Here is a 57671-nt window from a genome sequence, read left to right as displayed (position 1 = left end):
TACCAAAACGAACTCGAGATCAGTAAAAAAGAAAATACCAAACCAAATAATGAAGAATATTTAATCCGAGTTTCAGAAGAACCTACACCAATCGCAATTTTATACCTTCATGGATTTGGAGCAAGCCGTGGTGAAGGAGAAGAAGTCACAAACAAACTCAGTGAATACTTTGGTGCCAATACTTATTATGTACGTCTGCCTGGCCATGGCACCAATATCGAAGACCACCTCCATACTCCATTCCAAAAATACTTACAAGACGCAGAAGATAGTTTGATTTATTCAAAAGAATTAGGCCACAAAACAGTCGTTATTGGGACAAGTATGGGCGGAAACATTGCAACCTATTTGGCTGCAAAACACCCAGACTTAGTAGATAGTATGATCCTTGCGTCTCCTTTTTACGATTTTGATGATCCCACTGCTCACATCTTTCGATTTTATTGGGGAAAATCTTTCATCGATGCCATCAAAGGAGAAATTCGAATTTCAAAAACTGATCCAAAAGATGAATCCGCTAAGTATTGGTATTTGGACCAATATTATGGTGCAATTCAAAACATTCTGGATCTAAAACGATTTATGGATAAAGAAAATCCTTATCCTAAAGTGAGCACACCTACTCTTTTAATGTATTATTATAAATCCGAAAGGGAACATGATTTTGTTGCTTCCATAAAAGCAATGTTAGATGTATTCGACAAAATCCAAAAAGGGCCAAATGCCAATCCTAAAAACCGATTATTAAAAATTGAGGATGGGGCTCATGTACTTCTCTCCAAGTATGTAAAATCCGACAAAACACTGATCGAAAAGGAAATGATCCAATTCATCAAAGATACAACTGGGGCCGAAGAATTCAAAAAATCAAAGAAATCCAAACGATAACAAAATCGATTCGTATAATTCATCAACGGATATTGGTTTAGACCGAACCAATATCCCTTCTTTGGAAAGTTCTTCCGCGTCCAATCCATCCATATTTCCAGTATACAAAACTGCAGAAACATCAGGTGATACTTGTTTGATTTTACGAATCATTACTAAGCCACTCATTTCTCGTAAACGGTAATCTGATAAAATAAAATCGGGAATCTCCTCATTCAAATATTGAATCGCAGACGAAGAAGTTGAAAATACTTTGGGATTGATTTGTTTTTGAGATAAAACAAAGGAAATGGCTTCACTGGCAGCTTCGTCATCTTCCACGATCCAAATTTTTTTCTTCGAGATTTCAGACCAAACATCTTTAGGTTTTGGTTCAGAATTCATTTTGTATGGATTGTGGAGTGGAATAGACTCTTCCAATGGTAAGTAAATAAATACTTTTAAAGTCATGGGATCCGGTTTGTCTAAATAAAACTCACCTCCCCAATTCTTCACATAACGATTGATTAAATGGATTCCCGTCCATTGGAAATCCTCATCACGAAAATTTACCAAATCCAAAGTGGTTAATTCCGATAAACTGGGTAAGGACAATCCTGTAAATTCCAAGGAGATCAGTAACCTTACTTCATCCATGGGTTGTGTTTGGATTTGCACGAGTCCACGTTTCCTGTCATCCCAAACAAAAATACCACCAGAAGTTAATTCACATAGAATTTTAGAAAACTGAACAACATCAACTTTGGTAATTAATGGTGCTTTATAAAAATCGAATTGTGCCTCTACGTTTTTAGGTAATCCAGCAACAAGTAATGGAATGGTTGACTCTACAACTGATGATATATCAATTTTGGAAACAGAATGTTCGTTTTTTGTTTTAGAATAATGAATGATTCGATGGATCATAGAACGAGCGTTATCGGCACCCATTCGAATCTTTTCTAAATAATCTAAAATTTGACTTTGATCAAATTTCCCTAATGTAATTTGTTCTTTTCCGAGTTGGGAAAAGACATGGATTGGCTGTAAGTAATTATTGAGGTCATGTGCAATATTGGTAGCAAGACTTCCAATGGTTTCCATTTTTTGGGAGTGTAACTGATACGATTCTAATTGTTTTTTTTCAGTAACATCATCCAAAAACACATAATAAAAATCTGGTTTTCCTTGTGAATTTCGGAAGGCACTAATTCGTCGGTAAACATTGATTCGTCGGCCATCCTTTCGAGTGAGCCTAGATTCTTCTGCACCTTCTTTGAAAAAACTAAAGTATTCCATTTCTTCGTCTGAAATGGATTCCCCTTTGATCCTTCGAATATTAAGATCCGTTAGGTTTTGAAAACTATATCCTGTGATTTCAGTAAATCTTGGATTAATTCGGAAATAACCACCCTCCCAGTCTTGTAATGCCATGCCCACCGATGCGTTTTCAAAGAGGCCTAGGAAAAATTGGATTTGTTCTACGATATTGATTTCATTTGTTTTTTCATTTGTGACGTCTCGCACAAACACAAGATCTAGAACTGAATCCATTCCAGGAATGTTCACTTTTCTTTTTTCAAACTGAAACCAGCGAACAAGCGTTTCATTCGGCATCTGGAACCGGTAATCTCCTACGATTTGTTCGCGATCATTTCGTTTGTTTGGAGATAAGATCTGTTCTAAAAATGCTTCTTTGTCATCCTTAAATACCCAAGCAAGTAAATCAGATTCCAAACAATCTTTGCCGGGTTTTTGGCATCCTAAATTGTCCTTAAAAAAATCATTGGAAAATAAAATTTGGCCGGATTTGGGATCAGTGAGATACACACCCCCAGAAAATAGGTTTGGCAAGACCTTAAAGAATTCTATCATTCCGCTTGCTTCCAGATTCGTTTGCATAACTCTTGCCTTAAGAGGGAAATATGCCATCCAATCCGTTTTCTTTTCAAGCACCTATTGCTTTTTTTAATTTAGGACCATGGGAGATTGCACTCATCGTTTTTTTAGCCTTACTTTTTTTTGGTGGAAAACGATTGCCAAGCCTTGCCAAAGACTTGGGTTCTGGGATCAAAGAATTTAGAAAGTCACTCACTGGCCAAGACGAAGAACCTACCCAAACGAGTTTTCCTGTGGAAGAACCAAAACAGACGTCACAGTCCAACACAAAATCCACTAAAAAGAAAAAAGCTTAATCCCACCATTGGCTGACAAAAAAAGAACCGCACTGCCACTGCCGGAAGATTCGGAAACCAGGGAAAAATATATGTCCCTGGGTGACCATTTAGAAGAACTCCGGCAAAGACTCATTTATTCAATTTTAGTTGTTTCTGTTTTTATGATAGGAACTTTGTATTTTGGAAGTGAGATCCATAGTATTCTCATCCAACCTTACAAATCGGTACTTGGGCCTGATGCTCATTTTTTCCAGATCCAACTGATGGCTCCGTTTCTCATTTATTTGAAAACGTCCTTTATTTTGTCGGTTCTTGTCTCCCTTCCTTTTTTACTCTACATCCTATGGGGGTTCATTGCTCCCGCGGTCAACCCAAGGACAGAAAAATGGGGAAAATTCATCATTCTATTTTCTACCTTACTCTTTTGGTCTGGCCTTGCTCTTTGTTGGTTTACTGTCTTCGAAAATTTTTTGCGAGTGTTCCTTGTTGTCTTAAGGCCAGATGGAGTGGATCCTTACCTTCCCATCGATGAGTACTATGATTTGTTTTTTAACTTACATCTAGTCTTTGGGGCATCCTTTCAATTACCAATCGTTCTCATTTTACTCGGTCGTATCGGAATCCTTTCTTCAAGGTTTCTGATTTCCCGATGGAGGGAAGCAGTGCTTATCATTGCGGTTGTTTCAGCGGTATTATCACCAGGCCCCGATGTTTTTTCCATGCTCATGTTACTCTTACCACTTAGTTTTTTATTCTTTTTATCTGCTATTTTAATGAGAGTATTGGAAGCCACTGATTCAAAATGAGTTACCGTGTTAAACTACCCATTTTACTGGGCATCATCAGTTTTTTGTTTTTTTTCATTCATTTTTTATTTGCTGAATTCACATTCACACATTGGCAAAATCCAAAAGGTGAAAATACTCTTAACTTCAATTTAGTTGGGATTTATAGTTCTTTTCTTTTGGCATTGTGTATTAGTTTTATCGTATATTATTTTCTTGGATTTTTATACCAATACATCCTCCATATAATTTTTCATATCCAAGATAGTGAAAACCAAATCCCTAAAGACATACGTAATTTAAATCGAAACTCTGATGAGTATAAAATTTATAAATCCGTCATGTTCACACTCTTACAAGGGGAAGAGGGACTTGGAGAGGAACAATTTGAAAATAAATTTGATTGGAAAACAATCCAAGCAACTTCCTTAAACAAACAAATTCCTGATATTAAAATTCCAAATTCACCAGGTTTTGACGTAGCCGTCTTCCCGTCAGTGATGCGTTATGCGGGTGCTGATTACATTCGGATTGTTCGAGCAAAAGATGGACTCTTTGGTATCATAGCAGGCCACATGGAACCTGGGATTTTAGAATCCTCAGAAAAAATATTCATCCATGGAATCGTATCATCCTTTGGAGATGGGCTTTTCTCTACAGAAGAATTATTAGAAAAACTAAAATTTGCCCTCCACCAATTTGCATTCCTAAAGTTAAAACTCTCAGCCTTTGTGATCCAAAACAAGGATGATAAAATGTCTTTTTTGCATTACATGGATATGCCCATCTTCCAATTTTCTGATCATGGCATCCAAGTGATTGAAGGAAGTGGAGATGACCATTGGTATCCCAATCACAAACATCCAATCTCAATAGCCGACGGGATCGAAGTGGGAGATTATTTAGTTTGGGCGAGTGACAGAACTCTCACTCAATTTGGTCTCACATCGTTTGAAATCATGGAAGAATTTGTGGACTACTTACTTGACCTGAGGCCCAGTTCTTCGAGACAAATGTTACTCGCCATTGCGAAAAAAATGAGTGCCCTTGGAAGGGAACGAAACCTAACAAACCCGATGGAAAAACTTTCGATTTTAGTGGTTCGGCGAAATAAGTAAACGGATTGTATGACGGAGTAAGTCGAGTTTCCCCCAATTCCCGTGCCCTGGCACAACCACTTCCGCATCTGGATACCGAGAGAGAACTCGTTTCACAGAGGATTCCCATTCCACCACATTGGCATCTTTCAGATTCCCCAAGTCTTCCGCTTCGAGAGCTTTCACAAGGCAACCTCCAAAGAGGATATGAGTGTCTGGAAGCCATACCACTATATTGTCAGGAGAATGCCCTGGCCCTGGGTAAAACACTTCGACCGAACCATTTCCTAAAGAAAATCGAGTTTGGATGTCAAGGATGGGACTTGGGATTCCATATCCATTTTCCTTGGCTAATTTGGCTGTCAATTGGGTGCTATAAACAGGGATTTTTCTTTTTTGAAAGGAAGAAACTCCCGCCATACGGTCGTCATGTGCATGGGTCACGATGACGAAAACAATTTGTTTTTGAAACTTTGTCTGGATGGATTGGATCAGTTCTTCTGTTTGTGGTTCGGTCCAAGGAGTGTCGATCACAACCACACCCTTATTTGTCAAAACCACAAGTCCGTTGGATGGATACGTTTTCCCTTGGAAACTGCCAAAACTTTTGTGGATCCAAACCGATTCTTTGATTTTGATCCATTCAATCGAAGAGTCGATTGGGTTTGTAGTTGGATTCGGTGGGTAGGAGGGAAACTCTTTTGCCGTATGGCATTGGGCAAACCAAATACCAAACGACAAGTATAGAACTAAAAGGGAAACGTTAGTTCGCATGAACAAACAGAATTTATGCGATCTTTTCGATATCACCTTTTAAAATCGTAATGGGTGCTTCTTTTTTGAGAACGGTTTCGTCAGTAACTACCACTTCCAAAACATCCTTACGTGAAGGAATTTGGAACATGAGTTCCATCATGATCTCTTCTACAATGGCACGAAGTCCTCTCGCACCACTTTCCCGTTTGATTGCGGTTTGGGCAATCGCTTCGATCGCGGACTCTGTGAACTTGAGTTTTACATTCTCGATATCAAACATCTTTTGGTATTGTTTGAGAAGGGAATTTTTTGGTTCTGTAAAAATAGATTTCAAACTTTCGATCGTTAACTCATCGAGAGTGGCAATGATAGGAAGTCGTCCTATAAATTCTGGGATCAGACCAAATTTCATCAAATCATCAGGGATTACATGGTGTACTACTGATTCCCCTTCTTCGATTTTCCTTCCTTTGTCGTTTACCACTTCGTTGGAATGGAAACCAATGGATTTGACACCAACTCGTTGTTTGATGATGTCAGTGAGACCGACAAAGGCTCCCCCACAAATGAAGAGGATGTTTTTGGTTTCGACTGGGATGTATTCCTGGTGAGGGTGTTTACGTCCGCCTTGTGGTGGCACATTGGCAACAGTTCCCTCAATGATTTTGAGAAGAGCTTGTTGGACCCCTTCCCCACTCACATCACGTGTGATGGAGGCAGAGTCGGACTTACGAGAAATTTTATCAATTTCGTCAATGTAGATGATTCCCATCTCAGCACGTTTCACATCATTGTCAGCATTTTGGATGAGTTTGAGGATGATGTTTTCCACATCTTCCCCCACATACCCGGCTTCCGTGAGGGCTGTTGCATCCACAATCGCAAACGGAACTTTAAGAATCCTAGCGAGTGTTTGTGCGAGTAAAGTTTTTCCTGAACCTGTAGGTCCAATGAGCATGATATTGGATTTTTCCAATTCCACATCTCCCGCCTTACGTTCGTTATGGAAGATTCGTTTGTAGTGATTGTAAACGGCAACAGACAAAGCTTTTTTGGCTTGTTCTTGTCCAATCACATACTGGTCTAAGATTTTTTTGATTTCAGTAGGTTTAGGGATGTCTCCCACAATTGCAGTTTTTTCACCACTTTGAGGTTCTTCTGCGATGATTTCGTTACACAAGGAAATACATTCATCGCAGATATAAACACCAGGACCTGCGACAAGCCTTCTTACTTCGTCTTGGGCCTTTCCGCAGAAAGAACAATGTAATTTTTCTCTGGAATTACCCGTTTGGCTTGCACGTTTGGTCATGGAGACGCCCCCTTAGGCTTGTGGCATTTGTTTGCGTTCTTGGATCACGTTGTCAATGATGCCGTATTCTTTGGCTTCATCTGCACTCATAAAGAAATTTCTTTCGGTGTCTTTGCGGATTTGGTCAGCAGACTTTCCTGTGTGTTTACCATAAAGATCGATGAGTTTGTCCTTGATCTTGATGATTTCTTTCGCAGAGATCTCAATATCAGAAGCTTGTCCACCTGCTCCACCATACGGTTGGTGTAACATAATACGTGAATTCGGAAGGGCAGAACGTTTTCCCTTTGCTCCACCAGCAAGTAAAAGAGCCGCCATAGAAGATGCCTGTCCAATACAAAGGGTCCGCACCTCTGGTTTGATCAGTTGCATTGTGTCATAAATCGCAAGACCAGAACTCACATAACCACCAGGGCTATTGATGTAGAGATAAATATCTCTGTCTGGGTTTTCCGCTTCTAAAAACAATAGTTGAGCGGAAATCACATTCGCATAGGTTTCGTCGATGGCAGAACCTAAAAATATAATCCGATCTTTTAATAACCGTGAAAAAATGTCGTATTGGCGTTCGCCACGGCTTGTTTGTTCAATGACATAAGGCATCAGTGTGGACATAGTTTACTCTTCTTTCCCGCTAAGAATTTTCTCAGCTTCTTCCGTTGAAATTGCTTTTGGCGATTTTTTCTCTACTTCAGCGTAAACAAACTCGTCAATTTTATCAAACAGGAATTTGTCACGGTAGTAGGTTTCCGCCTTCTGTTTTTGGACTTCTTTTTTGAGAGTTTCGGCAGGAATTCCTTGGGCAGACGCCTCTTTTTCGTAACCTGCCTCAACTTCCTCGTCAGAAATGACAATTTTATAGTCATCAGCGATTTTTTGCTTCAAAATGTAAGTTTGGATGCGTTTTTCCGCTGCTTTGGAGAAAGATTCCCTTACTTCTTTTTCTTCTTTTCCTAGGCGTTTTGCATAGTCGGAAAGAGAAGTGACAGGAAGGCCAAATTCACGCATGAAGTTTTTGAAAACAGTTTCTGTTTCTTCATAAATGAGGGATTCTGGGATGATGAATTTGGATTCTTTGATGATTTCGTTGTAAGCATCATCTGTTGCACGTTTTGTGAGTGCATTTCCAAAAATCTCAACTAGTTGTTTTTTGGTTTTTTCTTTTAACTCTTGTAAGTTGGCAGAACCATCCACTTCAGAAGCAAAATCATCATTGATTTCAGGGTAAGTTACCTTGTAAATCGCAGTCACTGTTACTGTGTAGATGATTGATTTTCCAGCAGACTCAGGAGATGCAGGGTATACATCTGGGTATGTGAATGTGAACTCTTTTGTTTCATTGAGTTTCATTCCAAGGAGATTGTTCTCAAACCCTGGAGGGTTTTGGGGAGCACCCATTTGGAATTTTCCCGTTTGGTTGGCATCTGGGTATTCTTTTCCAGTTTCCTTAAACTTATAATTGATTTCTAGTAAGTCGGATGCCTCAACTGGTTCGCCTTCTTCTTTCAAAGAATTACGAGCCATGTTTTTTTGGATTCCTTCCAATTCTTTTTGGATGTCTGCATCCGAAATTTTAATTTCTTTTGGTTGGATTTTGATTTTCTTTAACTTTGGTAAGGTGACTTCCGGTTTTGTATCGTAAGTGGCTTTTGCCTTTGCACCAGTATTTTTATCAAACGTTTCCATTTGGAATTGTGGCAAACGGATTGGTTTGTGTTCCAATTTGTCAAAGAGGTCTGCCATTGCTTGGTTTAACATGATGTTGGCAGCATCGTCCATCACGGTGTCACCTAGGACTTTTTCCACCATATTCAGGGGAGCTTTTCCTGGTCGAAACCCAGGGATTTTTACTTTTTCAGCTGCATTTTTGTAAGCCTGTGAGTAGGCGGTGCGGACTTCTTCAGCGCTAAATTGAATGCTGAGGTCACAAGTTGCGTTGTTATTTTTTTTAGCCGTAAATTCCATCGTATTATATCCAGTGTAAAAAAAGAGAGTGTAGTGGAAAGAAAAAGAAGAAGACCTTCATTAGCGGGAAACGGGACTTGAACCCGCGACCCTCTCCTTGGCAAGGAGATGCTCTACCGCTGAGCTATTCCCGCAGAAGGTTTGTGAAACCATCATTTGGAACCTAATCAAATCGGCAAGGAAAAAAGTGGAAAAGCATGAATGGAAATCCATCCCAATGGGGTATGGAATTGAATCTATTTTCGGTGGTAGGGGTTCCATCTGAAACCACCACCTAACAACATCGTATCGGGAGGGTCGTTCTGGGAAAGGATAGGATTTGATTCCGTTTTCTGTCAACGATCGTTACTCCATCCAAAAGGGACTTCGGATGGAGAAGGATCTTATTTTTCTAAGAGAGGTTTGAGATAAGGATACACTGTGTCTGCAACGAGTTTGTGGCCGGCTTCAGTAGGATGGATTCCATCCTTTTGGTTGAGTTTGCGATTGGTTGCCACTTTTTCTAAGATAAAAGGAACAAGTGGAATGTTTTCTTCTTTTGCAAGTTCAGGATAAATTGAATTAAAAGCGGAGGCATATTTTTTCCCCATATTCGGTGTTGCCATCATACCAACTAACAGAATTTTGGTGTTAGGGTATTGTGATTTTATTTGTTTTACTATGGTTCGTAGGTTTTCTTTTGTGACTGTTGGACTGATGCCACGTAACATATCATTTGCACCTAATTCCAGAACAAAGATGGATGGTTTTTCCGCGAGTACCCATTCCAATCTCCCAAGGCCTCCACTCGTTGTATCACCTGACACACCTGCATTGGTCATTTGGTAGGAATACCCTTCACCATTGATTCGATTTGTAAGTACATGAGGCCAAGCATCTTCATAATTCAGAAGTCCATACCCAGCCGTTAAGGAATCTCCAAAATAAAGAATCCGTTTTGGTTGGTTTTCAGATGGAAAACCTGTTTTCTTTTCTTTCTCTGGATCAGAAGGATTCCCACATTGGAACAGGAAGAGAAGTGATACGATTGTAATGAAGTAAGGCATCACTCATTAGATTGGTCTCAATCTAAGAAAATGCAAACATTTTTAGCTAACAAATTTGAATACCATAACCAATTCCAAAGAAAAAACATTTCGATAGGAAGGAGTATCTCCTAATAAATTTTATCCTCGTCATAGTAGAAGGAAACACCAGGCATGATATAAAATTCTGTAACAGTGTGTTTGATGGATGTTGACATCTCCGAAAATCCAATATAAACACTTCTGGCAGAATAATCACTTCTTGGCACTGATCCCACTGTGTCTCCCAAATAGCTTTCATAGGTCCGTTTGACATCTTGGCGGATCATTCCTATGTCCAAGGAAAAACGACAATATTGGAAAGATGTTTCTAAATTGAGAATGGTTCCTTTGTCTCTGACCCTTCCCCCATACGCAGGGATCACTGCTGTGAGAGAAGAGGAATTATCATTAAATACTTCTTGGATGATTTGAGAACCTAACACAGAAAAATTTCCCTTCCTGTCCAGAAGTTCCAAACGTGCTCGGATCTCCCACCAATCCCTAAGTTTTAATTTTGAATAAATACCTGGTAAAATTCCTTTCATGGAATATTCGGCATTGGCATCACCACCAATCGACCAAGTGGTTTTATTCGGAACGGTTGCTTCAGGTCGACTTGTCGAATAGGAACCATAGGAAATATTGTTTCGTTCCGTATAACGATGGAAGTTGATCGAGGGACCAACCATCAATATTTTGGTGATCGGATGTATGTAGGAAAAACGTAAATTTTGGCTTACTCCTTCAAAACGGAGTAATCGGTTCCCTTCAAAACTACTGGCCCAATAAGAATCTGTCCTTGGGGAAAGAAAATTATTGGAAGCAGGAAGGTTACGGCTGTAAACACCTAACGTAGTATCTTCGGCATATTGGATTTCGTACTTATTTTTGTAACCATACCGAATGTCAAAAAATTGCGAATTAACACCTAAATCCTTTGCAGGTTTATAAGGAATGGCAAGTGGAGCACCAGGTTCTGTGATTTGGCGAAATAAGGAATTTTGGAACCAAGCAGGTCCTGTTTCATTCAGAATCGCTGGAGATAATTTTCCAAATCCAAACCCACTGCGAATCATCAATCTGTGTTCGTAGACTTTGTTAAAAATCTCCATAGGAGTTTGGTTGTCTTCTCTTCGTTCCCAACTCACAAGTGGATTTGTACTAGGTGGTTCGGAACCCGAAGTTGTTTCCGTTTTTGGAGACACATTTGGATTTGTTTTTTCTTGTGTTGTTATTGAATCCTTTTTTGGTTCAACAATTGGGTTTGCCTTACTTGATTCTTCTGCTGTTAGTTGGTTCGTAATAAATACGAGAAAGATAACCAATATTACGGAAAGAACTAGTTCCCGATATTTTTGATTTAAATATTTAGTAAACAATGCGAACTGTCCCTACGTAAATTTCAGTTCTACGATTTTTCTTTTCAGCTAACATCGTATCTACGATCTTATGTAAATCTGCATAACCATCCACCTCCTTAAATCGTTCTTCTGCGATTTTATGGACGAGTTTGAGTTCTTTTTTAACAGATTGTGATCTTTCTTTACTGAGTTTTAAATTCATGGAAAATGCCCCAACACTATCAGTGTGTCCACCAATCCGACAATTGGTTTCTGGATAGGCTTCCATGGCGTCCCCTACTTTTGCGATGAGTTCTTTTGCTTTGGGTGTTAATGTAGACTTTCCTGAAGGGAAAGCAACGTCTCCGTCAATGATGATGAGAAGTTCACGAAGTCTTTTTTCATCGTCTTCGATTCGTTTGAGTTCAACACCTTTGGCAACTAAACTTCCACCTACTTCTTCGAAGGGAGTACCTGTATGCTCAAAATCACTTCGTAATCCCTTGTATAATTTTTCTAGGTAATCAGGAGTTCCTAATTTATCGAGAGAACCAACAGGTAAACTTCCCAAATGTTCACTGGGTTTGGATTCATCAATATGAACACAGCCACAAAATCTTTGAAAGGCCTCTGATTCCATCCACTCTGGTTTGGTAGTCGTCTGGCAGTAAGTAAAGGATAACGAAAGAACTGTGAACAATAATTTTCTAAACATAGAACGAACTGTCCCTATCTTTTGCACCAAGAATAGAAATCAATTGATAATTCTCTTAAGAGATGATTGGAAATTAATTTCAAACTCTTTCCTTCAATTTAACGTATCTTTGACACGTATGCCTAGTAAAAATACGGAATGAATGAATGACACTTACAGATCTTTGCTTCTATAATAGACAATGTTTAACGTAAGTTATTTGTACATTCTTTCTACACTAGAATGAGATTGTCGTTGCCATGAATGGAAAGGCATCCATTTATTGTTTTATAAAAAAGATTGGTTAACGGGAAATTTAGCATGAACTCCACCAAACATCGTCTGGAAACTTCCTTGTCATTATTATTAGTATCACTCCTAGTGAGTTGTAGTGGAGCTGCTTCCGCTGGAGACAATCTTTTATTTGGAATTAGCGAACGTTTTGAACGAACATTCGGGAATCCAATAACTACTTGTTCGTCGGATGTTACCATTTCAACCAAACTTGTTTCCCTTTCGGAAGATGGAGATGTGAACTCTACCTTTAGCACAGTGAATGAAAATGGTTTGGATGATGTGGATACAGATGGTGGGACTTCTTGGGGTTATAAATCCTTCCAAACCTGTATTTATCCCAATGCTCCGTTTAGCGGGAGTTTGGAGATACCTGTTTCTGTAACTTCGAATTATGGAACAAGGATCACATCACTCAAAACCTTCCCTGCTCCCGATGTTGCCATCCCCACCAAACTCACGTTCACTGGCAATGGAGTCACACAAAGACAGTGTTTTACATTCACAGTGGTTCAAGATGCAGTTAGAAGTGCAAAAGTAGATCCAATGACAATTGCCCTTGGAACGATGACTCAAAAAAACGGAAGTGGTGAGGAAATTTCAGGGACCTATACAGGAAAAGATGCATGTGATATTTCTGTTGCGGTAGATGATGATGAAGGCCCTGGTGTTCGTGTGTCTAATATCTCTCGAGTGATGGAAGAACCAGGCCCATCTGCAACGGCAACCAATGGGACCTTCCAAGTGGTTTTACGAACGGCACCCACTGCCAATGTTACCATTCCCATCAATGAAGTGTATGATTCGATCAATGCCAGTAACCGCGAAGGAACAGCGAATCCAAAAACGTTAACTTTCACGACAGGAAATTATAATACTCCACAATCTGTGACCATCACATCCGTTGATGATTTGGAAATTGACGGCATCAAAGTGTATACGGTAGAAGTATCAAATACAAGTAGTTCTGACGCCGATTATAATGGAATCAAACCAAGAAATGTTGTGGTTTACAACCGAGACCAAAGTGTTCCTGGTTACGCCTACCAAAGGTTTGATGCCACAACGGGAACTACTGGTGCATCAGGTGGAGCGATCAATCGTTTTGCCACAGATGAAAGTAATCGTTTTGGAACCAAATACTCACAATTCCAAATCAAACTCCGCACCAAACCGACAAATACGGTCACACTTAATTTTTCTTCCAATTGTGGGAATAAATGTAATATCCTCACACCCACTCTCAGTTTTACAACATCTGATTGGAATGTATACCAAACCTTCCAAGTCGAAGGGAAATCAGACTCAGCAAACACAGGTAATGCGGATTACACGGTATCATTTGTCGCATCTTCAGCTGATGCTACCTACAATACAACCGTGGCTGAACCAACCTTTTCTGTGCGTTCTTGTGATAATGATGGAACCCATCTCCTCCAACCATGTAATTTTTCAGGATCTCCATTGGGAACTTCTGTCAACCGATTGTCTGCTGTGGAAGGTGGGTCTACAAATATTTGGATGATCTCCCAAGCAGCACCAAGTTCAGATATCAGCATTGGCCTCACAAGCTCTGATACAACAGAAGGAACTGTTCCTGGAACTGTCACTGTATCCTCATCTAACTATAATTTTATGGAATCTGGCGGGACAAACCAAATTGTCCTCACACATTTGGATGATGTCCTTGTGGATCTCACCCAAAACTGGACTGTCACAACGGCTTTGTCTACGGGAGGTCTTTCCTATGATCCCATTGATGTTTATGCAGCCACAACTGATGATGAAAAATCTTTTTATATCTCTCATGTGGGAAACACTCGGGAAGGAACTAGCAATACAGCAACGGTATCGGTTTGTTTAGGAGGGAATAACCCAACACAACCGGTTATTCTCAATATCACTTGTAAATCTTATGCAGCGGGAACGGCTGCCTCTGGTGAATGTGGGACTATCACTTCCTCCCCTATCACCTTCCCTGTGAATAGTGAAGTGGAACCTGGCAATGCTTCCGATAGTGGATGTGCCAGTTCTGCTAAAAAACAAACGTTCACTGTTACGGGTATTGATGATACCTATTCAGATGGGAATCAAAATTTTGACATCCAACTCGCCATGGCTGCCAATACAGACACAAACTACCAAAATGCAACTAGTCCAAGTGACCATACGATCACAAACGAAGACGATGAACCAACTGGGAAGGCGATCTTTGTGACCTCATCGAGTTATAATGGGGAAATGACCGCACAAGGTGTGTTTGGTGCTGATGATACCTGCAATAATAACAAACCAGGCGGAGTTCCAGCTGGTACGTATAAAGCACTGATTGTCAGTGATAGCGCAGGAGGAGTTACAAATGACAGAGTTCCCAATGGAACCAACTGGGTGTTAACTGCTGGTTATCATTATTACCGTTGTAATAGTTCAGGGTATACCAATTGTAGTGATGAACACTCTCGTTTGTTCATCGCCAATGGCTCAGCAGGATTTGATCCAACAAGCATCTCTCGGTCTTTTTCAACAGTAGGTGATCAGTACTGGACGGGGATGACAACGAGCCTAACAGCGGCAACACAGGTTGGATTTACACCCGCGTGTACGGGTGATGGATTGACATACCGTCACAACTGTAATGGTTTTACGTATCAAAACTGTCCTTCTACACCAAGTTCTTACTTGTATGGACAAACTTGGACAATGGCATCAAATACAAGTGTCACAAGCCAAGAAGCCATTTGTTCTGCTACGAAGAAATTAATCTGTGTGCAACAGTAATCTTTGTGTTTGCTTCGGGATCAGACAAACAAAAGTTCAGTGAAACAAACAGATTTGAATCAATAACTTGAGGGCTCAAAGCCCTTTTATTTTTTCCTTCAGGGATTTGGCGGCCATCGCAAAACCGCCATCCGCTCCATCCACAAAATGAACTTCATCCGAGGATGCTACTTTTAAGACACAAGTCATAAGTGACCTGTTGGATACAAAAAGTCCATAATGTAATAAACCTTCCGCTTCTAATTTTTGCAAAAAGGATTCTAAAGCTAACCGATGTTTTTTGGTCCCATCAATCACCATTTTGAGAGTGCCATCATATTTGCGAAAATCAGCACTCATCACCTGGTATTCCTTTAATCGATCCAAGGAATAATGCCCCGACTTAAGTGGCAATTTCCATTTGATGGAGATCGCCATTACTGTCCTTTCGATCCAAATTTTGGTTAAGGTAAGAGCGTATTTGAATCCAGAATGTTTACCAGTCCTTGCAACCGCCTCTTTCTTGAGTTCATTACCTGAGCCCAAGTTGATTTGATCAAGGTTTAGTGGATGGTATTCTTTTTCTTCACCATATTCAGACTTGATAAAGTTTAACACTCGTATTACGATCTTCTTACAAACTTCTAAATCAGTATGATTAGGTTTGACAATAAGAGATACAATTTCTCCTCTTTCACTTGGGACATCCTTCCAACGGCATGTAAATCCAGTAAAGTCAGCAGGTAGAATTTTTTCATTTTCACGGACCAAATAAGATTCATCTTTTCCTTCTTTGATCCATTGTTCCGCAAGAGGAAGAGCCGTTCCAAAGAGGGAACATTGAACATAATGATCAGAAGCTTTGAATTTACTTAAAAATAATTCTGTCCCTGCTCGGTACAATTCTTGGACAGGGACAATACCTGCTCTCATGGTCAGTCCAAAGGCAGACTTCACTTGCAAAATGGTATCTGCAATCGCAGAACGAATGGGGAATAATAAATTGATAGGTAATAAAAATGTGACACCATCGCCACCAAATACAAATGGAAAGTCCATATGCCCATAAACATTGGCAACCGCAATGGCAGTAAGTCCACCAGCAGTGTTTACATCTTTGTATCGTCCTTCCTCAATTGCTTTAGTGGAACCAACAATATCTGTGATGAGGACAAACCAATCATCGGGGACCTTTGCGACGGTTGTCTCTTCAAAGATACTTTGGAACTGAGAACTAGGTTTTATGTTTTTATAAAAATCATCCACTACATACTCAGACGACCCAAACCAAAGAGATATGAGAGATTTTTCGTAGTTGTCTTAGAAAAGCGGATCATAAAACGTACAATCATACTCTATGAACCAAGTTCTTCTACGTACCACCTTTTCCCTCTTCCTTTTGTTCGGATTTTTTGGCTCTTCTTATTGTTTTGGTTTTTACCTCACAGAACTTGCAGCAAATGAAAGGAAACGATGGTTGGATGAAAAAGCATGGTCGATCACAAACAACATGACGGAAGAAGAATTGGTAGGCCAAACTATCCACATTGCTATCCCTTCCAAAACTGTAGACCAAATTGCGCTAGATGAAATCAAACAAACGAAACCAGGTGGTATCATCCTCTTTGGTAAAAACTTAGGCAAAAAAGAAGAGATCCTTTCCCTCACTCAAAATCTTCAAATCGCTGCCAAAGAAAACGGCTTACAACCTTTTCTCATCTCAACAGACCAAGAAGGAGGTCGTGTGTTCCGTGTCCAAGATGGAATCACACATTACCCTGGTGCAATGGCTGTGGGACAAACTGGGAAAAAGGAATGGGGAGAAACTGTAGGTTTTGTCACATCCTATGAACTGAGAAGTTTAGGTTTGAATTTTTTATTTGCACCTGTTTTGGACATCAATAACAACCCACTGAATCCAGTCATTAACACTCGTTCGTTTGGATCAGATGTTAATCGAGTTTCGGAAGTTGCCGTTGCGTATGAAAAAGGTGCAAGAGCCGGTGGATGTTTACCAGTGATCAAACATTTTCCAGGTCATGGAGATACTACTGTTGATAGCCATCTCGGACTTCCAATCATCAATAAAAGCCTTGAGGATTTAGAAAAACTGGAACTAGTTCCATTCAAACAATCCATCCTAGGTGGGGCAGAAGCGGTGATGTCTGCTCATATTGTGTATCCAAAAATTGATCCAAATTTTCCAGCTACACTCTCTAAGACGATTCTAACAGATGTTTTACGAAAATCACTCCAGTTTGATGGGATCATCATCACAGACGCAATGGAGATGCATGCCATTTCCAAAAACTATGAAAAAGACAGACCTGGTGTTTTAACAATCCTTGCTGGTGCCAATATCGTTTTACTCACAAGTTGGGGAGAAACTGCCAAAAAATTCAAAGCCCAATTGATGGATGCTTACAAAAAGGGAGAATTCCGCTTTGTAGACAAAGAAGGAAAAGAACATGACATCTTAAAAGAAGCTGTCCAAAAACAAATTCGCAAAAAATTGGAATTAGGTATCTATGATGCAAATTCCATCTTACCAAAAGTATACGAAGAAAACCAAAAACAAAAAGAATTCCTGACGGCTTGGGAAAAAGAAAGAAACGATCGTTACACAACACTCAGTAAGTCACTTTTTTTTGCGAAAGAAATCAATGAAGATTCGATCCGTGCTTACCCAAAAGCGGTGAAAACATCTCAAATTTTACCAGAACAAACTCTTTCCTTCGTTAAAAACCAAAAACTGAAAGAGGTTTTGAAATCAAAAAAAATCCAATCAGTTCCCACCAAATCATTTGGAAGTTATGTGAAACAAAAAACATATACTACATATCTGTTTGATTCCACTTCGGAACCAGAAATTCTATCAGTTGTCAGTCTTGCTAAAAAATTTCCAAACAAACGTTTCCTTGTACTACACGGAGGAACACCCTTCATCCAATTGCCGGAAATGCAAAACGTAGAGTATCTATTATCTTTTTCGTTAACGGTTGGTTCTTGGGAAGCACTTGGAGTGAAACTCACTTCTGGAAAAGAGATTCCAAAAGTGGATTTGATTTTATTAACAAAGGAATTAAAGACACCTTCCAAAGGTGCCTTTCCTGAAAGTTTATAAGCTTAGATTAAGTTAAAACCTCTCTCACACCACCTCGTTTGCGGATTTCTTCATACAAAGACTTCCGCATTGTTTCATCTGCATCTACATAACGTAACAAGTATAAATCAGATTTTTGTTTGGTGGGCATCATCTTAGCGCGAATATGAAAGGTTGGCCCTTTATCAAAACTAAAACTAACTTCCCATAAATCTTGGTGTTTCCAAATTTCCGAAGAAATCCCCGAAGGAAAGGTAAACAAAATACCTCGGTCAGACAATCGTTCCGAAATTGTGATGAATGGTTTTGCTGTTTCTTTGATTTCGAATTTTTTTTCGTTATTCTCTTTTTGGTCTTTGGCAATTCGTTTTAAGACTTCTAATTGTTTATCAATGTTTTCTTCACTGAGTAATAATTTATGTTTATCTAATTCTAAATCCTTTTTTTCTTCAGGAGGTGGCCAAGGTGAAATGGTTATCGACATTTTGTCCATTAACATCAAATGCGATTCCCCTTTTCTTTCAATTTTACCATTAAAGTGAAAAATCACTCCACTATCATTGGTTCTGATCACTTTGCCATCTAACAAATAACCACCACTACTAGGACGGAATACATATAATTTTGCTTCTTTTCCTGGGACCAGTAAGTCTTTCGACAAACCCTTTGTGGATAAAAGTAATTCGTCTGAAGTTTTTTGCATCACATAGGTTAGTTCTTCTCGTCCGTCAGCTTCCAAGGCTGCTACTTCGCCAACGGTTAAATCGTTTAAGGATAAAATTTCTTTTTTGAATTCAACACCAGAACGAAAGAGTTTATCAAAAAGATTCACTTCCTTCTCGGTTGTATTTGCATTGGATTTTAGAAAATAACGATACAATGCATTTTTGAGTTTGTTCCTATTTTCAGGGAGAAGGTAAATTTCGCGTTCATCATCATTCAAATGGTCATAAAAACTATGTAGGATATTGAGTTCCACTTGGTTGCATTTTCTTGCAATGGCGTATCGTTGGAACTCGACCCAGTGGTTTACCATACTTGTTTGTTTGTTTTGTAAGTAGTTCATGACCTTTACGTAAATAAAGGCTGCAACTCCCATGAGAAAAATGTAAAAGATGTAGATTGTATCAAATTTTGGAAAAATCCAAACGACTTGTGCCATAAAATTCATAAATTACTTTTCCTCATATCTCCGTTGTGTCGAATGGAAGCAAGGTGAGCTCTTCCTACTTTAAAATTATCGGCAAAAATCCACTCCATGGGACAATTGTTCCCCAAGGAAATAAAAACGAAGCACTTCCACTCCTAGGAGCTTTACTCTTATGGGAAGGAGACGTGATTTTAGAAAATCTACCCGAAATTGCCGATGTCCAGAAGCTCATGGATGTCCTCCGCCATATTGGTGTGGAAATAACTTCCCTCGATACCAAAGGATCTTACCTCTTTCAGAAAAAAAATCCAGTGAAATCGGATTTACCATATGAACTTTGTTCCCAACTGAGAGGAGCTGTGACACTTGCGGGCCCCATCCTCGCAAGAACTGGGCGTGTCTTTTTGCCAAAACCTGGTGGTGACAAAATTGGTCGCCGTCGTATGGACACCCACCTGCTTGCTTTAGAAGCCCTTGGTGCAAAAATTGAAGTGTTTCCAGATGGTTATATGATCACAGCGGATCGGTTGTTTGGGAAAGACATCCTACTCGATGAGGCGTCGGTGACTGCGACAGAAAATGCAGTGATGGCAGCTGTTTTTGCAGAAGGAACCACGATCATTCGCAATGCGGCTTCCGAACCACATGTACAGGGACTTTGCCGATTTTTACAAGCGGCAGGTGCCAAAATCGAAGGAATCGGTACAAACCACCTAACAATTACAGGTGTGACTTCTCTAACCTCTCCGAATGGTGTTTTAAAACACCGCATTGGGTCGGATTATTTGGAAGTTGGATCCTTCATCAGTTTAGCGGCCGTAACAGGTGGGGAAATCCATATTACCGATGTTAATTTAGAAGACATTCGAATGATCCGAATGGTCTATTCCCGACTTGGGATTGAAGTGCGACCAACAGAAACTGGTATCCTTGTCCCTTCCGACCAAAAAATGGAAATCATACCTGACTACCACGGTGCCACTCCCAAAATTGATGATGCACCTTGGCCAGGGTTCCCGGCTGATATGACATCAGTGGCTTTAGTGACTGCCACACAGTGCAAAGGAACCGTTCTCATCCATGAAAAACTCTTTGAGTCTAGGCTCTTTTTTGTGGACAATATCATTGCAATGGGTGCCCAAATCATCCTTTGTGACCCACATAGAGCCATTGTAATTGGTGCCAACAGATTGTATGGACAACGAGTGGCAAGCCCAGACATTCGAGCGGGTATGGCCATGATCATTGCTGCCCTTTGTGCAGAAGGCCAAAGTGAGATCCATAACATTGTACAAATTGACAGAGGATTTGAGTCAATTGATACAAGGTTACGGTCACTTGGGGCACAAATCGAAAGAATTCCAAGTTAAATGAAACGAAAGGATCTTTTCCGAGAAGGATTTAAATCCGTTTTCCAGTTTACCTTTACGAAAGCGGATGAAATTTCCGAAGCCATCAAAGAAGTTTGGCAGGAAGAAACAGACCAAATCCCTAAAAAAACTTCTAAATCCAATCCAAAACCAATCACTAAGAAAACAAAACAAAAGAGTAAGCCGACTCTTGTTCGGAAACGTAAGACAAAGATGTTCCAAACTCTGTCTTTACCTCCTGGAGCAACAAAAGATTTTTTTTCTCTCTGTACAGGTTGTAACGAATGTATTTTTGCCTGTCCTTATGCCGTCTTATTCCCTGTTACAGCAACAGATTCAGAAAAAACATATCCACATTTTGATCCAAATGCAAAAGCCTGCCACCTTTGTTCTGATTGGCCATGTATCACGGCTTGTCCCGAAAAAGCATTATTACCGTACGAAGTGTCCGAAACGACACCAAAGTTTGGTAAGGCGAAACTTTTAAAAGAATTTTGTATCAATGAAAAAACTGGGGAATCAACCTGTAATGCTTGTTTTGTTACATGCCCTATCGAAAAAACCGTTAAATTTAAAGGGAATTTACCAGTTTTTGCACAATCGAGTTGCACAGGATGTGGGTTATGTGTAGAAACTTGTCCAAGTTTTCCAAAAGCAATTCAGATTAGATTATTCAAAAGCGAATGATCACCTATCAAACGTTTTAGAAAAAAAACTTCGCAAAACATCAAAAAATTGTTATTCGGTAAAAAAAATATCTTGAATTTTTATGAAAGAAGAGAGATACTCTTGTTAGGGCAAGGGATTTCCCTTCGTCAAAAAAAATATAAATTAAATTTAAAGGAAAAAGAAAGCTATGGAACCACAAAAAGTAGGCCCAGGACAAATCGACAAAATCGCGGATGATCTTAAAAAAGACCCAGAGAAGTCGATTGGGAATTACCTTTTCAAAGGATTCAGAATTCAAATCTCCAAGTACAAAGCGTCTGGAGCGGAGAGAGTTCAACAACTTTACAAAAGAAGAAGAGCACAAGGTCTATGCATCGTTTGTGGTACCAAAGTAACTCGTAAAAACCCGGTAACAGGAATTCTTTACAGACTTTGTGACACTCATAGAGCAGAAATCGACCAAAAGAATAAAGAAAAAGCAAAAGCGAAAAAAGGAAAATAAATTCCTTTCCATTCACTTTTCTAACTGAAAGGGGACACTAGGTCCCCTTTTTTGTTTACAGAGACAAATCTTACCGTAGTTTCATTTCCTATGAAAACTCTCCTTCCTTTTCTCCTGCTTTCTGTTTTTGGTTGTTCACAACTCATTTGGCGTGATGCACAATTGCCAGAAGAAATCTCACCTAGTAATGATCCGAATGTAAACCTGGTTTTAACAGTTGCTTACCAAGAGAAAGATTCTTGGAACCCTCTCAATGGAACCACTGACAAACGTGATTACAAAAGTCATATCAAATTAGTAACGAACGGTGTTACAGGTGGAAAAGTGATAAGGGAATGGGATTTACCATCTTGGGCGTTAGGAGATGGAATTTTTTACCATACAAAATCGAACACTTTATTTGTGTTATATGGTAAAAACGACGAATATGGAACCCTTAACCAAACCCTTTCTATATACCCTGAAGTTGGTGGTGCATTTTCGTATCCGGCAACTCCTGAAAGGAAAATCATTTTCCAAATGGCTCCCTCCCCCAGCGGAAATTTAGTGGCTCTCATCACAGCAAGTCCAACCAAAGAAGATGAATTTACAGAATTTGAATTGTCCATCCTGCAAACTGCGGACAAATCAGTGCAGTCCTACCCACTGAGTTTCTGGACCGCATTACCTCTGTATGGGATTCGCTGGGCAGAAGATGGAAACAAATTATACGTTCGGACACCAGATCGCATCCTCGTTTGGACAGGCACAGAACTGACGGAAACAAAAACCTTCCCTGATTGTTTTACGATCCCAACCAATTTTGGCAAATGGGCATACGAATCGGCAAGCCTTGCGGAAGGTGGGAATGTCAAACTCGGAAAAAAACTGCCCGCCCCCAAACTGATCTCGAATATGGACCAAATCAAACTCTGTCGATAAAGTTCAGAAGGGAATCTCGGGGTCTCAATTCGCTTGATTTAATTATGTCTCATGATTGGATGAGTGAAAAGACCCCATGATCGAAAAAAAATTCACAGAACAAATCGATGCCATTTCGAAGTACCTGAATGTCGTCGAAAAAATCGAACCCATTCGCAAAAGTGGGGTCGTTGTTTCTGTTGTGGGGAACGTGATCTATTCCCAAGGTCCACCCGATTCCAAAGTCGGTGAAATTTTGGAAGTCGAACGTGGCTCTGACAAAGGATATTTAGCATGTGTCCTTGTTGGATTTAAAGATCATCTTTACACCTTAATGCCATTAGGTGACACTCAAGAAATTTTCCCTCATGCTTTTGTATTTTCTTCAGGTAGACAAATCACTTTAAATGCAGGTCCAGAACTTTTAGGACGGGTGTTAAATGGTCTTGGGAAACCAATTGATAACAAAGGGATTCTAATTACAAAAGAAGAAAGAGCATCCGAACCAAGATTTTTAAACCCACTGGATCGTCCTCCCATTACAGATATTTTAGAAACAGGTGTTCGTGCCATTGATGGAATGTTAACTGTTGGGCGTGGACAACGGATTGGAATTTTTTCAGGTTCTGGAGTTGGTAAATCTAGTTTACTGGGAATGATTGCCCGTTATACGAACGCAGATGTAAACGTGGTTGCTCTCATTGGAGAAAGGGGCCGCGAGGTAAATGAATTTTTACACGTAGAACTTGGGAAAGAAGCATTGGCAAGATCAGTTGTTTTTGTTGCGACTTCTGATTCTTCCAAAATGGAACAAGTAAGTTGTGCAAACCTCGCTTGTTCGGCAGCAGAATACTTCCGCGAAAAAGGAATGTCTGTTAATTTGTACATGGATTCACTTACACGGTATGCAGAAGCATTAAGAGAATTATCCATAGGTGAACCTGTCGTCACAAAAGGATATGCATCAAGTGTATTTACCAAAATGGCAAAACTTGTCGAACGGGCTGGAACATCACATAACGGCGGTTCCATTACCGGATTTTATACGGTATTAACAGATGCAGAAGATGATATGGATGATATTGTGGCAGACAAGGTGCGAGGATTTATCGACGGGCATATAGTCTTAACGAGAAAACTTGCAGAACAAAGCCATTACCCTGCTATCGATGTTCCCTCTTCCCTTTCTCGATTGATGCAAAAAATTGTGAATGAAGATCACTATATGCGTGCATCCATTGTACGAGAGTTAATTTCCAAATATAAAAATTCAGAAGATATTATTTTACTCAATGCCTATGTGCGTGGTGCTGATGAAAAAATTGACATGGCAATTGATAAAAAATCGCAAATTGATGACTATTTAAGACAACGAATTGAAGAAAAATCCTCTTACAACGAAGCGATCAAAAAACTGGAACTTATCTTACAATCATCATCTCGCAATGACGATGAGTTTTAATCCATTTAGATAGACTTAACTCACTCAATCTCTAAAATCACAAGGGTCACGTCATCATCTGGAGTTCTATTTCCAGTAAACTCTTTGATTTTTTCGAGTAACAACCGTTTTGATTCTGTGACTGGATAACCACTATAACGGTGCGACATCATTTCCCAATTTTCTTGGCCAATCATTTCTTTTTGTGCATTGGTTGCTTCTGTAATTCCATCTGTATACAATACAATTCGATCACCTGATTGGATTTGGATGTGGTCTTCTTGAATATCAAGTTCCGGAATCCAACCAATTAGTTTTCCTTGTGGCATACTGAGTTTGGCTTTATTTTCTCCTTTTCGGTTGAGGATAAGAGGAGGGTGTCCACAACGAGCATGGATCATTTGTTTGGTTTCTAAATTGATATAGATATAAGATGCAGTCACAAATGCACCCTTCATCTTACCAAGGAGAGTTGCATTGATTTGATTCAAAAGTTGGGAAGGTTCTTTCGCAAGTCGTACTTGTGTGGAAAATGCAATTTTTAACATCGCTGATACAAGAGCAGCTGGGATTCCATGCCCGGATACGTCCGCGATGAGAACTCCTAGTTCTGTTTCAGAGATCGCATGGAAATCAAAAAAATCTCCTCCAATGCTATCCATTGGTTCATAATAAAATTCTGTTTTGATTCCGACTACATTTGGTGCTTCTTCAGGTAAAATGGAATACTGAAGTTTTCGTGCTAAACCCAATTCGTTTTGGATGGCGATGAATTTGTTTTGTTCTTCTACTGCTTTTTTTAAGGTAATCAGGTTTTTAGCACGAGAAATCAATTCACGTTTGTCAAAAGGTTTAGCCAGATAATCATTCCCACCTGCTTCCAAAGCAGCGATAATGTCCGCAATTTGGTTTTTTGCAGTTAAAAACAATATGGGTAATTGGTATAAAGAATATGATTCTCGTAAAACAGCACAAACATCATATCCACTCATCCCTGGCATCATAATATCAAGGACCATAAGTTCAAATGGTCCTTCGTCTCTCACAAGACGAATTGCATCCACACCATTCGCAGCTTCACTTACATCACACCCAATCAGAGTTAAATGATTTTTTAGCACCTGACGATTGATAGGTTCATCATCCACAACGATGACTTTTAATTTTTCACCTTCAAATTCTTCTTCTGTGTCTTCAATGGGTTCAAAGTCAAAATTGTCTCCACCAAACCACATCTCTGTTTTTTTCATTGGAGGTTTTTCGATTGGGATCTCACCTTCTCTTGCTAATGGTAAAGAAAAAGAAAATACAGAACCCTCAGAAGGAACGGATTCTACCCAAATATTTCCTCCATGGAGTTCGACCAACCGTTTTGAAATGGCGAGCCCAAGTCCAGTCCCGCCAAACTTACGTGTTGTGGAAGAATCCACTTGTTCAAAGGAACGAAAGATATCAGAAAACTTATCTTTCGGAATTCCGATCCCAGTGTCTCGGATGGAAATCACTGCCATTTTATCGACAATTTCACAAGAAACTTCAATCCTACCTTTTTCCGTGAACTTGATTGCATTCCCGATAATATTGAACAAAATTTGTTGGAGTCTTGCTTCATCACCAAGAATCGGTGGGAAATCAATAGGAACATTATTCCGAACGGTAAGATTTTTTGTTACATATAAAGGCCTTGAGATCACAAGAACAAAATCACAAATTTGGTGTAGGTCAATTGCCTTCAGGTCCAAATCCAAATCACGATTTTTCATTTTGGAAAAATCTAAAATGTCATCAACTAAAGAAGAAAGCCTTTTCCCAGAACTGACGATCATTCCTAAGTTTTGTCTTTGTTCTTGGTTAAGTTTCCCACCGATTCCATCAAACATAGATTCGGCGATACCGATAATTCCATTTAATGGTGTTTTTAATTCATGGGAAGTATTTGCCAGAAATTCATCCTTTAGTTTATCTAAAGCCAATAATCGTTTGGATAAAGTTTCCACTTCTGAAAATGCACGACTAAAACGTCTAGAAAGTGTAAGAGATTGAACTAGGATAAAAACAAAAATCCCAATCGGAATTGCTTCCACTGAATAAAAAATTTGGTTTGCGTTTAACAAATCTACAAGTGCTGCAATTGCAACTGTGCAGATTCCTACTAAAAACAAAAAACCACTTTCTTTTTTGTGGATGGCTGCCCGGAACACCCCTTGTAGAATCATGAGAATCCCAAACAAAAAGACAATTTGGTAATAACTGTTTAGTTCAGTATAAACTTGTGTTGGTAAAACAACCAAAAATAAAATGAATAATAAGGTAGGGAATAGAAGTAACCTGTGCATCCATTTCGGATAATAATCAGGATAAAACTCACGAAAAAATGCAAAGAACAAATAAGGTGAGATATAAAACGTAAAGTATTCAATTCTTAAACAAATATTCCAACTTAAAATTGGGGCAAGTTCATTGAAGACAAATCTTTCACCAGTGAATAAAGTGCGAAGAGCTAAGAGTAATGCAGCAAATCCAAATAATAAATTCCCTTTGTCTGTGCGCCGAAAGTAAAACAATCCAAAATGATACAATGCAATGATAAAAACAGATCCAGCCAAAAACAGGGAAGAGGCAAGATCGGTTTCACTTTCCCTGTATAATTGGTTCCACTCACCAATGTAAGGTGGTTCCCACATCCCACCTTTAGCATGATGGAAATTAGATATTTCGATGAGTAATTCGTTTGGGCCATCTTTCCATGGTAAAGGATACAATTGGAATTGGTAAGAAGGGTCTGACTGTTCTCGTGTTTTTGCTACAACACCGGATGAACCAAGTTGTTTGCCGTTCCAAAACACACGTGAGGCAGTCGCCACATCCAAAATTTTGATTCCAAACACTTCCTCATTTGCCAAATAACTTGGTTTATGTAATACAAGTCGGTAAGTTCCATACCCTTCCCCTGAGCCGAGGACAGAGTTCCAAATCCCAGGGACTGTTAACATTTGGAAAGGAAGATCCCGAGTTTCCACTTCCGATAAAAACACTCTGGGGTAAAACTCCCAATCCCCTTCTAAATGGATCGGATTTCCACCACTGGATTCCACTGAATCACCGAGTGAGGTGGCAAAAGCAGGAGAAAAGGAACCTAAAAACTGGCTCCAAACAAACAATAGGAGATGTAAGTATTTATGGGACAATACTCCAAGTTTTACGTATTTTTTTAAAAATACGAGTAAAAAAGAGTACAAAAATTATTTAGAACCGAAGAAATAGACAGCTGTGAAACGATTTCGCTTCAGTCTGGAGACGGTTTTAAAACTTCGAGGCTTAAAAGAAGAGGAAGAAATCCGCCGTTTGTCAGTGGTTGTATCCAAACTCAATTCCCTGATTTCCGAAAAGGAAAACAATGAAAAAGAAATCGAATCGTCCTACGAAGCCATTTTATCTTCTGCAAAAGTAGGGACAAGATTATCTGACTATTTATCCATTGAACAATACATCAAAGGCCTCATCCGTCGGAACGAAGAATTAGATCATAGGATTTCAAACCAAACCGATGAAGTGAATTTGGTACGTAAAGATGTGATGGTTGCCAGGATGAATAAAAAAGTCATCGAGGTCTTAAAGGACAAACGATTCCTCGAATGGAAAAAAAAGCGAAACCGAATGGAACGAAGGGAAGTGGAAGAATTCAATTTCCACCTAAACAAACAGTCGTTATTTGATTCGTTTGAAAGTTTTGGACCAAAGGCTTCCAAAAAAATTCCAAGAACTTTCAAAATTTTAAACAGGGAAGATGGCGGAGACGAACTCGCATCTGACTTTAAAACTCTCCGCGATTTTTATGAAAAATATTACTTAGGACAAGGCAAATCATAATGGCAAGTGTAACTGACAGCACAAGATCCTTCTTTTTAATTGTTTTGATTTTTTTTCTAATAGCGATTGGTTTTTTTGTTTTTGACTACTTCCAAGTCATTAATGCAGAGGACTACCTTCCTTTCTTAAAAAAACAAGCGGGCCTTGTGAACCAAGACCTACTCTCTCCCACTGAGCTCGAAAAGTTGGAAATGGAAAAAGCAAAAGAAAGACTGATTGCTGACCGAGAAGAACTCGAACAAATGAAACGAGAGTTAGAGGAAAAATCTTCATCACTCAGTGCTGACAAAGAACGATTGGAAGAACTCAAAGAAGGGATCCAACGGAAAGAAAAAGAAATAGCGGAAAAAGCAAGAAAAGACAATGCTCGTGCCGAAAAAGTAAAAGTCCTCGCAAACAAAGTTGCGAACATGCCTCCCGAATCAGCAAGAGATATGCTCCTCAATTGGCCTGACTATGATATCATTGAAGTATTCGAACAAATGGACAAGGATGCAGAAGAAGATGGAAGGCAAACCATCACAACCTATCTACTCACTTTATTCCCTGCGGAAAGACGTTCCGTCATTTCGAATAAATGGCTCGATGCGGGTGCTAAAAATGTTCCCAATTACGGCAAAAGTATTGATGAGGAAAACGACGAACCTTAAATCACAATTAAGTTAACTTTTTAGTTCGCGTAATTTTACTTAGAGTTAAGTTTTTGTACCACAAAGAATTGCCTTCACTTCAGTGATGGCATCTTCTAATTTATCATTCACAACCACATAATCAAAGCTAGGTGCTTCATCTAGTTCATGAATTCCATTTTCAATCCGTTTTTCGATACTTGTTTTAGAATCAGTCCCTCTACGGATGAGGCGTTCAATCCAAATCTCACGGCTTGGTGGTTCGATGAAAATGGTTACGGATTCAGGCCTTAGTTCCTTTACCGATTTGGCACCTTGGACATCTAAATCGAGAAGTGCCACACGATGTTCCTTGATAGCCTCTAAGATAGGAGCTTTTGGAGTTCCATAATAATTGCCATGGACTTCCGCCCATTCATAAAACTCACCAGCAGCAATTCTTTTTTGGAACTCAGGGATGGTTAGAAAATAATAAGTTTTCCCTTCTTCATCCCCAGGCCGTGGGTCCCGTGTCGTACAGGAAATGGAAAAATAAAACTCTGGGTTTTCTTTGAGAAGGGCTTGGATGATGGTCGATTTTCCTCCACCAGCAACAGAAGAGATGATGTAAAGATTCGGAATTGCTTTCAATCTTCTGACTCCTCTTCCCCTTCTCCAATGTGATTATCACCGGTTTCCAAACGTTTGGATAAACTTTCAGGGCGAATGGCTGATAACAGAATATGGCCTGAGTCAAGGACTAACACAGACCTAGTTTTCCGTCCACAGGTAGCGTCAATGAGACGGTTCTCCGATTTTGCTTCGGTTCGGAGTCGTTTTGCCCCAGCTGAATCTGCCAACAAAATGGTCAGAATCTTGGAAACAAAAACAACGTTAGAGAATCCTACATTGAGAACCGGAAACGAAGACATGGAAACATATTTTTAGATTCTTCTTGATCGATCAAGTCGAATCGTTTCAATCAAATGAATTTCATGGATACCAATGTTCATCGCCTCTGAGATTTCGTCGTGTTTGTATCCCTTTTTGATGAGATGAACCACTTTATCTATCTTCGTTGCAGATGTTGGTAGCTCTTCCAAAGCAGACTCAATGGAAAATTCCACCTTGTCTAAATTCATCCTTTGGTAAGAAGCAAATGCTGGATCATTCGCCTTGGAAACTTCATTTAAGAATTCTCTTTTTTTCTGACCTTCAATGGATTCATTGCGAATGGCTTCCGTTGGTTTTTCTTCTGTGAAAGGATTTCCACCGACCGTATAATTCATCTTAGGTTGGAAGGTCGGAACTTCTAAATTTTCCATTGCTTCTTTTGATGGTTCACTCAAAGGTTCCATCCCAAACATTCCTTTTACGGCCTTTCCCAGTTTTCCAAATGCTTGGTTCACTGCCCCTTCTGTTGTTTCTGCATCATCGATTGTAACAGGGATTTGGTTTGCTTGGTAAATTTTACCAATACCAGTCCTTTGTTCTTTCGTATCAAGGATCGGTTCTTCAGATTCAGCTGGAGTTGGCACTAACTCTGATTTCATAGAAAGACCTTGGTTCTGGTAATGTTTGAATTCTTTTACCAAGGCCTCACCCTTTTCCATCATTGTCCGAAGTGCTACCATCTTTGATTCAATGATACTCACAGTAGCATCTAACTCGCGTATGGTTTCCGCGGTGGCCATATCAATAGCTCGGTTTAATTTTTTATCGTAGTATTCACTGACAGCTTTTTGGACTTTTGCTGAGATGAAAACATACATCATCCCACAGAATAATAAATTAACAAGTACGAGAGAAAAAAGCTCCATATGTTTCTCCTAAAGAACATTTCCAACAACATTCCGTAGAAAAAATTATGCTTTTGAATCGAAACGAGATCCACGTTCCAAGTTAGGACGATCATAAATGATCCCTTCTTTGGAATAAGCAAATACCGAATTTTCTTTATCTTGTTTCGGTTTTGCTGCCGAACCTTGGTATCCTGATTTCGCATCAGGGACCGTTTGTGCTCGGTTTTGTGTTTGGATCACCACCTTTTGCAATTCCACCACTTGGTTTTGGTGGGTGAAGGGATTTTCAGCCTGAGCCCTACGTGCAAAATCGTAGTGGTGGGCGATACTGGCAAAATTTTCGTTGAGTATCATCTGGCGTCCTTCCTAATTCTTAGACTTACCACGCCCTCTCTTTTTTCTCCAGTCATTTTTCGTTTCGTCTGGATCTTCATATGGCTGGCTTCGGACTTGGGACTCTTCTTCGTAGAAGGTTTTGGCCTTGGTCTCGTGGCGGAGTTTGTATTCTGCATTGCGGATACGGATGGTAACACCTGGAAAGATGGTCTTTTCTACGGAAACACGACCATTTGCTGCCTGTTCATCCATGTATTCTGTGAGGGTTTGGATGTCCTTACTGGCCTCAGCGATTCGTTTTTCGAGTTTTTTGGTTCCTGCTTCTAATTTTTGTAAATGGGCATCTTGTTCCGCAGTAAAACTCGCAGGGTCAGCGTCTTTTCTTGCTTTGAGGGTACGCATGGTTTTTGTGAGTTGGTCGAGTTTGTCTTGGTTTTCTTTTTTCTTCTCTTCAAACTCACTAATTTGTTTTAAGATCTTTGGATTGTTTCCTACGATTAGATCGGTTTGTGGGTTTGCTTGGGAACCAATGATTTTGGCAGATATGAGTTGGGCTGCTTGGATGGTCCCCCCCACAATTTGCCCCCGTTTCCCTTTGCAGGAAATTTTTCCCCCAGCCATGAGATGGGAATGCAAAATCCCTTCTTGGACGATGATGTCTTTTTCTGTGATGCATGTGGCGTTCTGGATGAACTTGGCGACGATATTCCCGCCAGTGGACTCAATCCTTGCCTCTTCACGCCCTGTGACCCCTTGGCGGACGATGATGTCCCCATCTGCTTCCACAATGGCCTTTTGGACCGTTCCATAAATTTCGATATTCCCTGCCGCTTTGACAGAATAATTGTCTTCGACGTTTCCTGTAATGATGATGGAACCAAGGAAAGTCACGTTTCCTGTTCGAACTCCCACATCCCCATTGATGCGGTAGACAGTTTCCACAGACAGACGACCAGCAGCGTATAACACTTGGCCATTGACTTCGGCCGTTAGGCGCATCTTGTCTTCGGAGAGAATGGTTCCTTTCCCTTGTTTGAGTTCGGTGTCCAAACCATCCTTGGCTGGTAATACCATTCCAAATAAATTACGACCAAACTTACCTTTTTCGGCAGGGAGCTTTTCAGCTAATAATTGTCCAACGACAACGTTTTCGATCATATCCAAATCTTTGTAGTCCACACGACCGGATTGGTCTTCTTTGAAATTGATTTTCTTTTCTGTGCGAACATAGTATTTGACTTCGGCATTTTTCCCGTTCACAGGGAAATCACCTTCGGCGCCAATGAATGGTTTGTTATGGACTTCTTCATCCAAATGTTTTCGGATTTCGTCTTCTTTTAAACCATGAGCAACACCCATCCCTTTTAAGGCGGCAACGATATCGGCTACTTCTAAATCACGCCCACCAGGCCTTGCCGGAAATACAGTGACAAAAGCACGCATATTCTCTTGGGCAATCTCCACATTACAACTGGAGTCGTTTCCAGGTTTCGGTTTTTGGTTGGAGATAAGAACTGGTTCCCCTTTTTTCTCTTTGAGGATTTTATTAATGAGGTTTTGGTCAACACCTGCCACACCACGAAACGACAGTTTTTTGGAAACATCCGCCATTGTCATTTCGAGACCTTCCCCGGAAGGAGGGTAAACAGTTAAAAACACACCTGTTCTGTATATTTTGACAACGACTCGGCCGTCTTTGTTTTTTGGTGTAACAAGTTCTTTTAATTCTTTGGAGACTAATTTTCCACTACCACCCGTTAGGTGTTCATCTAATAAACTGAGTTCATCTAGTAACATATCATCAGGGATAACAGATGCTCGGATATGATAGGGTTCAGAAAAAAATAAGGATTTTTTTCCGCGTTTTAAAACAGTATAATCGATTTCGTGAACTTTACGACCCAAGTGACTTGAAGCAATTGCCAGACATTCTTCGATGGTATCGGCAATGACTTCCACTTGTTCTTTTTCCTTACGATCGAACTCTTTCAGTTCCTCTGTAAGAAATTCCGTGAGAGACATCTTCTATTACCTTTTTTGGATCGCTGATTTGACTTTAGAAAGTTTACTGCGGAGTCTTGCGACTGCTTTGGTATGAAGTTGAGAAATTCTAGACTCAGTGACTTCTAACACTTCTCCAATCTCTTTTAAGGTTAAGTCTTCGTAATAATAAAGTACGATAACTTTTTTCTCTTTTTCAGGTAGGGATTGGATGGCTTCGACAATTACGTTTTTGATTTCTTCTTTTTCGATGATATTGTCTGGGTTCATATTCATCGGAGACTCTAAGGTTTCCATAAAGGAAACTTCATCATTCTCATCTCCGAGAAACCAAATATCATTCAAAGAAACAAGTGAGGTGCCGGATAACTTAGCAAGGAGAGAGTTGTACTCTTCCATTGAGACACCAAGTTCTTTGGCGATCTCTTCATCATCGACTTTTTTGCCCTCTTTGTTTTCGAGCATGGCAATGATGTTTTCGAGTTGTTTTGCTTTTTGGCGGATGGAACGAGGGATCCAGTCCACACTTCTGAGTTCGTCAAAAATGGACCCACGGATACGGGTCATCGCATATGTTTTGAATTTAATTTCGCGAGAAGGGTCAAACTTCTCTATCGCATCTAACAGACCAAAGACGCCATAACTGACGAGGTCTTCGAATTCCACATTTTGTGGCATTCCGATCGCAATCCGCCCAGCCACGTGTTTGACGAGAGGTGAATATTTTTCAACAAGGTAACTTCGGATCTCCGCGTCTTTTTTGACACGGTATTGTTTCCAAAGATCTGTCTCATCAAACTGATTGTATTTGTCTAGCAATCTTGACATTGGGAACCAGGGTACGGGATCTCTTTACTTTATAAATCGTAAAGAAATGAAAATTACAAGAGGATTTTTTCTTATGTCCTCTAAAAACAGTAATTTTTCAACCCTCTTGCGGGTCATCCTTAGCCATCATGGTTCGAATTGCTTCTGCCATGAGTTTTGGCTCGTTTTTGATCGCAATTTTATCCACAATGATGTGGTCTCCAAATTTTCCTGATTTTGCCATGGCTAGTTTGGCATCCATTGCCTGATCCCCACCAGCTTGCACACCAAAGTCATCGGATGAGGTTCCCATGGCAGAAGATGGTTCCATCCCTGCATGGTCGTGGTCGAAGTCATCTGCATGGTCTCCGCCCCCAAAACCACCAATGGAAAAGGTAGATAAAAACTCTAAAAATTCAGGGACTTTCTTTTGTAAGACACTAAAAATGCCAAACCCTAGCCCACCAAACGCAAACGTAGAAATCAGAGAAACAAAGAAGATATAACCGATTCGATTTCCGACTAAAAACCCACAAACGGAACTAATGATGGCTCCAAGGATTGCAAATCCCAGTACAAATCCGATTAACACTTAGTTGTCTTCCTCCATTCTCGATTCCATTTCTTTTTCCTTGAAGTCGACAAAGCTAAAGAATTTCTTAAAAAATCCGGTGAGGCCTTCTTCATCATCATAACCACCTTCTGTTTGTAAGAGGGTGTGCGTGACTCGTGTGAGACAAGCCGCTGCTTTGGAACGAGGTGCTCCAATGATAAATGGTTTTTGTTCCCGGATGGATTTTTCTACTTCTTCATCTTGGAAGATAAAACCTAAGTTTTCCACTTGGACTTCCAAAAATTGACCAGAGATATCAATCACTCGGTCGGCCACTTTTTTCCCTTCAATGGCAGAACGCACACGGTTCACTATGATTTTGAGGTTTTTGTCTTTGGATTGAGAAACAATGGATTTGATAAGACCATAGGAATCTGTAATGGAGGTTGGTTCTGGTGTTGTGACAACCACTACTTCATCCGCTGGCATCACAAGACCAATGACGTTTGCCGAAATCCCTGCACCTGTATCTATGATCATCACATCATAACGATCGAGTTCCGCAAAACCTTTGATGAGGTTGTTTCTTTGGGTTTCATTGAGGTTGGCAAGTTGGGAATACCCAGAGGCCCCTGCAATGATGTCCACACCCTCGGGAGTGGAAATGACGATGTCTTTTAAGGACTTATGGCCTTTCACCACATGATATAAATTGTATTTCGGAATGATGCCGAGAAGGACGTTTACATTGGCAAGGCCCAAGTCACCATCAAAGATGAGAACCTTAAGACCAGTTTTGGCGATGGAGATGGCTAAGTTGACAGAGACTGTACTTTTCCCCACTCCTCCCTTTCCAGAGGCAACCGCAATGATTTTGGTTTTTTTAGCGGCGTCCTGGGGTTGAACGAGTTTTAATCCAGTACCAGTTTCTGTTAACTTTCGAAGATTTGCTGCTTGGTCCATCGTTACCCCTAGGTATCAGGATAACGATGCGCACCTTACACAGTCTTCTCGAAGACTTCGCCCGCTATCCCTTTCAATTTTTCAGGGAAAATTACACATTCGGCAAGGATTTTTTTGGTGGCATTTAGGATATCAAATGGAACATCCTGGCCAACACTTAAGAATGCGAATTCCCTGTGAATAGTATCGGCTAATTCTACTACAGAACCTAAAAATTCTGCTTCATCGAGCTTGGTTAATAAAATTCTTTTATAACCGACCGACTCATACGCGTTTGTTACCGCAAGGGCATTGTCTTTGGAAACCGTAGAGGAAAGTACCAAGATGGTTTCAATATGATCCTTTTCCCCAAAAACTTGGTAGAATTCCTGAAGTTTTTCCAGGTTTTCCGATTTACGGTGCGAGTATCCAGCCGTATCCACTAAGATGAGTTCGGATCCATCTCGGAGGATGGCCTCTTTCCATTTGCGTAAGTCTTTGGCCGCATAAAACGGAAGGCCCATGGCATCAGCATAAAACTTCAATTGGTCAATGGCCGCAATGCGGTAATTGTCTGTTGTATACAGAGAAACTTTTTTCCCCATATGCAAACTGTACTTAGCAGCTAACTTTGCAATGGATGTTGTTTTTCCTGAACCTGTAGGTCCTACAAAAAAAACAACCTTACGTTTGCCACGAGGGGTTCCACTAAAAAGATCCGAATCCACTTGGATCCTTTCTTCTAAATAAGTCACTGCTTTGTCTGTGACATTCGCATAACGACTTAGGTCCACTGCGGAAAGGCGTGAAGTCAAACTGACAGCCATTTCCTCTAAGTAAGATTCAGAAAATCCTTCACGTAACAGACGATCGACGAGCTTTTGGATATGAGGGTGTCTTTCTTTTGTTTGGGGAAATGTTTCTGTTTTTGGTTCGAGGAACGATTCCTTCGCTTCTGCTAAAGACAAACCAACAGGTCTTTCTTCATACGATTCGATTTCGTAAATGGTTTGGTCTTGTCTACGTTTGCGTTCGGAAAAAGGGCGAACAGATTCTATATTTTTTTTACGATTGTTATAAGATAGGTTTGTGTTTTGTGATGAAGAACCGACACCAACTCCCACAAGTCCAGATACAGGGAGGGATTCTGTTCTTTGTTTTTGTTTGATGAGTTCTTTGAGGTCTTTGAGTTTACGTTCGATTCGTTCTTTCGAATTTTGTTTTTCAGGGACACCCACATCGATTTCATACATGCGCTGCGCCATAAGGCCTGTTCCAAAGAGACCCCCTTCTGTGATCACTCGTTGGTCATACAAATGGGCCTCGGGACCATATTTCATTTTCATCTGCATGATGCAGTCTTGTAAGTCTTTGCCTCGGATTTTCACAAAATCCATAGAATCTCCCCCAAACCTGGGAAAAATATGAATGGTACCCTCAATTTGGAAAGTCTTTTTTATGAGACATAATAAAATTGACCAATTCGGATCAGTTTTTACCCATTTCCAAGTTACCAGATCGGATTCCGTTTCCCTTCCCCTTTTGTTCCCTCATTCTGGCAATAAATAGAACCCTAAGATGGATCCAAACAATCATAAACACGGAATTGAAATGAAGGATGGAGTTCCCGTATCTCTTTCGTTCGATGATGTATACTTTTCCAAAGAAGGTGGATGGGAAGAATCCCGTTACGTGTTTGTGGAAGGGAACCAAATCCCAAGTGTATTATCTGCAGGCGAAACCGAAGTTATATCCATTGGAGAATTAGGGTTTGGTACGGGACTCAATGTATTTGTGACCTTAGATCTATGGTTAGGTGCAGAGAATCCACCTTCACTAGAGTATTTCAGTTTAGAAGGATTCCCTTTACCGAAAGAAACCTTACTCACACTGAATCATTCCTTTCCCAACAAACCTTTATGGACTGAAACATTACTTAAGTCTTATGAGGAACAATTCCAAAAATGGGAAGAGAACCCAAATGAGAGGGAGTGGAAAACACAATTCCTTCACCCCAAGGGAAAGGCAAAGTTTCATGTCCATTTGTTCTTTGGTGATGTGGGTGAATGTTTAAATGAGTTTCCAATCATCGATTTTTGGTATTTGGATGGATTTTCACCAAGTAAAAATCCGAAGATGTGGTCCGAGGATACATTATCAAAACTACGGAATCATTCTAAAACGGGAACTCGATTTTCAACATTCACGGCAGCTGGTTTCATTCGCAGGAATTTGGAAGGATTGGGGTTTTATATCCAAAAACAAAAAGGGTTTGGGAAAAAAAGAGAAATGTTAACTGGAGTTTTGCGTTAATCCTCGTGAACCCATCTCAATCCAAAACAGCTTTGGTTGTGGGAGCAGGAATTGCTGGTGCGAGCGTATGTTATGCACTTTCCAAACAAAACATCAAAACCATTTTATTAGAATCAGAATCTAGTGCTGCCGAAAAAGCAAGTGGCAATCCAATCGGAGTTGTGTATCCTTTTCTCACCAAACACAAAACGCTTGAGTCTGAATTTTCTCTACTTGCATATCAGTATTTTTTAAAACTTTGGGAATCTTTGGATTTAGGAAAACGCGTGCCACATGTGGATGGAATCCATTTTTTACTCGATTCCCCTTCAGCTTATGACCGTTATTCGCACTCCCTACGTTCCCATCACATCCCAGAATCATTGGTATGTCTTTCCAAAGAACCAAATTCAAATTTAGATGCGTTACTATTTCCAAAAGGGAAAGCGCTTTCCCCAGTTTCTCTCACAAAAGAACTCATTCGCATCGCAAATCCGATGGAACAATACCAAACAAAACTGCTTTCTTGGGAAGTGAATGAAGAAAATGGAAACATAATTTGTCATACTGAAAAAGAAATTTTAAGTGTTGATTATTTATTCTTAACACAAGGATACCAATTTTTAATGGATCCAAAACTCCAATGGATCCCTATGAAACAAGTACGTGGACAAATTGTACGAATCCCATCATCCAATTTCCAAAACCAATATTCCATTTTGTATGGAGATTATTTAACTGCAGAAGTTGGTGGCGAACGAGTATTAGGCGCGAGTTTTGACGAGTTTCATTTAGAAGAAAAACCGAGACCAAAGGAAACATTCGATTTATGGAATGGCTTACATTCAAAACTTCCAAACTTACTCAAAAATTGGAATGAAATCGATATCCAAAATTTTGGCACTCGAGTGAGTTATAGAACCCAGTCCCAAGACAGACATCCAGTTGTCGGTAAACTTCCAAATTTATCACTTTTAGACACATCGATAAAATACCAAAATTTATTCCGAAAAAACGCCAAAACCTTTGAAATTCCTTATTATGAAACGGTTGGGATTCTGAATGGGCTCGGATCTCGTGGGTTAACACACGCCCTACTCGCTGCTGAAATTTTAGTTTGTGATCTTCTCTCTCAGACGTTAGAGATTTCTGACACGATTAAGAAGGCTTTGAAACCAGACCGTTTTTTACTTCGTAAGTGGAAACGAGATGAGCTAACATAGACTCAAAAACAGATTGTTCTTCTAACACCACATCAACTCTGATGACAAGAAGTTGCATTTTTTTACGTTTCATTTCTTCGATAAATTTGTTTTGTGTTCTAACTTTTACCCAATCTTTTTCCGTTGTCACAAAAATCGTTTTTTCATCTTTACCATCCAGTAAAGCGAGTAATACAGTTTCTTCAAATTCATAATGGTCAGGGAAAAATCGAGATTGGATTTGATTAGTATTTAAGGTAGAGATCGTTGTTTCCAAAACATGATTTGGATTCCCAACACCAGTAAACAAAAAATAACTATCGCTAGTTGAAGCTTCTCGCTTTAAAGAATTTTTGGGAACCAATGATTGTCCGAATGTATCTAAATTGATTTGGTAGGCATCTGCTTGGAAAGAAGAACCAAAGGTAGGCAATTGAATTCCTAATTGGTCGAGTGTTCCTTTTCCTTTTTCGAATTCTTTTTGATTTGTTTTCGTAATTTTTGTAAATACAATGACGTTTGCACGTTTTAAATGCGAAATTGGTTCTCGTAAATACCCAAGTGGAATCGTAAAACCATTTCCAAAGGGAGCATTATTGTCGAGTAATACAATGTCAAAATCTCTATGAATTTGGTTGTGTTGGAATCCATCATCCAAAATCACAATATGTTGTTTGGACTGAATTTGATTGTGTTTGAGAAAACTACCAATTCGATTCTGCCCAATCATCACTTGAACACTAGGAAAACGTTCTTTGTGTTCGCTAGGTTCATCTCCAAATAGATTTGGAGAATGACCATCAGTAAGGATTGCACCTTCTTTTGACAATTTTGCTTTGTATCCACGTGATAAGATTGAAATCGCATAATCTTTGTTTGTTTTTTGAAAGTATTGGACTAAATACTGAACAAAAGGAGTTTTCCCAGTACCACCAACCGTGATGTTTCCAACACTGATCACTAAGGTATTTGGTAAAACGGTTGTTTTTTTTCTCCTTTGAGACAACCAAAAGAGAAACTGATACAACCAAGTAAGAGGTAAAAATAAAGTGAAAAAAACTTTCATTTCGTTTCGCGAGAGGAAACTACTACTGTTAACTGTGTCTTTTTTCTAATTCTTTTGCGATCGTTGATAAACTAATCCCTTTTTCCACCATCAATACTTCTAAATGGAAAACCAAATCTGCAATTTCGTGAATGAGTTCTTTTTCGTTTGGATTTTTTGCAGCAATGATGACCTCACCCGCTTCCTCACCGATTTTTTTAAGGATACGGTCAACACCGTCGCGAAACAATTCAGCAGTGTAAGATTTTTCAGGTAATTCTTCTTTTCGTTTGCGGAGTAAATCTTCCAATTTTAATAAAAATTCCATTTCGTTTGCCTTCTAACTACCATGGAAACTGCCCATTCTATTTCGAAAAAGCGAAAATTGGTTGTTGGTAATCTCAGAAATCAGCTAGAATGAGAAAGGATGTACCGTTTTACCACTCTAGTTTTTTCCTTCATTTTATGCTCGAGTTTATCTGCTGAGTCAAGTTGGGGCAATTCCATTCAAAAGGGATTTGAAACCGCCAAACAGGAAAATAAATTCATTATCGTTGATGTATTTGCAGATTGGTGTACGTATTGTATGGTTTTGGAAAAAGAAATTTTCCCGGACCCAGAAGTGAGTCGCATCTTAGACCAATTCGTTCGAGTACGACTCGATGGGGAAGAATTTCCAAACCTCCGCAAAAAATACAATGTCGAAGGTTATCCTACGATTTTGTTCTTAGATGGGGATGGAAATTTTGTAACAAAGATAGTAGGCCTTGCAACCAAGGAAGATATTGTCTCCCTATCAAAAAGGATTTTACAAGAACCAAACTTAGAATCTTTTTTAAAAACTGAAATCAGAAAAGAAAAAGAGAACCCTCATTTAAACTTTCGTTTAGGATTGTTATACTTTCAAAACAAGGAATATGAAAAAGCTGAAGAACAATTTCTCGCTTCCATTCAAAAATCTAAAAACATTCCCATCGTAAAAGAGAATTCTCACTTTAATTTAAATTTGATTCGATCTGTCAATGGACCAAAAGATGGTGCTGTATCTTCTTGGAAAGAATTCATCAAAAATTATCCAAATTCAAAACGAATCACAACTGCAAAATTGTATTATGGGATTAGTTTAAAAGAATCGGGAGACTTAAAACTTGCAAAATCCATCCTTACCGAGATCCAACCGAAGTTAGTCTCGGAGTCAGACAAAACAATTTGTAAAGAAACTCTCCTACAAATCGAAAAAGGTTTTTAATTTATAATTCATTTCAGCAAACAATGGTTTGCCGAAATAAAATCAACGGTTACCAATCGAATAATACGTAAAACCTAATTCTTGCATAAGTGTCGGTTTATATTGATTTCTTCCATCAAAGATCAGTGGAGCCTTTAACAAGGATTTAATCTTTGCAAAATCCGGTTCTCTGAACTCTCGCCACTCCGTTAATAATAACATAGCATCTGCACCTTCTAAAGTAGAATATGCATCTTTTTTATATTCAACTTTGCCATCAAAGTAATACTTAGAAGTCTCCATGGCAGCTGGATCAAATACTTGGATTTTGGCACCGTTTTTATGGAGTTCATAGATTAGAGGAATTGATGGAGCTTCTCGCATATCATCCGTTCCTGGTTTAAACGATAGACCCCAAATACCAAATGTTTTCCCCTTCATATCATTTGATTTGAAGTGTTGGAAAATTTTATCAGTAAGTCTTGTTTTTTGTTTTTCATTTACATCTTCTACGGATTGTATGATGTGCATTGGTGCATTGACTTCTTCTGCTGTCCTAAGAAGTGCTCTCACATCTTTCGGGAAACAAGATCCACCGTAACCAATACCTGCATATAAGAATTGTCGTCCAATTCTTGAATCTGTTCCCATACCTTTCCGAACATCATCATAATTGGCACCTAACGCATCACATAAATTTGCGATCTCATTTACAAAGGAAATTTTTGTCGCAAGGAAAGCGTTACAAGCATACTTAGTGAGTTCCGCAGAGCGTATGCTCATGGTGATTATTGGGTTTCCATTCAATACAAATGGAGAGTATAACTCACTCATTTTTTTAGCAGCGTGGTCTGATTCAGCTCCAATCACAACTCGCTCAGGGCGCATAAAATCTTCAATTGCGGCCCCTTCTTTTAAAAATTCAGGATTCGAAACCACATCAAACGAGTGTTTTGTGTTTTTTGCTACGATTTCCTTTACTTTGTCTGCAGTTCCAACGGGAACAGTTGATTTATCAACAATGATTTTGTGTCCATTCATTGTTTTCCCAACTTCTTCTGCTACTGCGAAAACAAATCGTAAGTCCGCAGATCCGTTATCGGATGTCGGAGTTCCAACGGCAATGAATACGAATTCAGATGACTCAACTCCATCCTTTAACGATGTGGAAAATTTGAGTCTGCCTTCTTTATAATTACGTTCTACCAGTTCTGACAAACCTGGTTCATAAATTGGTATGATTCCTGTTTTTAAATCACTGATCTTTTTTTCATCTTTATCAATACAAATCACATCATTGCCATATTCAGCAAAACAGGTACCTGCAACGAGACCCACATATCCGGTTCCGACTACGCAAACTTTCATAGGATTTCCAGAATTTCTATTTTGACCAAAAAGGAAACTGTTTTTCTAAATGGAAGAACCTAGTCCTCTCGGATGTGGAATTGTGTTGGGATTTGACAAATTCCTACAAATTTTTCAATTTTCCCTGATTCTACTTCAAAATCTAAGATGGATTCCCTCCAGAAATAACTCCCTTCAATATGGGATTCACCTTTATGGATTGAAACCCCAATCGTATACTTCCCTTGGGAAAACTGTATCGGGAATTCAAATTCTACCTGGTATTCTTTGCCCGTTTGGAAACTCCGATTGCCATCACCTAAGTGGTGGGTATTTGTTCCAAAGATACGAATCCCTTTTTCATTATCGATATGAAAACCAACGGTAGCATCCTCGATAAATGCATCGGATTGGAAAACTAGTTTTAAGCGAACTTGTGCTCCGATAAAAAATACATTCGATGAAACACCATCCTGATTTTCAATGCTGACGTGTAAATTTTGAATCGACTTGGAAGAATAGGAATCAGACGGACTTGACTCACCAGCTAACACATGCATATATTGTTCAATTGTTTCTTTGGGATTTCCTTCATAAAGAAGTCTGCCCTTATCTAATAAAAGGGCACGTGTGCAAAAATAAGAAACCAATCCTAAATCATGACTTACGACAAGGATAGAGGTTCCTAATTCAGAAAATTCACGAATTCGTTTCAGACATTTTTGTTGGAAACTTGCATCACCCACAGCCAAGGCTTCATCGACGATGAGGATGTCTGGTCGTTTTGCAGTTGCCAAACTAAAACCAAGTCTCATTGCCATACCAGAGCTATAGTTCTTTAAGGGTGTGTAACGAAACTCTTCTAGTTCCGCAAAGGCAAATATAGTATCCGATAATGATTTGATTTCTTTTGGTTTGTATCCCCATACTAGACCATTGAAGTATACATTTTCTTCTCCTGACAATTCAGGGTTAAATCCAACACTTAATTCAAGTAAGGCACGAACGGAACCATTCACTTGTAAATTGCCCTTATCTTTTTGGATCACACCTGTGATTAACTTTAAAAGAGTCGACTTACCTGCTCCATTCCTTCCAATGATGCCAAGTATTTCTCCTGGATTTACTTTTAGGTTCAATGAATCAATTGCTGTAAATTTTGAGTCAATCCCTAAGTAACCAAAACTAAGACCCGCAAGGATTCGTTTCCAAGGTTTGGAAAACCCATGATAATCCTTGGAAAGATTTTCAATCAGAACAGAAGTCATTGGAACTTAAAGATGATCCAAAATTACGGATTGGAATTTCCGTTTGGCGAGTAAATAAACAAGGAAAAAGAAAAGTAAAAATGGCATGATGTGTAACCACTCAAATTGAGATTGGAACCCACGAATCACAGTTGTGCGAAATACATCCAAAGGAATTGTGAATGGATTCCATTCATTCCATTGTTTAAGATATCCTGTTGGGTAATACAAAACAGGAATCCCCCAAAATACCAATTGGCTCACCAAACGAATCAAAGGTGAGATATCCTTTAGGAGAATATTGAGTCGTGAAAGATAATGTAATAGTAACATCAGATACAGTCCAGACAGAACAAGAACAGTGTAACCAAAAAAGATTCCGGTTAGGTTTAATGTTCCTGAATACCCTAAGTAAAGGAACACCGGAATGGATGTGATGAAACTATGGATGAGAAACTGAACAAACGGAATCCATAAAAAAAGATCAATGCCAAGGCTTGAACGTTTGAGTAAGGAACGATTGTCAGTGAGGATACCTGTGCCTCGAACGAGTAATTCTTGGATTGGAATCCAATACAAGAGTCCAGTGAGTAAATAAGCAGTGAAATCTTCTTGGGTGGATGGGTTTCTTAGATTGAGGACTAAAAAAACAAGGGCGTACAAACTGATGAGTATTAAGTTCTGCAAAAACATCCAGGAAATTCCCAAGAAGGATCCTGCATATTGCAGAGCATAGTCACGCCGAACGAGTGCCCAAAGTATGGATAGTTTCTCCATACTTTGATTGTCGGCCCTCAGTCTCTGATTCTAGACCAGAAACCAAGGCATTGGTCCTTACATCTTCCTTAAGTTCTTTTGCCCTAAGTCAGAAAGGTTGGGGGATACCCAATTCCCTTTTTGGACTACCTCTCCTTGGAATGCTTCCATGAGGTACTCTTCGAAGGTTTTTCCGGATTGGTTTTGGGCAAATCCCTTTTTAGGACCTTGGCCAGCGAGCCCAGAATCCTTATGGCGGTTGTAAGCGGGTTGTTGGATGGATCGAACGATCATAGGTTTTTCCTCCCCGTCATCTTGTTAGACGACATAAAACTAAAAAATAATACCAATAATATACTAAACGCTTGTTTACACTACTTAACATATGAGAAGTTAAGTCAATATTTTTTTCACGTTTTTATCGGTTTGTATGAACAATTTAGCATTCCTCTGGGACAAAACCCGCCCCTAGATGGATTTTTTTTCGCCGTTCCATAGAATATGTCCCTTTTTCAAAAAAAAGCAAACGGAATGAGGGAAAAAAAGAACAAAATCGAACCCCAATCCTGGTGGATTGGCAGAAAATTGCGCTATTTTTGTGGTTTATCTTCGTACAGTCATTGTTTGCTGGAGAAAAATCACCGAAAGACGTCCCTGTGGCCAGTTTACTACGTGTTGGATTCTCTCCAAAACTTGTGGCCCTCTGGCAACAGAAGGTAAAATCCCCAAGGACAGAGTTTTTCCAATGGAAACGTTCCCTGAAGGGTAAGGATGCGGCACTTGTCTCCAAATTATGGAAATTGGAGAATTTGAGTTACCCCCCTCCAAACTGGGAACCAAAACCAAACATCCCCCATGACAAAAAGAAAATCGGAAATCATGGCATTACCGAAAACAAACCCCAAACAGAAATTCCTACCAAGGATCCATTTTTAGAAGATCATTTGTTTTTAGGACTTGGGTACCAAAACTTGGATGTCCAATACCTTCCAAGAGAAGAAAAAAACCATTCCGCTTTTGCCTTTGGGGGATTCCAAAAAGGCCAACGATTTTCCTTTGAAAAACGTGATGACGATTTTTTATACGGCATTCATTTCAAATACAATTCTTTTCACATAACATCTGGTAATCGGTATAAACCAATCCCCCACTTTTACTTTGCCAAAGATCCTAATTTTTATTCCCAAATGGATAGACCCAATTCACCACTCCCCCAACCCATTCAAAGTTCTCATTTTTTCGGAACCCAAAATTCCTTATTTGGGAAACCAACTGACTATGGAGTTTATTTTGCACCTGGGTTTTCATCCTACCCTGGAATTTACTTCTCATCACCAAACAAATCTTATTCGGGTGTTTGGTCCCCCGGAGAAAATAAATCCAGTTTTTTTGTCAATGACAGCTTACAATTACAACAGTTTGGGAAACATAGAATCCAATCCGAATCAATTTTGAATCGTAAGGAGACTGTTGGTTTTTACTATTCCAAATCAGAATTTGTGGACTCAAACATTTTAGTTGATGTTACCGTTTACCGTGACTCTCCACTTTTGTATGGAAACGTATCCAGTGGAGACATTCGCCCAGAAATCCCACAAACTTTAGGTTATATGAGAGGTAGTTATCAAAATATTTTAGGGGGAGAGGTTTTATCCTCGCAGGAAGGCCATCGTTATGAAAGTGGTGGTTCTGGTTTTTTACCAATCATCGCTACGCAGTTTGGGAATGTTCTCTTTCGTTATAGGCAATATAATGAAGTTGGCAACTACCAATACCAAGAAACGGGGAGAGCCATATTCTATGAATGGAGAAAAGATCGTACGGTTTATTCTATTGGGATGGAACGAAGGGAATTAGGAAACCAATGGGAAGGAAAAATAGCAATCCCACTTCAAATTGGACATTTATTAGAACTGAGTGCCATTTTTAGAGAAGGGAATTTAAAAACAAGATCTTGGTTTGAAAACTGGACGTATGCATCCGATTTTAATGTCAATTTAACAGATAGAGAAGAAATCATCAAAATTAAATATGTAAGTCAGTTTGTTTCACTAAACGTCAGTTATTCTGAGAAAAAAACATCTCCCGCACCTATTTTATTCATCAATTTTCAATTTTTACATTTATTTGATCTCTAATACAACAAATCGTCGGTTCTGATTTCTTGGTAGGTTTGTAATTGGAAAATGGGGATCGATTGTTTGTCGATGAATTCATTTTTTTCGCCAGGAAGTTTTTTAGGAGTGGGTAATGATGACCTTTTTCCTCTTTCATCTACTGCATAATAATAGTATCCGATCCATTCCCCTTTGACTAAATATGGATTACCAATAAACAAGTCTTTGACAAAAAATTCAGCATCCAAATCAAACTTATTCCTACGATACCGAAAGTGAATTTCATCTCCATTTAAATCATAAAATACAACAAAATCCCCTTGTTTCCCTTTGAAATACAACTTCCATTCTAAAGGGAAAACTCCCGTCTTTTGGAATTCCATCTTACCATCTAAGATTCGTTTTTCGGAACGAGAGATAGGTCCTGTGTATTTGGAATCTGCTTCTGAAAAAAGACTAGTGGTTAGAAATAAAAAACCTATGAATCCAAAGATATATATCTGAGATAAAAACATCTTAGTTTGAATGGAAATATTTTGATTTCGTATTTGATTCCATACCAAAAGATCCTGATAGAAAAAATTTTTGTACCAAAAGAATTTCATTTTGGTTCTTCTTCTGGTTTATCCTCAGTGGTTTTGTCGTCATCAGAGGGATTGTCTTTTCCATTGATCATATCAATGGCTTTTTTTGCTGCTTTTTGTACCTTGGGACTTGGGTCACGGTCTCGTTTGTATTCCAATAACTCTAAGGCTTTGGGATCACGTAAATTCCCCATAAATTCAATCGCACGTAGTCTTACCATACTATCATCATCACGAGCAAATTCATTCAGTTCTTGGAAAACTTCTTTATCACCCATAGTTACCAAAGCACCAATGGCATAAATTTTGAGTGATTGTGCTTTTTTAGCATCCAACTTTCCAGATGTTTTTTTAAGAGAATCCAGTAGTTCATATAACTTTGGTTTTGCTGCTTCTGATTTCAGTTTTCCCAAAGTATTCATCGAATAACAACGGAGAGTTGTGGGTTGGATATCGTCAAAAGCTACTTCGAGAAGTGCAGACTCCGCATCTTGATACAAAACGGTTCCAAAATACAATGCAATTTGTCCGCGGATATCGGCATTATTAAACTTCTCTCTAAATTTAGTTTCCAAATATGGTGCCGCAATTTTTCCCTCAGGTAATTCGGCGAGAGAACTGATGTACAAACTAAGGGAATTTGAATTTTTAGTGAAATCTTCTTTTTTTACTTTTTCTAAGAGTGGGTTTGTTGCTTCTGCGAGTTTCATTTTCTTGGCAGAAGTTACCGCTTGTTTGTTCACATCTTCATTTGGGTCTTCAAAAAGTGAAATAATGGTTTCATGGTTTTCTTTTAGATTCAAATCGCCTACTGTTTTGAGTAAGACAATCTTCATCCCCATATCTTTTTCTGTTTTAAGTTGTTCTCCAACCAAAACATAGAGTTCAGCTGCATTTTCTTTAGGAAAACGTACAAGTTCACCTAATGCTTGTTTTCGTTCTTGGCTTGTGCCATAACGAATCATTTTAGAAAGAACTTCTTTTTTTTTGGAAATTTGTTCAGAAGAAAGTTCTTTCTCTTTTCCAAATAAAGGAGAAAGAGAGAGAACTCCAATGAATAAAAAACTGAGGAATTTATTTCGGTTGGTTTGTTTCCAATTCCAAGATCCTTCGGTTGAGGGCTTGGATAAGGTGTTGGTTTTCCAAATTTTGACGGAACTTATCCAGTAAGTCTTTGATGTCTTTGGATAACTCTTCAATGTTCCAAGGTTTTTCGACATACCGACTGAGTCCCCCATTATTGATGGCATAAATTGCGGAATCCAGTCCCGCTTGCCCTGTGAGAAGGATTTTGATCGCGTCAGGGAGGCGTTGGTGCACCTGTTCCAAAAATCGATCCCCTTTCATTCCTGGCATCACCTGATCAGAAACGATGAGTTCTACAATATCGTTACTACCAATGATTTCATCAATGAGGGAAAGAGCTTCTTCTGCACTACTTGCTGTCTCGATGATATGGGATTCTCCAAACCGAGCCAGTAGTTGTTCCGCAAGCGTTTCCAACACTGATACTTCATCATCGACACATATAATATAACCTTTACTCATTTGAAACCCTTCCCTTGGAACGATAATCCTTCCGTTCTATACTGTCGATTCAGTTTTGTGGCAATTTATAGATAGTTTGGGGTGGAATTGTGTCAAGAAGTGGGACTTTCCAAATGTCCTTGGCATACTCCCGGATCGTCCGATCGGAAGAAAATTTGCCAGACCTAGCCACATTGAGAATGGACTTTTTGGTCCAAGTGGTACCATCTAAAAAGTCATGCGCCACTCGGTTTTGTGTTTCATCGTAGGAACGAAAATCAGCCATCAGTAGATAATTGTCTGTGTAAAACAAACTATCGTAAATAGGACCAAAAACACCCGGTTCCCCCAAAGAGAAAAAATTCTCACGGATCATCAGTAAAATTCGGTGTAAGTCTTCATTTTGGTGAATAAAGTCGGATGGTTTGTAACCTGCTTCTTTCATTCGAAACACTTCTTCTGTATGGAGACCGAAGATATAAATGTTTTCCTGTCCCACTTCTTCCAAAATTTCAACATTGGCACCATCTAAAGTCCCGATGGTCAATGCACCATTTAACATGAATTTCATGTTACTTGTTCCTGATGCTTCTGTTCCTGCAGTTGAAATTTGTTCTGACAAATTACTTCCAGGAATAATTTTTTCTGCAAGGCTCACGCGGTAATTTGGAATAAAGACTACCTTCAAACGTTCTGCCACATCCTTATCGCGGTTCACTACCCAAGCTACATTATTGATGAGTTTAATGATCAGTTTTGCCATATAATACCCAGGAGCGGCTTTGCCCCCGAAGATGACAGTTCTTGGTGTGATCTCTGAATTGGGATTTTCTTTGATCCTACGGTAGAGTGCAATCACTCGTAAAACATTTAACAGCTGGCGTTTGTATTCATGGAAACGTTTGATTTGTACATCAATGAGTGAATGTGGATCGATTGTGATTCCCGTTTCACTTTTAATGATCCTTGCGAGTTCATTTTTGGCAGTAAACTTAACTTGTTTCCAATCGTTTTGGAAATCGGCATCATCTACAAATGCCTCTAAATCCTTTAACTTATATAAGTTGGTTGTGAATTCATTCCCTATTTTTTTAGAAATTAAATTCGCAAGACTTGGGTTCGACTGTAACAACCATCGTCTTGGTGTGATTCCATTTGTTTTGTTATTAAACTTTTCAGGAAATACCTTTGTGAAGGGTTGGAAAATAGTTTTTTGGATGAGATCGGAATGTAAGGCGGCAACTCCGTTCACTCGGTAAGATCCGATGACCGCTAAGTTTGCCATTCGCACTCGTTTTTCACTACCTTCTTCAATGATACTCACTTGTTGGATTTCAGATTCTGATAAAACACCTTTGTTACGAACATCAGTTAAAAATCGATGGTTGATTTCATAAATGATTTCCAAATGTCTCGGCAATAATTTTTCAAACAACTCAACACGCCAAGACTCAAGGGCTTCTGGTAACACTGTGTGATTTGTATAAGAAAATACTTTAGTCACAATCTCCCATGCAGGTTCCCAATCCATTTCCTCATTGTCTAAAAAAATGCGCATGAGTTCTGCAATTCCAATGCTTGGGTGTGTATCATTTAATTGGATGGCTATGTAATCTGGAAGTTCCTTCAAATTGTATTTAAATTCACGAAATTGGATGAGGATGTCCTGTAAGGAAGCACACACCATAAAGTATTGTTGTTTGAGGCGTAACACCTTCCCTTGTTCGGTGGTGTCATTTGGATATATTACTTTCGAGATATTTTCAGAGATTGATTTGTCTTGTACGGCTTTCATATAATCGCCGTGGTTAAAATAATCTAAGTTAAATTCCTCTGACGATTTTGCTGCCCAAAGCCGAAGATAGTTCACCGTACTCGTGTTAAATCCCGGAATCGGATAATCATGAGCGGAAGCAAGGACTGTTTCATCTGGTACCCAATCGTGTTGGATTTTTCCCTTGCCTGAAACCCGTGTTTCTGTGTGACCAAAAAATCCAACTGAAAAGGAAATATCAGAACGAACCACTTCATAAGGAACACCATCTGCATCCCAGTGGTCTGGCATTTCTAATTGGCTACCATTGGCAATGATTTGGTTAAAAATCCCATAATCATATCGAATTCCATAACCAAATCCAGGTACGTTTAAGGTTGCCATTGAATCTAAAAAACAAGCTGCAAGTCGACCTAGTCCCCCATTCCCAAGTCCTGCATCCGTTTCAAATTCTAATACATCTGTTAGTTCAAAACCGATCCCTCGTAACATTTCTTGAATCGTTTCGTATAACCCAAGATTGATGAGAGCATTCATGAGAGTCCGTCCCATTAAAAACTCTAATGAAAAATAAAAAACTTTTTTTGGATTTTGTTCGCGGTAACGTTCTTGTGTAAAATTAAGTCGATCAATCAGGAAATCTCGAATGGTATGACCTAACGCCTTATAGATGTCTTCATTCTTTAAAGTAAAACGATTTTTTCCAATGGTATATTCCAAGTGGTGAGCAAATTGTTTTTCCATCGAAGCCAAGTCGGCTTTTTGTTCTTCGGATAATAAATTGATGAGACGAGGGTTGTTGACTACCATGTTTCGAAATGGTAAACGTCTCGAAGTGAAGATTCAAGTAAAAAGAGAAAAATTAATCTTTTGCGGAAACTTTCCTTTCTAGGGTGAGCACCGCATCTTTCCCAATTTTATGCTTCGCAAACCAACCTTGGTTCACCTCAAGTGCATACATCGCAGGTTTTGTTCCGTTGTATACCTCATCAGTTTGGTTTGGTTTCATATCGAATGATTCTAAAAGTCGCATATCTTCTGAAAAATAACCAATGGACAACGGGATCAGGGTATTTTTCATCCAAAAGTTTAGATAATCAGGTTTGGGGAATACAAAAAGCATCCCCTCATCTTCTCCCAGTTTTGTGCGGTACATCAATCCCGTAGCACGCGTGGATGGTGTATTTGCAATTTCCAATTTTAATACACGGTCAGCAACACTTCCAAACAGAACTTCTGGAGTATTGGTTTGTGAAGGGAATGACTCCGCTTGTTTACAAACCAATCCTAAAAGTAAAAATAGAAGGAAAATGAACCGTGTCATCATAATTGGATTTCCTTAAAAATTTGGTTTTCTTTTTTCGAGGAAGGCAGAAAGACCTTCTTTTGTTTCTTTGTCTGCGAATCGACCACCAAACAATTGTTTTTCCCACTCAAGTCCACGATCCATATTTGTTTCTAAACCTTGGCGAATCGCAGTTTTGGCCGCCTTGATTGCGTTAGGTCCTCGAGATAAAATTGTGGAAAGAGTTTTTTCTGATTCGTTTAATAGTTCGGCTGGGTCACAAACTTTGTTGACTAAGCCTAATCTGTATCCTTCTTCTGATGAAATCATATCGCCAGATAAAATGAGTTCTGTAGCTCGACCTACACCAATGAGTCTAGGTAATCTTTGGGAACCTCCAAATCCAGGCAATAATCCTAAAGTTACCTCAGGAAGACCTAATTTTGCAGCAGTAGACGCATAACGAATGTCACATGCCATTGCTAACTCCATTCCACCACCTAGACAAAATCCATTGATAGCAGCGATCGAAATGAGTCCTGACAATTCCATTTTACGGAATACAGATTGTCCAAGTTCCGAAAACGCTTGTCCTTCTTTGACATTAAATTCTTTCATTTTGGCAATGTCAGCACCAGCAACAAATGCCTTCCCTTCACCAGTAAGAATAAAACCTCTTACCTGAGAGTTAGCTTCTAATGTATCGACCATGGCGCCGATTTCAGTGATAACTACATCATTTAGGGCATTGAGGGCTTCTGGTCGTTTGATGGTGACAATTGCAAAATTGGATTTGATTTGGATCTCTAAAAAAGACAAATGATTTCTCCTTATTCTTCTACTTCCAATATGAGGAACATGGTGTCATCTGAAAAAGTATCTAAACCGAAATTGGTTTTGAGTTCATGTAATAGATTGTTCTCTAGTTCCTTGACGTTTTCGCTATTCCTGTGGCGATTGAGGAGAGCTAGTAAACCTTCGGTTCCCAAACAATTGCCTTTATGGTCCATAGATTCAATGAGTCCATCTGTATAGATAAAAAATCTGTCCCCTTTTGTGATCGGAAGTATTTTTTCAGAGATAGGTGGGATTTTGATATTAAATCCAAGGATTGCACCTTGTGTTTCCAATTCCTGAAAATCCTCTCCTTTTTTTGCCATAATCAAATAAGGATGGCCTGCATTTCCGATGGTGAGTTTTTTTTCGATAAAATCAAAATACAAATATATTGCAGATGCATGGTATTTATTCAGATCATTTGCAAGACGGTCATCCAAGTAATCCATCAAACGTGCTGGTGCTGTTTTAAAACGATAAGGGATCGTAGACACGAGTACCTTCATGATGGAAGCAACCATAGCGGAAGAAATTCCATGCCCTGCTACATCAGTAAGAAACACACCTACGTTTCCTTCTCGGAGTTGCACAAAATCAAAAAAGTCACCACCGATCACATTTGGGCTTTTTCGATAAAACGTAAAAGTTAAGTTCGGGATTTTGATATTTCCTGGGAATAGTGCATCTTGTACACGTTTTGCAAGTTCTAACTCTTGTAACATAAATCGTTTTTCTTCGGACAAACTGTACATATCAGTCGTGTCTTTACGTTTATTATAAACAAAAACGACTCCAAGAAGAGCACTGCCCCAATAAACAAAGAGTAAGAAATATTGACTAAAAAAAGAAGACTTTTCAGCAATCTCAATCGGAAGTTGGAATGTATAGGAAAGATGGAATCCTGTAAAATAAATGGCACTTAAGATACATCCCCAAGGATTCAGACGTGTACTATATAATAAAATGGGAATGATGAAGGACATGAGGTAAGAATTTAATAGATAAAAATGACTGAGTGTGGGAAAACTTTGGATACCTTTTAAAAATACCAAATAGATAAGGCCATCGGAAAGAAACCCGCTAAAATAGATTACCTTTTCGATGGATATGGATTTTGTATAAAATTGTAATAACAAAACAAATCGAAGGATGGTAACTCCAAGCAAATAAGGAAGAATTTCCATTCGAATTTCTGCAAAAGGAGGAACGAAGAGTAAACTATAAACAATGAAATGAGTTAAAAAAACGGAATATGTATATTCTTTATCAAATCGAGGTTCCGCTAGTTTTAAAATGTCCCATTCTTGTTTGGTTGGTTGATGAAAAATTTCTTGAAAATAAATATAAAACGAACGAGTCAATCGGGTTCTCCCCATACCAAAGTTTGGATTTCGGATCCATTCAAGGTGATGGTGAAACTTTTTCCTGTGTCCAGAAACTTGTCCATTTGATTCGCAAGTTCCATCGCTTTTTTCTCATCTTCCATCCGAAAAAAAAAGGGATGGGACATTGCTTTAAAATTGTAAGGGAATCGTTCCGAAACAAGTAAAGTCACTCGGAAGTGATCGGGGCGTTTTTCCAAAACAATATGCGAAACTTCTTTTCTTGTTAAGATACGCACATTGGGTCTAAGGTTCCATGGATTTATTTCTGCGAAAAGGATTCCTGGCAAAAAAAAGCATAGACTAACAAATCCTTTCATATAGAAATACCATCGGCAAATGAAATCAATTCCTTCTCTCTTAACCATCGTAACATTTCTTTTTTTGGGATGTTCCCCGAAAGATTTCCAGTTACCTGAGAACACATATGCCACTTGGGCCAAAACAAGCCCTGGACTACAATTCGATACAATCCCTAATCTAAAACCAGAATGGAAGGATCGTATTTATCCACTGGATGCAAAACGATTGAGTACACTTGTTGAAATCAATCAAATTGATGGAATCGAATACGTGCCAATTGGAACTAAAGATTTGAGTTTATGGAAAAAGCGTATTGCGGAAATCCATTCTTCCTTTCCTAGTCCCTTAATCAAATTGGCAAATGAATTATTAGTTGGCATTTATTTTGTATCAAATCTTGGTTCGACTGGGCTAACAGGGATTTTGCGAGATAAAAATGGGAAACCTGTTTCAGGGATCATTTACTTAGATGCAGACTTATTGAATGTGGGAGGAAACGACTGGGCAACCAATCGAGAAAATACTGCTTTCAAAAAAGATCCCAATTACTCCATTAAAATCCAATTGGATCCAACTAATTCATTCAATTCAGCTCTCTCATTCATCATATTACACGAATTAGGTCATATTGTTGCCATTGTCAAAGGTTATGCACCGGATTATACTGACCCAAGACGTGACTTTCGAACGTATCCTATTTTTGAAGGAGTATGGTTATCTGAAACATACTCTCCCTATGAAGGTAGTTTTTTCCCAGAACGATCCAAGATCAAATTTTATCAAAAAAATCCAACAACTCCCATTTTCCCTGATGGAAAATTCTTATACAAAAAATTGACAAACACACAGTTTGTTTCTTTGTATGCTGCTACCAATGCAGATGATACATTTGCAGAAGCCTTCGCACAATATGTTCATGTGCTAATGTTAAAAAAAGAATATAAAGTAATTTTCCAATCGAAGGGAGAAGAGGAAGTAATCCTACTCAACCCTATCTTGAAAGAAGGAGGTAGAAAATTTCGTGAGTTATTCCAAGATCTTTTTGCGAAAACTTTATGATATTATTTTCATCACCTTCTTCTTTTTGATTTTACCAGTCCAAGTCAGATCTGAAACAAAATCAGATGATTCTAAATCCATCACAATTGATACTCATACAGAAATTGTGTCGGATTTTATTTGGAGGGGGAATTCATTTGCAGGGGAAGGACAAAATCGTAGGAATGGAGCGTCATACCAAAGTTTTACGTATGCACCTGCATTACAACCGACGATTACAGTTTTATCACCAGACAAAAAAATGGAATGGATGTTATTTGGAAGTTTCCAATTGACAAACCGGAGTGATAAAGATTCAGACAAACGACTTTTCCAATCAAGCCCTGGTGGTGTAGGCCCTTCCTATTTGGGTGAAGAATCAAAGTATTTTGATCCTTATAACCAAGACCCATGCGTACAATCAGTACACAACCAGCTGATTTCAGGAACTCCTTCCAACTCAAATTGCCAAACGTTTCTACCAAACCAAGGGTATGGCCCCAAAAAAGAACCCAATGGTAACAAACGTATGGATGGCATGTTTTTTTCCATGATGTATCATTTTGACCCAAGCGTTTTTGGTGACTTCAGTGTGGGAATATGGTTTTATAATACGTTCCAAAAATCTCCCAATTCACTCCTTCCCCCAACCACACAAAAACAAAACGGGGTGGTTTCTGGTGGTCCAAGTAATACATTCAATGCAAACAATCCCGATGCACAGACAAGACTCTCATGGCATGAATATTTTTTCCAATGGAAACTGCCTTGGGTGCGAATTGTAAAACCAACGATTTCCTATTACACCCAGTATTCGACTGAGAATGATGGTTTATTTGCAGGGAAAAATTACCTTTCTCTATCTGCACAATATACGTTTTTTGAAGGGGATTTTTTCCGCATCCAACCCCATTGGAACCTCGGTTATGCCATGAGTAATAATGCCATCGACAACCGAAATGGGATACAAGACATAACTTCATCTGTCTCCTTCTTTTTTGGAGATTTTTTTCTGAAAGGAGCACATATCTTACGACCCAATTCTTACCTCTTTGATACCAATAATTACTTTGGATACCCAAATGGGGATCCAGACAAAGCAAACTGGAATCGGAGTTCGGAAGATGGAAAAATCGTGAACCCATCACGGATTAATGGTGCGTACAACACCTCAATCCTCAATCTAATTGACCAAGTTTCTACAGGGAATTTTCTAAACGATACAATCATCAAAACTTTCTTACGAGAATCGTATACGTTACAAAAGATACCTATCCATTTATTTTATGTTAGCTTCGGGTATTCAAAATCATTCTAATTGATTCGGGTATTATAATTTTAATCAAGAATATTAGGAAAGGCTTGACTACCTAAAATTTCGATTCATAGTTTGCCCCACCTCTTGGGGAACAATTATGAAATGGATTCAGAATTTAAAAATACGCGCAAAACTCCTACTGGCATTTATGATCACGATTCTTTTAATGATCGTGGTTGCTTCCGCTAGTTTTTATTCAGCCAATCAAATTTTAGCATCTTTGCACACTGTTTTTGAAGACAGAGTTGTCCCCATTAGCCAAATCAAAGAAGTTTCAGATGCGTATCTCGTTGGGATAGTAGATGCTGCGAACAAAGTTCGTTCCAAAAAAATGCCAGTGGAGGAGGCTCTCGAATCGATCCGCGAATCAGAGGCTAAAGCGGATGAAGTATGGAAAGTGTATTTAGGAACATATCTTGTCCCTGAAGAAAAAGCAATCATCGATGAAATGGAAAAAGAATTTCCACCACTGAAGGCCGGGGTCAAACGATTGCGTATCCTTTTGGAAACTAGGAATGAAGCAGAAATAGAAAAATTTGTTTCTGTTGATATGTATCCAATTTTTGAACCACTCACTCACCATTTGGATGATTTGATACGAGTCCAACTTAAAGTTGCAAAAGAAGAATACCAAAAGTCAGAAGCACAATTCCAAAAATCATTGGTGATTGTTACGGGAGTAGTTGTTAGTTCCTTTATACTAGTCTTTTTAATTGCTTTTCTCTTTTCCGATGCAATTGCAAGGCCAATGAAAAAAATAGTTTCCATTGCCCAATCAATTTCCCTTGGTGATTTAAATGTAAATCTAGAATCAAACAAAGACAGAAGTCAATCAAAACACTTAGAAGGAAATGAAATCCAACAACTTACACAAGCCTTCATGGAGTTAGTCGACTTCATTAAAGAAAGGGCAGAACATTTAGAACGAATTGCTAATTCTGATTTAAGTTCCGATGTAACCCTAAAATCAGAACGAGACCAATTGGGCCTTAGTTTAAAAAGGATGTTAATCAATTTATCCGAAGTTGTAGAGAAACTTTATTTCACATCACAAGAAGTTGATTTAGGGGCACAACAATTAGCGGATGCAAGTACATCGCTTTCAGAAGCCGCAAGTGAACAAGCAAGTGCCGTGGAAGAAATCTCTGCAACCCTAACAGAAATCAGTAATAGTTTTTTATCCAATGCAGATAATGCAGAACAAATGACAGAATTTTCGGAATC

At 39.1% G+C, this 57671-nt stretch carries 54 protein-coding genes and 1 tRNA gene (2 of these 55 running past the window's edge); 20 read left to right on the top strand and 35 right to left on the bottom strand.

Translation table 11 applies throughout. From position 1 onward, the window contains the following. Positions 1 to 888, top strand: partial view of an alpha/beta hydrolase gene (locus tag ND812_RS07480; RefSeq protein WP_265374933.1) — the 3' portion only. Its footprint begins 132 nt before the window's first position; only the last 888 of its 1020 coding nucleotides appear in the window; its start codon lies beyond the left edge, outside the window; its stop codon occupies positions 886 to 888. Here ND812_RS07480 and ND812_RS07475 read toward each other — a convergent pair. Beyond that, positions 868 to 2769: a hybrid sensor histidine kinase/response regulator gene (locus tag ND812_RS07475; RefSeq protein WP_265374932.1), complete on the bottom strand. Its 1902-nt coding sequence runs from the start codon at positions 2767 to 2769 to the stop codon at positions 868 to 870. The two genes, ND812_RS07480 and ND812_RS07475, sit on opposite strands and share 21 nt — an antisense overlap. 23 nt (positions 2770 to 2792) lie before the next feature. Between ND812_RS07475 and ND812_RS07470 the strand changes: the two genes are divergently transcribed. From ND812_RS07470 to rktP, 3 genes are all read left to right on the top strand, one after another. Continuing rightward, on the top strand, positions 2793 to 3062 hold the full coding sequence (locus ND812_RS07470; RefSeq protein ID WP_135639214.1) for a Sec-independent protein translocase subunit TatA/TatB: 270 nt from the start codon (positions 2793 to 2795) through the stop codon (positions 3060 to 3062). Between the two features lie 71 nt (positions 3063 to 3133). Beyond that, a complete protein-coding gene (gene tatC, locus ND812_RS07465; RefSeq protein ID WP_100716440.1) occupies positions 3134 to 3850 on the top strand; it encodes a twin-arginine translocase subunit TatC in 717 nt (238 codons plus the stop codon). Next, the gene (gene rktP, locus ND812_RS07460) at positions 3847 to 4947 is read left to right on the top strand and encodes an Arg-Lys translocation region protein phosphatase RktP (RefSeq protein ID WP_135639215.1); all 1101 of its coding nucleotides are present in this window, start codon (positions 3847 to 3849) and stop codon (positions 4945 to 4947) included. The genes tatC and rktP overlap by 4 nt, the downstream gene beginning before the upstream one ends. Here the strand turns inward: rktP and bla are convergent. The 8 genes from bla to ND812_RS07420 all read right to left on the bottom strand — a co-directional run bounded on the left by bla (position 4924) and on the right by ND812_RS07420 (position 12081). Beyond that, positions 4924 to 5700, bottom strand: a complete 777-nt coding sequence (gene bla, locus ND812_RS07455) for a subclass B1 metallo-beta-lactamase (RefSeq protein ID WP_265374931.1) — start codon at positions 5698 to 5700, stop codon at positions 4924 to 4926. The genes rktP and bla overlap by 24 nt on opposite strands. A gap of 13 nt (positions 5701 to 5713) precedes the next feature. Beyond that, entirely contained in the window at positions 5714 to 6994 is a 1281-nt protein-coding gene (gene clpX / locus ND812_RS07450; protein ID WP_100716413.1) for an ATP-dependent Clp protease ATP-binding subunit ClpX, read from the bottom strand. Positions 6995 to 7006: 12 nt separating this feature from the next. Next, a complete protein-coding gene (clpP, locus tag ND812_RS07445; RefSeq protein ID WP_100716412.1) occupies positions 7007 to 7609 on the bottom strand; it encodes an ATP-dependent Clp endopeptidase proteolytic subunit ClpP in 603 nt (200 codons plus the stop codon). Between the two features lie 3 nt (positions 7610 to 7612). After that, entirely contained in the window at positions 7613 to 8959 is a 1347-nt protein-coding gene (gene tig / locus ND812_RS07440; RefSeq protein WP_265374930.1) for a trigger factor, read from the bottom strand. A gap of 62 nt (positions 8960 to 9021) precedes the next feature. Next, a tRNA-Gly gene (locus ND812_RS07435) sits at positions 9022 to 9093 on the bottom strand. A gap of 249 nt (positions 9094 to 9342) precedes the next feature. Next, positions 9343 to 10005, bottom strand: a complete 663-nt coding sequence (locus ND812_RS07430; RefSeq protein ID WP_265374929.1) for an arylesterase — start codon at positions 10003 to 10005, stop codon at positions 9343 to 9345. A 110-nt stretch (positions 10006 to 10115) separates the two neighbouring features. Then, on the bottom strand, positions 10116 to 11405 hold the full coding sequence (locus ND812_RS07425; RefSeq protein ID WP_407658479.1) for a hypothetical protein: 1290 nt from the start codon (positions 11403 to 11405) through the stop codon (positions 10116 to 10118). Beyond that, positions 11395 to 12081: an OmpA family protein gene (locus tag ND812_RS07420; protein ID WP_265374928.1), complete on the bottom strand. Its 687-nt coding sequence runs from the start codon at positions 12079 to 12081 to the stop codon at positions 11395 to 11397. The genes ND812_RS07425 and ND812_RS07420 overlap by 11 nt, the downstream gene beginning before the upstream one ends. Before the next feature lie 300 nt (positions 12082 to 12381). Here ND812_RS07420 and ND812_RS07415 point away from each other — a divergent pair, with 300 nt between their 5' ends. Further along, on the top strand, positions 12382 to 15132 hold the full coding sequence (locus ND812_RS07415; RefSeq protein WP_265374927.1) for a hypothetical protein: 2751 nt from the start codon (positions 12382 to 12384) through the stop codon (positions 15130 to 15132). Between the two features lie 75 nt (positions 15133 to 15207). Here the strand turns inward: ND812_RS07415 and ND812_RS07410 are convergent, their stop codons facing one another. Next, complete coding sequence (locus ND812_RS07410) at positions 15208 to 16377, bottom strand: DUF3095 domain-containing protein (RefSeq protein ID WP_265374926.1); 1170 nt, start codon at positions 16375 to 16377, stop codon at positions 15208 to 15210. Positions 16378 to 16468: 91 nt separating this feature from the next. Between ND812_RS07410 and ND812_RS07405 the strand changes: the two genes are divergently transcribed. After that, a complete protein-coding gene (locus ND812_RS07405; protein ID WP_265374925.1) occupies positions 16469 to 18235 on the top strand; it encodes a glycoside hydrolase family 3 protein in 1767 nt (588 codons plus the stop codon). Positions 18236 to 18242: 7 nt separating this feature from the next. On the opposite strand, the gene ND812_RS07400 is transcribed toward ND812_RS07405, so the two are convergent. Continuing rightward, positions 18243 to 19385, bottom strand: coding sequence for a hypothetical protein (locus ND812_RS07400; protein WP_265374924.1), 1143 nt, complete (start codon positions 19383 to 19385; stop codon positions 18243 to 18245). 44 nt (positions 19386 to 19429) lie between these two features. Between ND812_RS07400 and murA the strand changes: the two genes are divergently transcribed. From murA to ND812_RS07375, 5 genes are all read left to right on the top strand, one after another. Further along, positions 19430 to 20734, top strand: coding sequence for a UDP-N-acetylglucosamine 1-carboxyvinyltransferase (gene murA, locus ND812_RS07395; RefSeq protein ID WP_265374923.1), 1305 nt, complete (start codon positions 19430 to 19432; stop codon positions 20732 to 20734). Beyond that, positions 20735 to 21421 (top strand): 4Fe-4S dicluster domain-containing protein, encoded by a 687-nt coding sequence (locus tag ND812_RS07390; protein ID WP_265374922.1) that lies wholly within the window; start codon positions 20735 to 20737, stop codon positions 21419 to 21421. Positions 21422 to 21590: 169 nt separating this feature from the next. Then, on the top strand, positions 21591 to 21905 hold the full coding sequence (locus ND812_RS07385; RefSeq protein ID WP_015678495.1) for an LIC10235 family protein: 315 nt from the start codon (positions 21591 to 21593) through the stop codon (positions 21903 to 21905). Between the two features lie 90 nt (positions 21906 to 21995). After that, positions 21996 to 22826: a hypothetical protein gene (locus tag ND812_RS07380; protein WP_265374921.1), complete on the top strand. Its 831-nt coding sequence runs from the start codon at positions 21996 to 21998 to the stop codon at positions 22824 to 22826. Between the two features lie 76 nt (positions 22827 to 22902). Continuing rightward, positions 22903 to 24267, top strand: a complete 1365-nt coding sequence (locus tag ND812_RS07375) for a FliI/YscN family ATPase (protein WP_100716401.1) — start codon at positions 22903 to 22905, stop codon at positions 24265 to 24267. Between the two features lie 20 nt (positions 24268 to 24287). On the opposite strand, the gene ND812_RS07370 is transcribed toward ND812_RS07375, so the two are convergent. Next, positions 24288 to 27485, bottom strand: a complete 3198-nt coding sequence (locus tag ND812_RS07370; RefSeq protein ID WP_265374920.1) for a SpoIIE family protein phosphatase — start codon at positions 27483 to 27485, stop codon at positions 24288 to 24290. A 31-nt stretch (positions 27486 to 27516) separates the two neighbouring features. On the opposite strand from ND812_RS07370, the gene fliJ reads away from it, so the two are divergent. Both fliJ and ND812_RS07360 read left to right on the top strand, forming a co-directional pair. Further along, positions 27517 to 28116, top strand: a complete 600-nt coding sequence (fliJ, locus tag ND812_RS07365; protein WP_265374919.1) for a flagellar export protein FliJ — start codon at positions 27517 to 27519, stop codon at positions 28114 to 28116. After that, positions 28116 to 28766: a periplasmic-type flagellar collar protein FlbB gene (locus tag ND812_RS07360; RefSeq protein ID WP_265374918.1), complete on the top strand. Its 651-nt coding sequence runs from the start codon at positions 28116 to 28118 to the stop codon at positions 28764 to 28766. The genes fliJ and ND812_RS07360 overlap by 1 nt, the downstream gene beginning before the upstream one ends. Positions 28767 to 28811: 45 nt before the next feature. Here ND812_RS07360 and ND812_RS07355 read toward each other — a convergent pair whose 3' ends face one another. The 9 genes from ND812_RS07355 to flhF form a co-directional block, all read right to left on the bottom strand. After that, complete coding sequence (locus ND812_RS07355; RefSeq protein ID WP_265374917.1) at positions 28812 to 29375, bottom strand: guanylate kinase; 564 nt, start codon at positions 29373 to 29375, stop codon at positions 28812 to 28814. After that, positions 29372 to 29656, bottom strand: a complete 285-nt coding sequence (locus ND812_RS07350) for a DUF370 domain-containing protein (RefSeq protein WP_100716396.1) — start codon at positions 29654 to 29656, stop codon at positions 29372 to 29374. The genes ND812_RS07355 and ND812_RS07350 overlap by 4 nt, the downstream gene beginning before the upstream one ends. A 12-nt stretch (positions 29657 to 29668) precedes the next feature. Next, on the bottom strand, positions 29669 to 30544 hold the full coding sequence (locus tag ND812_RS07345) for a hypothetical protein (protein WP_265374916.1): 876 nt from the start codon (positions 30542 to 30544) through the stop codon (positions 29669 to 29671). A gap of 45 nt (positions 30545 to 30589) precedes the next feature. Continuing rightward, positions 30590 to 30880, bottom strand: a complete 291-nt coding sequence (locus ND812_RS07340; protein WP_108959634.1) for a hypothetical protein — start codon at positions 30878 to 30880, stop codon at positions 30590 to 30592. A gap of 12 nt (positions 30881 to 30892) precedes the next feature. Beyond that, complete coding sequence (locus tag ND812_RS07335) at positions 30893 to 32884, bottom strand: FapA family protein (protein WP_265374915.1); 1992 nt, start codon at positions 32882 to 32884, stop codon at positions 30893 to 30895. Positions 32885 to 32890: 6 nt separating this feature from the next. Beyond that, positions 32891 to 33691, bottom strand: coding sequence for an RNA polymerase sigma factor WhiG (whiG, locus tag ND812_RS07330; RefSeq protein ID WP_012387953.1), 801 nt, complete (start codon positions 33689 to 33691; stop codon positions 32891 to 32893). 97 nt (positions 33692 to 33788) lie between these two features. Next, positions 33789 to 34262, bottom strand: coding sequence for a hypothetical protein (locus ND812_RS07325; protein ID WP_265374914.1), 474 nt, complete (start codon positions 34260 to 34262; stop codon positions 33789 to 33791). Further along, the gene (locus ND812_RS07320) at positions 34263 to 35186 is read right to left on the bottom strand and encodes a MinD/ParA family protein (protein ID WP_015678483.1); all 924 of its coding nucleotides are present in this window, start codon (positions 35184 to 35186) and stop codon (positions 34263 to 34265) included. It abuts the gene before it with no gap. 35 nt (positions 35187 to 35221) lie between these two features. Further along, positions 35222 to 36562, bottom strand: coding sequence for a flagellar biosynthesis GTPase FlhF (gene flhF, locus ND812_RS07315; protein ID WP_265374913.1), 1341 nt, complete (start codon positions 36560 to 36562; stop codon positions 35222 to 35224). Between the two features lie 181 nt (positions 36563 to 36743). Between flhF and mnmC2 the strand changes: the two genes are divergently transcribed. Together mnmC2 and mnmC1 are read left to right on the top strand one after the other, a co-directional pair. Next, the gene (gene mnmC2 / locus ND812_RS07310; RefSeq protein WP_265374912.1) at positions 36744 to 37478 is read left to right on the top strand and encodes a tRNA (5-methylaminomethyl-2-thiouridine)(34)-methyltransferase MnmC2; all 735 of its coding nucleotides are present in this window, start codon (positions 36744 to 36746) and stop codon (positions 37476 to 37478) included. Positions 37479 to 37483: 5 nt separating this feature from the next. Further along, positions 37484 to 38680, top strand: a complete 1197-nt coding sequence (gene mnmC1 / locus ND812_RS07305) for an FAD-dependent 5-carboxymethylaminomethyl-2-thiouridine(34) oxidoreductase MnmC1 (protein WP_265374911.1) — start codon at positions 37484 to 37486, stop codon at positions 38678 to 38680. On the opposite strand, the gene lpxK is transcribed toward mnmC1, so the two are convergent. Beyond that, a complete protein-coding gene (gene lpxK, locus ND812_RS07300; protein WP_265374910.1) occupies positions 38616 to 39725 on the bottom strand; it encodes a tetraacyldisaccharide 4'-kinase in 1110 nt (369 codons plus the stop codon). The two genes, mnmC1 and lpxK, sit on opposite strands and share 65 nt — an antisense overlap. Positions 39726 to 39753: 28 nt before the next feature. Further along, on the bottom strand, positions 39754 to 40032 hold the full coding sequence (gene hisE / locus ND812_RS07295) for a phosphoribosyl-ATP diphosphatase (RefSeq protein ID WP_015678552.1): 279 nt from the start codon (positions 40030 to 40032) through the stop codon (positions 39754 to 39756). Positions 40033 to 40131: 99 nt separating this feature from the next. On the opposite strand from hisE, the gene ND812_RS07290 reads away from it, so the two are divergent. Next, on the top strand, positions 40132 to 40953 hold the full coding sequence (locus ND812_RS07290) for a thioredoxin fold domain-containing protein (RefSeq protein WP_265374909.1): 822 nt from the start codon (positions 40132 to 40134) through the stop codon (positions 40951 to 40953). 42 nt (positions 40954 to 40995) lie between these two features. On the opposite strand, the gene ND812_RS07285 is transcribed toward ND812_RS07290, so the two are convergent. Genes ND812_RS07285 through ND812_RS07270 form a run of 4 tightly spaced genes read right to left on the bottom strand, consistent with a single transcriptional unit; the run spans position 40996 to position 44576 of the window. Further along, positions 40996 to 42300: a UDP-glucose dehydrogenase family protein gene (locus ND812_RS07285; protein WP_265374908.1), complete on the bottom strand. Its 1305-nt coding sequence runs from the start codon at positions 42298 to 42300 to the stop codon at positions 40996 to 40998. 59 nt (positions 42301 to 42359) lie between these two features. Beyond that, complete coding sequence (locus ND812_RS07280) at positions 42360 to 43547, bottom strand: ABC transporter ATP-binding protein (RefSeq protein ID WP_265374907.1); 1188 nt, start codon at positions 43545 to 43547, stop codon at positions 42360 to 42362. Between the two features lie 6 nt (positions 43548 to 43553). Continuing rightward, the gene (locus tag ND812_RS07275; protein WP_265374906.1) at positions 43554 to 44303 is read right to left on the bottom strand and encodes an ABC transporter permease; all 750 of its coding nucleotides are present in this window, start codon (positions 44301 to 44303) and stop codon (positions 43554 to 43556) included. Positions 44304 to 44360: 57 nt separating this feature from the next. Then, positions 44361 to 44576, bottom strand: a complete 216-nt coding sequence (locus ND812_RS07270; RefSeq protein WP_100716383.1) for an LIC12298 family protein — start codon at positions 44574 to 44576, stop codon at positions 44361 to 44363. A 302-nt stretch (positions 44577 to 44878) separates the two neighbouring features. Between ND812_RS07270 and ND812_RS07265 the strand changes: the two genes are divergently transcribed. After that, positions 44879 to 46420 carry a hypothetical protein gene (locus tag ND812_RS07265; protein WP_265374905.1) on the top strand — a complete coding sequence of 514 codons (1542 nt, stop codon included), beginning with the start codon at positions 44879 to 44881 and terminating at the stop codon, positions 46418 to 46420. On the opposite strand, the gene ND812_RS07260 is transcribed toward ND812_RS07265, so the two are convergent. The 8 genes from ND812_RS07260 to ND812_RS07225 form a co-directional block, all read right to left on the bottom strand. Continuing rightward, positions 46417 to 46914, bottom strand: coding sequence for an LIC_11959 family protein (locus ND812_RS07260; RefSeq protein ID WP_407658534.1), 498 nt, complete (start codon positions 46912 to 46914; stop codon positions 46417 to 46419). The two genes, ND812_RS07265 and ND812_RS07260, sit on opposite strands and share 4 nt — an antisense overlap. Before the next feature lie 86 nt (positions 46915 to 47000). Next, positions 47001 to 47948: a HEAT repeat domain-containing protein gene (locus tag ND812_RS07255; protein WP_265374903.1), complete on the bottom strand. Its 948-nt coding sequence runs from the start codon at positions 47946 to 47948 to the stop codon at positions 47001 to 47003. Positions 47949 to 48057: 109 nt separating this feature from the next. Continuing rightward, positions 48058 to 48531: a response regulator gene (locus ND812_RS07250; RefSeq protein ID WP_108959648.1), complete on the bottom strand. Its 474-nt coding sequence runs from the start codon at positions 48529 to 48531 to the stop codon at positions 48058 to 48060. A 49-nt stretch (positions 48532 to 48580) separates the two neighbouring features. Next, entirely contained in the window at positions 48581 to 51094 is a 2514-nt protein-coding gene (locus ND812_RS07245) for a glycogen/starch/alpha-glucan phosphorylase (protein WP_265374902.1), read from the bottom strand. Between the two features lie 52 nt (positions 51095 to 51146). Further along, the gene (locus tag ND812_RS07240; RefSeq protein ID WP_265358521.1) at positions 51147 to 51611 is read right to left on the bottom strand and encodes a DUF192 domain-containing protein; all 465 of its coding nucleotides are present in this window, start codon (positions 51609 to 51611) and stop codon (positions 51147 to 51149) included. A 12-nt stretch (positions 51612 to 51623) separates the two neighbouring features. Beyond that, positions 51624 to 52388, bottom strand: coding sequence for an enoyl-CoA hydratase-related protein (locus ND812_RS07235; RefSeq protein ID WP_265374901.1), 765 nt, complete (start codon positions 52386 to 52388; stop codon positions 51624 to 51626). An 11-nt stretch (positions 52389 to 52399) separates the two neighbouring features. Further along, positions 52400 to 53767: a PP2C family protein-serine/threonine phosphatase gene (locus tag ND812_RS07230; protein ID WP_265374900.1), complete on the bottom strand. Its 1368-nt coding sequence runs from the start codon at positions 53765 to 53767 to the stop codon at positions 52400 to 52402. Continuing rightward, on the bottom strand, positions 53764 to 54027 hold the full coding sequence (locus ND812_RS07225) for a hypothetical protein (RefSeq protein WP_407658474.1): 264 nt from the start codon (positions 54025 to 54027) through the stop codon (positions 53764 to 53766). The genes ND812_RS07230 and ND812_RS07225 overlap by 4 nt, the downstream gene beginning before the upstream one ends. A 100-nt stretch (positions 54028 to 54127) precedes the next feature. Here ND812_RS07225 and ND812_RS07220 point away from each other — a divergent pair, with 100 nt between their 5' ends. The 3 genes from ND812_RS07220 to ND812_RS07210 form a co-directional block, all read left to right on the top strand. Further along, on the top strand, positions 54128 to 55150 hold the full coding sequence (locus tag ND812_RS07220; RefSeq protein WP_265374898.1) for a hypothetical protein: 1023 nt from the start codon (positions 54128 to 54130) through the stop codon (positions 55148 to 55150). Between the two features lie 25 nt (positions 55151 to 55175). Next, complete coding sequence (locus ND812_RS07215) at positions 55176 to 56447, top strand: hypothetical protein (protein ID WP_407658533.1); 1272 nt, start codon at positions 55176 to 55178, stop codon at positions 56445 to 56447. Between the two features lie 97 nt (positions 56448 to 56544). Further along, positions 56545 to 57671, top strand: the 5' portion of a protein-coding gene (locus ND812_RS07210) for a HAMP domain-containing methyl-accepting chemotaxis protein (RefSeq protein ID WP_265374896.1). It continues 619 nt past the right edge of the window; the window shows 1127 of its 1746 coding nt (coding positions 1-1127); its start codon is at positions 56545 to 56547; its stop codon lies off the right edge, out of view.

Origin of the sequence: Leptospira limi (genome assembly GCF_026151395.1) — a bacterium.
GTDB lineage: Bacteria > Spirochaetota > Leptospiria > Leptospirales > Leptospiraceae > Leptospira_A > Leptospira_A limi.
Note: the sequence above shows the minus strand (reverse complement) of the source record. Positions and strands in the feature narration are given on the sequence as shown.

Coding starts and splice junctions, on each gene's coding strand:
- ND812_RS07475 (WP_265374932.1), bottom strand. CDS start 2,769: ATGCAAACGAATCTGGAAGCAAGCGGAATGATAGAATTCTTTAAGGTC.
- ND812_RS07470 (WP_135639214.1), top strand. CDS start 2,793: ATGCCATCCAATCCGTTTTCTTTTCAAGCACCTATTGCTTTTTTTAAT.
- tatC (WP_100716440.1), top strand. CDS start 3,134: ATGTCCCTGGGTGACCATTTAGAAGAACTCCGGCAAAGACTCATTTAT.
- rktP (WP_135639215.1), top strand. CDS start 3,847: ATGAGTTACCGTGTTAAACTACCCATTTTACTGGGCATCATCAGTTTT.
- bla (WP_265374931.1), bottom strand. CDS start 5,700: ATGCGAACTAACGTTTCCCTTTTAGTTCTATACTTGTCGTTTGGTATT.
- clpX (WP_100716413.1), bottom strand. CDS start 6,994: ATGACCAAACGTGCAAGCCAAACGGGTAATTCCAGAGAAAAATTACAT.
- clpP (WP_100716412.1), bottom strand. CDS start 7,609: ATGTCCACACTGATGCCTTATGTCATTGAACAAACAAGCCGTGGCGAA.
- tig (WP_265374930.1), bottom strand. CDS start 8,959: ATGGAATTTACGGCTAAAAAAAATAACAACGCAACTTGTGACCTCAGC.
- ND812_RS07430 (WP_265374929.1), bottom strand. CDS start 10,005: ATGCCTTACTTCATTACAATCGTATCACTTCTCTTCCTGTTCCAATGT.
- ND812_RS07420 (WP_265374928.1), bottom strand. CDS start 12,081: ATGTTTAGAAAATTATTGTTCACAGTTCTTTCGTTATCCTTTACTTAC.
- ND812_RS07415 (WP_265374927.1), top strand. CDS start 12,382: ATGAACTCCACCAAACATCGTCTGGAAACTTCCTTGTCATTATTATTA.
- ND812_RS07405 (WP_265374925.1), top strand. CDS start 16,469: ATGAACCAAGTTCTTCTACGTACCACCTTTTCCCTCTTCCTTTTGTTC.
- ND812_RS07400 (WP_265374924.1), bottom strand. CDS start 19,385: ATGAATTTTATGGCACAAGTCGTTTGGATTTTTCCAAAATTTGATACA.
- ND812_RS07390 (WP_265374922.1), top strand. CDS start 20,735: ATGAAACGAAAGGATCTTTTCCGAGAAGGATTTAAATCCGTTTTCCAG.
- ND812_RS07385 (WP_015678495.1), top strand. CDS start 21,591: ATGGAACCACAAAAAGTAGGCCCAGGACAAATCGACAAAATCGCGGAT.
- ND812_RS07380 (WP_265374921.1), top strand. CDS start 21,996: ATGAAAACTCTCCTTCCTTTTCTCCTGCTTTCTGTTTTTGGTTGTTCA.
- ND812_RS07375 (WP_100716401.1), top strand. CDS start 22,903: ATGATCGAAAAAAAATTCACAGAACAAATCGATGCCATTTCGAAGTAC.
- ND812_RS07360 (WP_265374918.1), top strand. CDS start 28,116: ATGGCAAGTGTAACTGACAGCACAAGATCCTTCTTTTTAATTGTTTTG.
- ND812_RS07350 (WP_100716396.1), bottom strand. CDS start 29,656: ATGTCTTCGTTTCCGGTTCTCAATGTAGGATTCTCTAACGTTGTTTTT.
- ND812_RS07345 (WP_265374916.1), bottom strand. CDS start 30,544: ATGGAGCTTTTTTCTCTCGTACTTGTTAATTTATTATTCTGTGGGATG.
- ND812_RS07340 (WP_108959634.1), bottom strand. CDS start 30,880: ATGATACTCAACGAAAATTTTGCCAGTATCGCCCACCACTACGATTTT.
- ND812_RS07335 (WP_265374915.1), bottom strand. CDS start 32,884: ATGTCTCTCACGGAATTTCTTACAGAGGAACTGAAAGAGTTCGATCGT.
- whiG (WP_012387953.1), bottom strand. CDS start 33,691: ATGTCAAGATTGCTAGACAAATACAATCAGTTTGATGAGACAGATCTT.
- ND812_RS07320 (WP_015678483.1), bottom strand. CDS start 35,186: ATGGACCAAGCAGCAAATCTTCGAAAGTTAACAGAAACTGGTACTGGA.
- flhF (WP_265374913.1), bottom strand. CDS start 36,562: ATGGATTTTGTGAAAATCCGAGGCAAAGACTTACAAGACTGCATCATG.
- mnmC2 (WP_265374912.1), top strand. CDS start 36,744: ATGGATCCAAACAATCATAAACACGGAATTGAAATGAAGGATGGAGTT.
- lpxK (WP_265374910.1), bottom strand. CDS start 39,725: ATGAAAGTTTTTTTCACTTTATTTTTACCTCTTACTTGGTTGTATCAG.
- hisE (WP_015678552.1), bottom strand. CDS start 40,032: ATGGAATTTTTATTAAAATTGGAAGATTTACTCCGCAAACGAAAAGAA.
- ND812_RS07290 (WP_265374909.1), top strand. CDS start 40,132: ATGTACCGTTTTACCACTCTAGTTTTTTCCTTCATTTTATGCTCGAGT.
- ND812_RS07285 (WP_265374908.1), bottom strand. CDS start 42,300: ATGAAAGTTTGCGTAGTCGGAACCGGATATGTGGGTCTCGTTGCAGGT.
- ND812_RS07280 (WP_265374907.1), bottom strand. CDS start 43,547: ATGACTTCTGTTCTGATTGAAAATCTTTCCAAGGATTATCATGGGTTT.
- ND812_RS07275 (WP_265374906.1), bottom strand. CDS start 44,303: ATGGAGAAACTATCCATACTTTGGGCACTCGTTCGGCGTGACTATGCT.
- ND812_RS07270 (WP_100716383.1), bottom strand. CDS start 44,576: ATGATCGTTCGATCCATCCAACAACCCGCTTACAACCGCCATAAGGAT.
- ND812_RS07260 (WP_407658534.1), bottom strand. CDS start 46,914: ATGTTTTTATCTCAGATATATATCTTTGGATTCATAGGTTTTTTATTT.
- ND812_RS07255 (WP_265374903.1), bottom strand. CDS start 47,948: ATGATTCGTTATGGCACAAGCCAAGAACGAAAACAAGCATTAGGTGAA.
- ND812_RS07250 (WP_108959648.1), bottom strand. CDS start 48,531: ATGAGTAAAGGTTATATTATATGTGTCGATGATGAAGTATCAGTGTTG.
- ND812_RS07245 (WP_265374902.1), bottom strand. CDS start 51,094: ATGGTAGTCAACAACCCTCGTCTCATCAATTTATTATCCGAAGAACAA.
- ND812_RS07240 (WP_265358521.1), bottom strand. CDS start 51,611: ATGATGACACGGTTCATTTTCCTTCTATTTTTACTTTTAGGATTGGTT.
- ND812_RS07220 (WP_265374898.1), top strand. CDS start 54,128: ATGAAATCAATTCCTTCTCTCTTAACCATCGTAACATTTCTTTTTTTG.